The sequence below is a fragment of the Nocardioides sp. Kera G14 genome, from assembly GCF_020715565.1.
Classification (GTDB): Bacteria; Actinomycetota; Actinomycetes; order Propionibacteriales; family Nocardioidaceae; genus Nocardioides.
Genome location: NZ_CP085839.1, coordinates 2,322,954 through 2,379,780, shown reverse-complemented (window position 1 = coordinate 2,379,780; position 56,827 = coordinate 2,322,954). Strand labels below are relative to the sequence as shown.

55 protein-coding genes and 2 tRNA genes (2 of these 57 only partly in view) are annotated in these 56,827 nt (G+C 69.5%); 39 read left to right on the top strand and 18 right to left on the bottom strand.

Annotated features, from left to right (window positions below):
• The 9 genes from LH076_RS11680 to efeB form a co-directional block, all read left to right on the top strand.
• On the top strand, positions 1–112 hold the 3' portion of the coding sequence (locus LH076_RS11680) for a hypothetical protein (RefSeq protein ID WP_227780886.1). 863 nt of this gene lie to the left of the window's left edge; the window shows 112 of its 975 coding nt (coding positions 864–975); its start codon lies beyond the left edge, outside the window; it ends in the stop codon at positions 110–112.
• 9 nt (positions 113–121) lie between these two features.
• A complete protein-coding gene (locus LH076_RS11675) occupies positions 122–811 on the top strand; it encodes a GNAT family N-acetyltransferase (protein WP_227780885.1) in 690 nt (229 codons plus the stop codon).
• Positions 812–1,039: 228 nt separating this feature from the next.
• The gene (locus LH076_RS11670; protein ID WP_415753127.1) at positions 1,040–2,806 is read left to right on the top strand and encodes an acetolactate synthase large subunit; all 1,767 of its coding nucleotides are present in this window, start codon (positions 1,040–1,042) and stop codon (positions 2,804–2,806) included.
• Positions 2,807–2,808: 2 nt separating this feature from the next.
• Complete coding sequence (gene ilvN / locus LH076_RS11665) at positions 2,809–3,363, top strand: acetolactate synthase small subunit (RefSeq protein ID WP_415753348.1); 555 nt, start codon at positions 2,809–2,811, stop codon at positions 3,361–3,363.
• Positions 3,364–3,414: 51 nt separating this feature from the next.
• Positions 3,415–4,440, top strand: coding sequence for a ketol-acid reductoisomerase (ilvC, locus tag LH076_RS11660; protein ID WP_227780882.1), 1,026 nt, complete (start codon positions 3,415–3,417; stop codon positions 4,438–4,440).
• A 167-nt stretch (positions 4,441–4,607) separates the two neighbouring features.
• Positions 4,608–5,321, top strand: coding sequence for a DsbA family oxidoreductase (locus LH076_RS11655; protein WP_227780880.1), 714 nt, complete (start codon positions 4,608–4,610; stop codon positions 5,319–5,321).
• Positions 5,322–5,416: 95 nt separating this feature from the next.
• Positions 5,417–6,964, top strand: coding sequence for an iron uptake transporter permease EfeU (gene efeU / locus LH076_RS11650; protein ID WP_227780879.1), 1,548 nt, complete (start codon positions 5,417–5,419; stop codon positions 6,962–6,964).
• 32 nt (positions 6,965–6,996) lie between these two features.
• Positions 6,997–8,226, top strand: a complete 1,230-nt coding sequence (efeO, locus tag LH076_RS11645) for an iron uptake system protein EfeO (RefSeq protein ID WP_227780878.1) — start codon at positions 6,997–6,999, stop codon at positions 8,224–8,226.
• An 11-nt stretch (positions 8,227–8,237) separates the two neighbouring features.
• Positions 8,238–9,485 carry an iron uptake transporter deferrochelatase/peroxidase subunit gene (gene efeB / locus LH076_RS11640; protein WP_227780877.1) on the top strand — a complete coding sequence of 416 codons (1,248 nt, stop codon included), beginning with the start codon at positions 8,238–8,240 and terminating at the stop codon, positions 9,483–9,485.
• Here the strand turns inward: efeB and LH076_RS11635 are convergent.
• Complete coding sequence (locus LH076_RS11635; RefSeq protein WP_227780876.1) at positions 9,482–10,051, bottom strand: O-methyltransferase; 570 nt, start codon at positions 10,049–10,051, stop codon at positions 9,482–9,484. The genes efeB and LH076_RS11635 overlap by 4 nt on opposite strands.
• Before the next feature lie 218 nt (positions 10,052–10,269).
• Here LH076_RS11635 and LH076_RS11630 point away from each other — a divergent pair, with 218 nt between their 5' ends.
• The 6 genes from LH076_RS11630 to LH076_RS11605 are packed head-to-tail and all read left to right on the top strand — an operon-like array spanning position 10,270 to position 17,170.
• A complete protein-coding gene (locus LH076_RS11630) occupies positions 10,270–10,416 on the top strand; it encodes a hypothetical protein (RefSeq protein WP_227780875.1) in 147 nt (48 codons plus the stop codon).
• 11 nt (positions 10,417–10,427) lie between these two features.
• The gene (locus tag LH076_RS11625) at positions 10,428–11,513 is read left to right on the top strand and encodes a 3-isopropylmalate dehydrogenase (protein WP_227780874.1); all 1,086 of its coding nucleotides are present in this window, start codon (positions 10,428–10,430) and stop codon (positions 11,511–11,513) included.
• 22 nt (positions 11,514–11,535) lie between these two features.
• The gene (locus tag LH076_RS11620; protein WP_227780873.1) at positions 11,536–12,636 is read left to right on the top strand and encodes a branched-chain amino acid aminotransferase; all 1,101 of its coding nucleotides are present in this window, start codon (positions 11,536–11,538) and stop codon (positions 12,634–12,636) included.
• Between the two features lie 19 nt (positions 12,637–12,655).
• Positions 12,656–14,143 carry a serine/threonine-protein kinase gene (locus tag LH076_RS11615; protein WP_227780872.1) on the top strand — a complete coding sequence of 496 codons (1,488 nt, stop codon included), beginning with the start codon at positions 12,656–12,658 and terminating at the stop codon, positions 14,141–14,143.
• 16 nt (positions 14,144–14,159) lie between these two features.
• Complete coding sequence (gene cimA, locus LH076_RS11610) at positions 14,160–15,764, top strand: citramalate synthase (protein ID WP_227780870.1); 1,605 nt, start codon at positions 14,160–14,162, stop codon at positions 15,762–15,764.
• On the top strand, positions 15,761–17,170 hold the full coding sequence (locus tag LH076_RS11605; RefSeq protein WP_227780869.1) for an amidase: 1,410 nt from the start codon (positions 15,761–15,763) through the stop codon (positions 17,168–17,170). The genes cimA and LH076_RS11605 overlap by 4 nt, the downstream gene beginning before the upstream one ends.
• A 49-nt stretch (positions 17,171–17,219) precedes the next feature.
• Here LH076_RS11605 and LH076_RS11600 read toward each other — a convergent pair whose 3' ends face one another.
• Genes LH076_RS11600 through LH076_RS11585 form a run of 4 tightly spaced genes read right to left on the bottom strand, consistent with a single transcriptional unit; the run spans position 17,220 to position 20,324 of the window.
• On the bottom strand, positions 17,220–18,362 hold the full coding sequence (locus LH076_RS11600) for a GGDEF domain-containing protein (RefSeq protein WP_227780868.1): 1,143 nt from the start codon (positions 18,360–18,362) through the stop codon (positions 17,220–17,222).
• A gap of 19 nt (positions 18,363–18,381) precedes the next feature.
• Positions 18,382–18,984 carry an energy-coupling factor transporter transmembrane component T family protein gene (locus LH076_RS11595; protein ID WP_227780867.1) on the bottom strand — a complete coding sequence of 201 codons (603 nt, stop codon included), beginning with the start codon at positions 18,982–18,984 and terminating at the stop codon, positions 18,382–18,384.
• Positions 18,981–19,691, bottom strand: coding sequence for an energy-coupling factor ABC transporter ATP-binding protein (locus tag LH076_RS11590; protein ID WP_227780866.1), 711 nt, complete (start codon positions 19,689–19,691; stop codon positions 18,981–18,983). Before LH076_RS11590 ends, LH076_RS11595 begins: the two co-directional genes overlap by 4 nt.
• Positions 19,692–20,324, bottom strand: coding sequence for a biotin transporter BioY (locus tag LH076_RS11585; RefSeq protein WP_227780865.1), 633 nt, complete (start codon positions 20,322–20,324; stop codon positions 19,692–19,694).
• A 112-nt stretch (positions 20,325–20,436) separates the two neighbouring features.
• Here LH076_RS11585 and LH076_RS11580 point away from each other — a divergent pair, with 112 nt between their 5' ends.
• Entirely contained in the window at positions 20,437–20,988 is a 552-nt protein-coding gene (locus tag LH076_RS11580) for a TetR/AcrR family transcriptional regulator C-terminal domain-containing protein (protein ID WP_227780864.1), read from the top strand.
• Between the two features lie 6 nt (positions 20,989–20,994).
• On the opposite strand, the gene LH076_RS11575 is transcribed toward LH076_RS11580, so the two are convergent.
• On the bottom strand, positions 20,995–22,194 hold the full coding sequence (locus LH076_RS11575) for a PP2C family protein-serine/threonine phosphatase (RefSeq protein ID WP_227780863.1): 1,200 nt from the start codon (positions 22,192–22,194) through the stop codon (positions 20,995–20,997).
• A gap of 3 nt (positions 22,195–22,197) precedes the next feature.
• On the bottom strand, positions 22,198–23,001 hold the full coding sequence (locus LH076_RS11570) for an alpha/beta fold hydrolase (protein WP_227780862.1): 804 nt from the start codon (positions 22,999–23,001) through the stop codon (positions 22,198–22,200).
• A gap of 73 nt (positions 23,002–23,074) precedes the next feature.
• Between LH076_RS11570 and LH076_RS11565 the strand changes: the two genes are divergently transcribed.
• Complete coding sequence (locus LH076_RS11565; protein WP_227780861.1) at positions 23,075–23,680, top strand: hypothetical protein; 606 nt, start codon at positions 23,075–23,077, stop codon at positions 23,678–23,680.
• A 79-nt stretch (positions 23,681–23,759) separates the two neighbouring features.
• On the opposite strand, the gene LH076_RS11560 is transcribed toward LH076_RS11565, so the two are convergent.
• Positions 23,760–25,046, bottom strand: coding sequence for an HNH endonuclease signature motif containing protein (locus tag LH076_RS11560; RefSeq protein ID WP_227780860.1), 1,287 nt, complete (start codon positions 25,044–25,046; stop codon positions 23,760–23,762).
• A 312-nt stretch (positions 25,047–25,358) separates the two neighbouring features.
• Between LH076_RS11560 and LH076_RS11555 the strand changes: the two genes are divergently transcribed.
• The gene (locus tag LH076_RS11555; protein ID WP_227780859.1) at positions 25,359–25,526 is read left to right on the top strand and encodes a hypothetical protein; all 168 of its coding nucleotides are present in this window, start codon (positions 25,359–25,361) and stop codon (positions 25,524–25,526) included.
• A gap of 13 nt (positions 25,527–25,539) precedes the next feature.
• Here the strand turns inward: LH076_RS11555 and LH076_RS11550 are convergent, their stop codons facing one another.
• A complete protein-coding gene (locus tag LH076_RS11550; protein ID WP_227780858.1) occupies positions 25,540–26,322 on the bottom strand; it encodes a 3-methyladenine DNA glycosylase in 783 nt (260 codons plus the stop codon).
• Positions 26,323–26,353: 31 nt separating this feature from the next.
• On the opposite strand from LH076_RS11550, the gene LH076_RS11545 reads away from it, so the two are divergent.
• The 8 genes from LH076_RS11545 to LH076_RS11510 all read left to right on the top strand — a co-directional run bounded on the left by LH076_RS11545 (position 26,354) and on the right by LH076_RS11510 (position 32,303).
• The gene (locus tag LH076_RS11545) at positions 26,354–27,181 is read left to right on the top strand and encodes a fumarylacetoacetate hydrolase family protein (protein ID WP_227780856.1); all 828 of its coding nucleotides are present in this window, start codon (positions 26,354–26,356) and stop codon (positions 27,179–27,181) included.
• Between the two features lie 3 nt (positions 27,182–27,184).
• Positions 27,185–28,708: a glutamate--tRNA ligase gene (gene gltX, locus LH076_RS11540; RefSeq protein ID WP_227780855.1), complete on the top strand. Its 1,524-nt coding sequence runs from the start codon at positions 27,185–27,187 to the stop codon at positions 28,706–28,708.
• Positions 28,709–28,727: 19 nt separating this feature from the next.
• Complete coding sequence (locus tag LH076_RS11535; RefSeq protein WP_227780853.1) at positions 28,728–29,675, top strand: CPBP family intramembrane glutamic endopeptidase; 948 nt, start codon at positions 28,728–28,730, stop codon at positions 29,673–29,675.
• Between the two features lie 13 nt (positions 29,676–29,688).
• A tRNA-Gln gene (locus LH076_RS11530) sits at positions 29,689–29,763 on the top strand.
• A gap of 87 nt (positions 29,764–29,850) precedes the next feature.
• Positions 29,851–29,923: transfer RNA gene (locus tag LH076_RS11525), tRNA-Glu, on the top strand.
• Between the two features lie 137 nt (positions 29,924–30,060).
• Positions 30,061–31,512 carry an AlkA N-terminal domain-containing protein gene (locus tag LH076_RS11520; RefSeq protein ID WP_227780852.1) on the top strand — a complete coding sequence of 484 codons (1,452 nt, stop codon included), beginning with the start codon at positions 30,061–30,063 and terminating at the stop codon, positions 31,510–31,512.
• The gene (locus LH076_RS11515; RefSeq protein WP_227780851.1) at positions 31,512–31,991 is read left to right on the top strand and encodes a methylated-DNA--[protein]-cysteine S-methyltransferase; all 480 of its coding nucleotides are present in this window, start codon (positions 31,512–31,514) and stop codon (positions 31,989–31,991) included. The genes LH076_RS11520 and LH076_RS11515 overlap by 1 nt, the downstream gene beginning before the upstream one ends.
• Positions 31,992–32,120: 129 nt before the next feature.
• A complete protein-coding gene (locus LH076_RS11510) occupies positions 32,121–32,303 on the top strand; it encodes a hypothetical protein (RefSeq protein WP_227783637.1) in 183 nt (60 codons plus the stop codon).
• A 143-nt stretch (positions 32,304–32,446) separates the two neighbouring features.
• On the opposite strand, the gene LH076_RS11505 is transcribed toward LH076_RS11510, so the two are convergent.
• Positions 32,447–33,175 (bottom strand): IclR family transcriptional regulator, encoded by a 729-nt coding sequence (locus LH076_RS11505; RefSeq protein WP_227780850.1) that lies wholly within the window; start codon positions 33,173–33,175, stop codon positions 32,447–32,449.
• A gap of 52 nt (positions 33,176–33,227) precedes the next feature.
• Here LH076_RS11505 and leuC point away from each other — a divergent pair, with 52 nt between their 5' ends.
• From leuC to LH076_RS11490, 3 genes are all read left to right on the top strand, one after another.
• Positions 33,228–34,640 (top strand): 3-isopropylmalate dehydratase large subunit, encoded by a 1,413-nt coding sequence (gene leuC / locus LH076_RS11500; RefSeq protein WP_227780849.1) that lies wholly within the window; start codon positions 33,228–33,230, stop codon positions 34,638–34,640.
• A 3-nt stretch (positions 34,641–34,643) separates the two neighbouring features.
• Positions 34,644–35,237 carry a 3-isopropylmalate dehydratase small subunit gene (gene leuD / locus LH076_RS11495; RefSeq protein WP_227780848.1) on the top strand — a complete coding sequence of 198 codons (594 nt, stop codon included), beginning with the start codon at positions 34,644–34,646 and terminating at the stop codon, positions 35,235–35,237.
• Between the two features lie 192 nt (positions 35,238–35,429).
• Positions 35,430–36,101 (top strand): HU family DNA-binding protein, encoded by a 672-nt coding sequence (locus LH076_RS11490; protein WP_227780847.1) that lies wholly within the window; start codon positions 35,430–35,432, stop codon positions 36,099–36,101.
• A 24-nt stretch (positions 36,102–36,125) separates the two neighbouring features.
• Here the strand turns inward: LH076_RS11490 and LH076_RS11485 are convergent, their stop codons facing one another.
• Positions 36,126–36,791 carry a 2-phospho-L-lactate guanylyltransferase gene (locus LH076_RS11485; protein WP_227780846.1) on the bottom strand — a complete coding sequence of 222 codons (666 nt, stop codon included), beginning with the start codon at positions 36,789–36,791 and terminating at the stop codon, positions 36,126–36,128.
• Positions 36,792–36,811: 20 nt separating this feature from the next.
• Between LH076_RS11485 and LH076_RS11480 the strand changes: the two genes are divergently transcribed.
• Positions 36,812–37,570 (top strand): lysophospholipid acyltransferase family protein, encoded by a 759-nt coding sequence (locus LH076_RS11480; RefSeq protein ID WP_227780845.1) that lies wholly within the window; start codon positions 36,812–36,814, stop codon positions 37,568–37,570.
• Positions 37,571–37,619: 49 nt separating this feature from the next.
• Positions 37,620–38,636 (top strand): NAD(P)H-dependent glycerol-3-phosphate dehydrogenase, encoded by a 1,017-nt coding sequence (locus LH076_RS11475; protein WP_415753126.1) that lies wholly within the window; start codon positions 37,620–37,622, stop codon positions 38,634–38,636.
• Between the two features lie 60 nt (positions 38,637–38,696).
• On the opposite strand, the gene LH076_RS11470 is transcribed toward LH076_RS11475, so the two are convergent.
• Entirely contained in the window at positions 38,697–39,788 is a 1,092-nt protein-coding gene (locus LH076_RS11470; protein ID WP_227780844.1) for a trans-sulfuration enzyme family protein, read from the bottom strand.
• 20 nt (positions 39,789–39,808) lie between these two features.
• Between LH076_RS11470 and LH076_RS11465 the strand changes: the two genes are divergently transcribed.
• Together LH076_RS11465 and LH076_RS11460 are read left to right on the top strand one after the other, a co-directional pair.
• Entirely contained in the window at positions 39,809–41,179 is a 1,371-nt protein-coding gene (locus tag LH076_RS11465) for a UDP-N-acetylmuramoyl-tripeptide--D-alanyl-D-alanine ligase (protein ID WP_227780843.1), read from the top strand.
• 18 nt (positions 41,180–41,197) lie between these two features.
• Positions 41,198–42,313 (top strand): D-alanine--D-alanine ligase family protein, encoded by a 1,116-nt coding sequence (locus LH076_RS11460; protein ID WP_321573743.1) that lies wholly within the window; start codon positions 41,198–41,200, stop codon positions 42,311–42,313.
• 12 nt (positions 42,314–42,325) lie between these two features.
• On the opposite strand, the gene LH076_RS11455 is transcribed toward LH076_RS11460, so the two are convergent.
• Positions 42,326–43,267: a D-alanine--D-alanine ligase gene (locus tag LH076_RS11455; RefSeq protein ID WP_227780841.1), complete on the bottom strand. Its 942-nt coding sequence runs from the start codon at positions 43,265–43,267 to the stop codon at positions 42,326–42,328.
• A gap of 25 nt (positions 43,268–43,292) precedes the next feature.
• On the bottom strand, positions 43,293–43,529 hold the full coding sequence (locus LH076_RS11450; protein WP_227780840.1) for an Lrp/AsnC family transcriptional regulator: 237 nt from the start codon (positions 43,527–43,529) through the stop codon (positions 43,293–43,295).
• A 71-nt stretch (positions 43,530–43,600) separates the two neighbouring features.
• Between LH076_RS11450 and LH076_RS11445 the strand changes: the two genes are divergently transcribed.
• Entirely contained in the window at positions 43,601–44,575 is a 975-nt protein-coding gene (locus LH076_RS11445; protein ID WP_227780839.1) for a thiamine-phosphate kinase, read from the top strand.
• Between the two features lie 150 nt (positions 44,576–44,725).
• Here the strand turns inward: LH076_RS11445 and rpmB are convergent, their stop codons facing one another.
• Entirely contained in the window at positions 44,726–44,914 is a 189-nt protein-coding gene (gene rpmB / locus LH076_RS11440) for a 50S ribosomal protein L28 (RefSeq protein ID WP_227780838.1), read from the bottom strand.
• Between the two features lie 140 nt (positions 44,915–45,054).
• Here rpmB and LH076_RS11435 point away from each other — a divergent pair, with 140 nt between their 5' ends.
• The 5 genes from LH076_RS11435 to LH076_RS11415 are packed head-to-tail and all read left to right on the top strand — an operon-like array spanning position 45,055 to position 50,781.
• Positions 45,055–46,710 (top strand): DAK2 domain-containing protein, encoded by a 1,656-nt coding sequence (locus LH076_RS11435; protein ID WP_227780837.1) that lies wholly within the window; start codon positions 45,055–45,057, stop codon positions 46,708–46,710.
• A 7-nt stretch (positions 46,711–46,717) separates the two neighbouring features.
• Complete coding sequence (locus LH076_RS11430; protein WP_227780836.1) at positions 46,718–48,946, top strand: ATP-dependent DNA helicase RecG; 2,229 nt, start codon at positions 46,718–46,720, stop codon at positions 48,944–48,946.
• Entirely contained in the window at positions 48,943–49,512 is a 570-nt protein-coding gene (rsmD, locus tag LH076_RS11425) for a 16S rRNA (guanine(966)-N(2))-methyltransferase RsmD (RefSeq protein WP_227780835.1), read from the top strand. Before LH076_RS11430 ends, rsmD begins: the two co-directional genes overlap by 4 nt.
• A gap of 19 nt (positions 49,513–49,531) precedes the next feature.
• Positions 49,532–50,008 carry a pantetheine-phosphate adenylyltransferase gene (coaD, locus tag LH076_RS11420; RefSeq protein ID WP_227780834.1) on the top strand — a complete coding sequence of 159 codons (477 nt, stop codon included), beginning with the start codon at positions 49,532–49,534 and terminating at the stop codon, positions 50,006–50,008.
• A 44-nt stretch (positions 50,009–50,052) separates the two neighbouring features.
• Positions 50,053–50,781 carry a class I SAM-dependent methyltransferase gene (locus LH076_RS11415; RefSeq protein WP_227780832.1) on the top strand — a complete coding sequence of 243 codons (729 nt, stop codon included), beginning with the start codon at positions 50,053–50,055 and terminating at the stop codon, positions 50,779–50,781.
• Here LH076_RS11415 and LH076_RS11410 read toward each other — a convergent pair.
• The 3 genes from LH076_RS11410 to LH076_RS11400 form a co-directional block, all read right to left on the bottom strand.
• Positions 50,729–51,667: a lysylphosphatidylglycerol synthase domain-containing protein gene (locus LH076_RS11410; protein ID WP_227780831.1), complete on the bottom strand. Its 939-nt coding sequence runs from the start codon at positions 51,665–51,667 to the stop codon at positions 50,729–50,731. The genes LH076_RS11415 and LH076_RS11410 overlap by 53 nt on opposite strands.
• Positions 51,652–52,656, bottom strand: coding sequence for a glycosyltransferase family 2 protein (locus LH076_RS11405; RefSeq protein WP_227780830.1), 1,005 nt, complete (start codon positions 52,654–52,656; stop codon positions 51,652–51,654). The genes LH076_RS11410 and LH076_RS11405 overlap by 16 nt, the downstream gene beginning before the upstream one ends.
• A 67-nt stretch (positions 52,657–52,723) precedes the next feature.
• Positions 52,724–56,827, bottom strand: the 3' portion of a protein-coding gene (locus LH076_RS11400; protein WP_227780829.1) for a glycosyltransferase. 57 nt of this gene lie beyond the right edge of the window; only the last 4,104 of its 4,161 coding nucleotides appear in the window; its start codon lies off the right edge, out of view — the gene reads right to left on this strand; its stop codon occupies positions 52,724–52,726.

The window sequence follows — 56,827 nt, the reverse complement described above, 5'->3', positions numbered from 1 at the left end:
GAAGCAGTTCACGATGGGCTTCAAGCTCTTCTACGACGAGGACATCCACCGAATGGGTCCCGCCGCCGTCGGGCGGATCCGCCCGGCCGTCCGTTTCGTCAGCTTCCAGTAGCGTCTGCGCGTGCCAGTCAACGAGTTCGGACAGCCCGTCGGTGAGGTCGTCGAGGGCTGGGAGCCGCGCACGGTCGCCGAGCGGGTCACCCTCACCGGCAGGCATGTCGCCCTGAAGCCGCTCTCGTCCGCCCAGTTCGCCGAGCTGTACGCCGCCACCTGCGGCCCCGACGAGGCGCCGTTGTGGACCTGGCTGCCGGCGGAGATGCCGCGGAACCTCCAGGAGTTCTGGATGCTGCTCGCCGGCAACGTCGACGCCTACCCGACGACGTACGCCGTCGCGCCCAGCGGCCAGAAGCCCGCGGGCTTCCTCAGCCTGCTCAACGACGTCCCGGCGCACGGCTCGATCGAGGTGGGCTGGATCTGCTTCGGCCGCGCGCTCCGGCGCACCGCCGCCGCGACCGAGGCGATCCACCTGCTCCAGTCCTATGTGTTCGACGAGCTCGGCTACCGGCGCTTCGAGTGGAAGTGCAACAGCCTCAACGAGCCCTCGCGCCGTGCGGCGGCGCGCTTCGGGTTCACCTTCGAGGGGACGTTCCGCAACGCGCAGGTGGTCAAGGGTCGCAACCGCGACACCGACTGGTTCTCGATCACCGACGCGGAATGGCCCACGCTCCGCGAGCGCAACGAGCGCTGGCTCGATCCGGCCAACTTCGACGCCGCCGGAGGCCAGCTGACCCCGCTCAACCCGACCACATGATGGGACCAGTTTGCTCACATGCTGGGACCGCATGCGACACTGGGATGACGGATCTGTTGCTGGGGAGTAGCCTGACGCACATGCGCCTGGACATTCTCGTACGCACGCGACGCGCCCACTGAGCCGAATCAGTAGCGCGTCTCCCTCCGTTGCCTGCCAAGGCCGGGGGGTTTTTTGTTGCACGGGACCACCAACAGAGCCAGACCACACGTGAGGAACGAAAGTCAGATGAGCGAGCAGAGCGCGACGGGCCGGATCAGCGGCGCCCAGAGCCTGGTCACGTCGTTGGAGGCCGCCGGGGTCGACACCATCTTCGGCATCCCGGGCGGGGCGATCCTCCCGGCGTACGACCCGCTCTTCGACTCGAGCATCCGCCACATCCTCGTGCGCCACGAGCAGGGCGCCGGCCACGCGGCCGAGGGTTACGCCGCGGCAACGGGCAAGGTCGGCGTCTGCATGGCGACGTCCGGTCCCGGTGCGACCAACCTCGTCACCCCGATCGCCGACGCCTACATGGACTCCGTGCCCATGGTCGCGATCACCGGCCAGGTCGCGGCCAGCCTGATCGGCACCGACGCCTTCCAGGAGGCCGACATCCGCGGCATCACGATGCCGATCACCAAGCACAGCTTCCTCGTCACCGACCCCGACGAGATCCCGCAGCGCATCGCCGAGGCGTTCCACCTCGCCTCCACCGGCCGCCCCGGCCCGGTCCTGGTCGACATCGCCAAGAACGCGCTCCAGGGCATGACGGACTTCCGGTGGCCCTCCGAGCTGCAGCTGCCCGGCTACCGCCCGGTGACCAAGCCGCACGCCAAGCAGATCCGTGAGGCGGCGAAGCTCATCCTCGCTGCCAAGAAGCCCGTGCTGTACGTCGGCGGCGGGACGATCCGCTCCCGTGCCCACGCCGAGCTGCGCAGGCTCGCCGAGCTGACGGGCATCCCCGTCGTCACGACGCTGATGGCCCGCGGCGCCTTCCCCGACAGCCACCCGCAGCACCTCGGCATGCCGGGTATGCACGGCACCGTCTCGGCCGTCGCCGCGCTGCAGAAGTCGGACCTCATCATCTCGCTGGGCGCGCGGTTCGACGACCGCGTCACCGGTGACCTCTCCACCTTCGCGCCGAACGCGCTGGTCATCCACGCCGACATCGACCCGGCGGAGATCGGCAAGAACCGCCATGCCGACGTCCCGATCGTCGGCGACATCCGCGAGGTCGTCACGGAGCTCACCGCGATCCTGTCCGCGGAGCAGGCCGCCGGTCGCGTCGGCGACTACGAGTCCTGGGTCGCGTACGTCGCCGGCATCAAGCAGCGCTACCCGCTGGGCTACGACACCCCGGCCGCGGGCCTCGCGCCGCAGTACGTCATCCAGCGCCTGGGCCAGATCGTCGGTCCTGAGGGCATCTACGTCGCGGGCGTCGGCCAGCACCAGATGTGGGCCGCGCAGTTCATCAACTACGAGAACCCCAACACGTGGCTCAACTCCGGTGGCGCCGGCACGATGGGCTACTCCGTGCCCGCCGCGATGGGCGCCAAGGTCGGCCGGCCCGACGCCACCGTCTGGTCGATCGACGGCGACGGTTGCTTCCAGATGACCAACCAGGAGCTCGCCACCTGCGCGATCGAGCGCATCCCGATCAAGGTCGCGATCGTCAACAACGACAATCTCGGCATGGTGCGCCAGTGGCAGACGCTCTTCTACGAGGAGCGCTACTCCAACACCAACCTGCAGAAGCACGACCGTGGTGTGCGGATCCCGGACTTTCCGAAGCTCGCCGAGGCCTACGGCTGCGTCGGCCTCTCGTGTGACTCCTCCGACGATGTCGACGCCACGATCGAGAAGGCGATGGCGATCGACGACGTCCCGGTCGTGGTCGACTTCCGGGTCCACAAGGACGCGATGGTCTGGCCCATGATCGCCGGCGGCGCCAGCAACGACGCCATCCAGTACGCGCGCGACCTCGCGCCCAAGTTCGACGAGGACGACCTGTGAGCATCGAGAGCACCACCTCCGGGACGCACACCCTCTCCGTCCTGGTCGAGGACCGTCCCGGCGTCCTCGCCCGCGTCTCGGCGCTCTTCAGCCGTCGTGGCTTCAACATCGAGTCCCTCGCCGTCGGCCCGACCGAGCACAAGGGCATCTCGCGGATGACGATCGTCGTCAACGTCCGCGACACCCCGCTCGAGCAGGTGACCAAGCAGCTCAACAAGCTCGTCGAGGTCATCAAGATCGTCGAGCTCGAGTCCGGTCAGGCCGTCAACCGTGAGCTCCTGCTGGTCAAGGTTGCCGCGACCGTCGAGACCCGTGGCCAGGTGCTCGACACCGTGCAGCTCTTCCGGGCGAAGGTCGTCGACGTCGCCCCGGACGCCGTGACGATCCAGATCGTCGGCAACTCCGGCAAGCTGGCCGACTTCCTCCGCGTGCTCGAGCCCTTCGGGATCCGCGAGCTCGTCCAGTCCGGCATCATCGCGATCGGCCGTGGCAGCCGGTCCATCTCCGAGCGCCCCGCCCGACCGGTCGCAGTGCCGGCCCCTCCTGCCGCCTCCTGACGGCGACCCGCAAGACTCATCACCAACACCCCGAAATGAAGGAGAGCCCTCGTGGCTGAGATCTACTACGACGACGACGCCGACCTGAGCCTGATCCAGGCCAAGAAGGTCGCGGTCATCGGCTACGGCAGCCAGGGCCACGCCCACAGCCTCAACCTGCGTGACTCCGGCGTCGACGTCCGTGTCGGCCTCAAGGAGGGCTCGAAGAGCCGGGCCAAGGCCGAGGACGCCGGTTTCACCGTCGGCACGCCGTCCGAGGTGGCCGAGTGGGCCGACGTCATCGTCATCCTCGCCCCCGACCAGCACCAGCGCGGCCTGTACGCCGACGAGCTGGCGCAGCACGTCACCGAGGGCAAGACGCTCGTCTTCGGTCACGGCTTCAACATCCGCTTCGGCTACATCCAGCCGCCGGCCGGCGTCGACGTCATCCTCGTCGCGCCGAAGGCCCCGGGCCACACCGTCCGTCGTGAGTACGTCGCCGGCCGCGGTATCCCGGACATCATCGCCGTCGAGCAGGACGCGAGCGGCTCGGCCTGGGACCTGGCGAAGTCCTATGCGAAGGGCATCGGCGGCACCCGCGCCGGCGTCATCAAGACCACCTTCACCGAGGAGACCGAGACCGACCTGTTCGGTGAGCAGGCCGTCCTCTGCGGTGGCGTCTCGCACCTCGTCCAGGCGGGCTTCGAGACCCTGACCGAGGCCGGCTACCAGCCGGAGATCGCCTACTTCGAGGTCCTCCACGAGCTCAAGCTCATCGTCGACCTGATGTGGGAGGGCGGTATCGCCAAGCAGCGCTGGTCCGTCTCCGACACCGCCGAGTACGGCGACTACGTCTCCGGCCCGCGCGTCGTGACCCCCGAGGTGAAGGCGTCGATGCAGGGCATCCTCTCCGACATCCAGGACGGCACGTTCGCCAAGCGCTTCATCGCCGACCAGGACAACGGTGGCGCCGAGTTCCTCAAGCTCCGCGACGAGGAGGCCCAGCACCCGATCGAGAAGACCGGCCAGATCCTCCGCAGCCACTTCTCGTGGAAGCAGCAGGATGCCGACTACACGGACGGTTCGGCAGCGCGCTGACCATCTCCGGCGCGCAGCGGAGCGTCCGCGGCGTTGCACGCCGCTCGACGGCCCGCTTCGCTCAAAGGCCGCCTTCGCGGCGGCGCCTTGCGGCCGCACGCGCTGCGCACCGGAGATTCACAGCCCGTCCCGGAATTCGGGGCGGGCTGTTGTGCGTTGTGCACGTCATGCGCATTGATGTGTGGTCCGACGTCGTCTGCCCGTGGTGCTACATCGGCAAGCGCCGGCTCGAGTCGGCCCTGGCGTCCTTCGGCCACAAGGACGACGTCGAGGTCGTCTGGCACTCCTTCCAGCTCGACCCCTCGGCCCCGCGCGAGGCGACTGGCGAGACCGTCGCCGCGCACCTCGGTGCGAAGTACGGCATGGGCGAGGAGCAGGCCCGCGAGATGCAGCAGCGTGTCATCGACCTCGCGGCAGCTGAGGGCATGACGTGGGACCACCACAACTCGCCGTACGTCAACACGGTCGACGCCCACCGGCTCATCCATCTCGCCGACCACCTCGGTGGCCACGAGCGCTCCGCGGCGCTCAAGGAGCGACTCCTCGAGGCGTACTTCGTGCACGCCCGCAACGTGGCAGACCACGCCGTCCTCACCGAGCTCGCGCTCGCCGAGGGGCTTCCGGCCGACCGCGTCGCCGAGGTGCTCGCGAGCACCGAGTTCGAGGACGAGGTCGCCGCCGACCAGGCGCAGGCCCAGGCGTACGGCGCCACCGGTGTGCCCTTCTTCGTGATCGACGACAAATACGGCATCTCCGGTGCCCAGCCCGCCGAGCTCTTCAGTCAGGCGATCGGCCAGGCGTGGACCGAGTCCCACCCGGTGCTCAACCTGGTCGGCGGCCAGGCCGACGGCGAGTGCGGGCCCGACGGCTGCGCGATTTAACCCACGCGTCCGTGTCGTAATTCGAGCCCGGGCTGGTCGGTAAGCCTCTCCTAAGGTAGCGTCTCCTTAGTTAGTCGAACCTAAGGACGTTCTCCGTGCTGCCCACCTTCGTCATCGGTCTCCGTGAGGGGCTCGAGGCGGTGCTCATCGTGACCATCGTCGCGACGTTCCTCCGTCAGAACCGCGCCAGCCTCCGCGGCATGTGGCTCGGGGTCGGTGCCGGCGTCCTGCTCTCGATCGCGGTCGGCGTCGTCCTGGAGACGGTGGAGCAGTCGCTCCCGCAGGCACAGCAGGAGATGCTCGAGACGGTCATCGGCGCCGTCGCCGTCTTCTTCGTGACCGGCATGATCCTCTGGATGCGCACCCACGCGCGCACGCTGAAGAAGGAGCTCGAGGCGCACGCCGCCCAGGCGATCGCCTCCGGCACGACGACCGCCCTCGCGGTGATGGCCTTCCTCGCGGTGCTCCGTGAGGGCTTCGAGACGTCCGTCTTCCTGCTCGCGACCTTCCAGCACGCGACCAGCGCCCCGGCGGCTGTGAGCGGTGCCGTCCTCGGCGTCGCCTGTTCCATCGTCCTCGGGTGGGCGATGTACGCCGGCGGCGTCCGCCTCAACCTGCAGCGGTTCTTCACCATCACCGGCGTCTTCCTCGTCTTCGTGGCCGCGGGCCTGGTCCTGTTCGCCTTCCGCACCGCACACGAGGCCGGCTGGGTCAACGTCGGCCAGGGCCGCACGGTGGACCTGACGTGGCTCGCCCCGAACGGCTCGATCCGCTCGGCGCTCATCACGGGCGTCCTCGGGATCCCCGCGGATCCTCGCGTCATCGAGGTACTGGCCTGGGCGGCGTACCTCGTCCCGATGCTCGCCCTGATGTTCTGGCCCGCCGCGCTTGCCCCGGGCGCCAAGCTGGCGCAGCGCCTGCGGGTCGGGGGAGCGGCCCTCGCCGCGCTCATCGCCGTCGTCCTCTTCGCCCTCGTCCAGCGCCCCACCGCCCACCTGGCGACCGAGGCGCCGGACACGACCGGTGCCACCGTCTCGATCGCCGTCACCGGCGACACCGCGGCGATCGAGCGCGACAACCACACCTACGCACTCGGCAGTCCGACCGCGACCAGCGAGCACGGCGCTGACACCCGCTGGAGCGCCGAGCACGTGCGAGGCGACCTGCCCGCGACGCTCACCCTCCAGGGCCTCCTCGACTTCAACGGTGGCCGGATCCCCAACGGGCTCTCCGTCGCCACCGCGAAGGGTCCGTTCACCGCCACGTGGACCGACTCGACCACGCTCACCGCCTTCACCCGTGACGGTGGCCTGGTCAACGCCGAGCTCGGCGGCACGCTGCTGCTCCGCTACTCCGGGGGCGGCCTGACCACCCCGCGGATCCTCACCGTGGACGGGTGGCAGCTCTCGCCGACGTACGTCGACGCCGTCCGTGCCTCGCTCGCGGAGACCGACTCCGCGCGCCACAGCCGCGAGCTCTGGAAGACCTGGGTGCCCATCTCCCTCCTGCTCACCTCACTCGGCCTGCTCGTGCAGGCCGCCCGTCGCCGGCGCTCCTCCAACGCCGACCGGGCTCGTGGCCTCACCCCTCCGCCGGCGGCGGAGATGCTGCAGCCCGCCGGCTCCGCCCGCTCGGGCGACTGACCGCTCCACTCACTCGTAAAGGGACAACCTCGATGACGACCTCCTTCGGCATGCGCCGATTCGCCGCCACCATGCTTCTCGGCGGCCTCGCTGTCACCGCCCTCGCGGCGTGCGGCAGCGACGACAGCGCGAGCGACAAGGCCGCCGGAAGCAGCAAGGACGGGGTCTCGCAGATCGCGGTCACGCTCGTCAGCGGCACCTCGGGTGACGAGTGCAAGCTGAGCGACACCACGGCCAAGGCCGGCCCGGTGACCTTCGAGGTGACGAACGAGTCCGCCACCGGCATCACCGAGTTCGAGATCCTCTCGGGGGAGAAGATCATCGGCGAGAAGGAGTCGCTCGCCCCCGGGCTCCCGAAGGCGACGCTCACACTGACGCTCGGCGGCGGCGACTACACGATCTACTGCCCGGGCGCGGTCACGGAGAAGACCTCGTTCAAGGTCACCGGCCAGGCGTCGGCCAGCCCGACCGGCACCGCGGCGCAGCTCCTCCAGCAGGGCGCCACCGACTACGCGACGTACGTCACCACCCAGCTCGACGGCATGGTCAGTGGCGTCAAGGCGCTGCAGGCCGCCGTCGACGCCGGCGACCTCGCCGCCGCACAGAAGGCGTACGCCGAGGCCCGCCCGTTCTACGAGAAGATCGAATCCGACGTCGACGGGTTCGTGATCGAGGGCTTCGACCCGACTGACAACCACGGCAATCTCGACTACCTCGTCGACATGCGTGCCTCCAACCTCGACCCGGCCGTCGGCTGGAGCGGCTTCCACGCCGTCGAGCGCGACCTCTTCGGCGCCAAGAAGATCACCGCCGCCACCAAGAAGAGCGCAGCCGACCTGACCACCAACGTCAGCAAGCTCGCTGAGCTCTCGACGTCACTGACCTACAAGCCCGAGGACCTCGCCAACGGTGCGGCCGGTCTCCTCGAGGAGGTTCAGGCCAACAAGATCTCCGGCGAGGAGGAGGCGTTCAGCCACATCGACCTGGTGGACTTCGCCGGCAACGTCGAGGGTGCCCAGCAGGCGTTCGAGGCGCTGCGTGCCGGCCTCACCGAGATCGACGCGACGCTGGTCGACACGATCAGCAAGCGCTTCGACGACGTCAACGCGCTGCTCGAGACCTACAAGGACCCCAAGGCGCTCGGCGGCTACAAGCTCTACACCCCGGAGTTGAAGAAGACCGACGCCAACAAGCTCAGCCAGACCGTCCAGGCGCTGCAGGACTCGCTGTCCCGTTTGGCCGAGAAGGTCGCCACGGCCTGACACTGGTCCTCATGGGTGAACAGTCTGGAATCTCACGCCGGGGCCTGGTCGCAGGCTCCGGCGTGAGCCTTGCCGCGGTCGGTGCTATCGCGGGCTTCGCCGGGGGCCGCGCGTCGGCGTCGTCGCCGTCGGCGGAGCAGGGTGGCGACACCGTCGACCTCGCGCACACCTACGACTTCTACACCGGCGGGCACCAGGTCGGGATCGAGACGCCGCAGCAGCGCCACACGGTCTTCATGACCTTCGACCTCGTCGACGGCGTGACCACGCAGGACCTCCAGGTGCTGCTGGCCCGCTGGTCGGCCGGCATCGCCCAGCTGATGAAGGGCCGTCCGGTCGGGGCGGTGGAGCCGGTCCGTGCCGACGGCGTCGCGCCGGACACGGGGGAGGCGTACGACCTCTCGCCCGCCTCCCTGACGGTCACGCTCGGACTCGGGCCGGGGTTCTTCGACGAGCGCTACGGCCTGTCCGCCAAGAGGCCGGCGCTGCTGAAGCCGCTGCCGGCGCTGCCGAGCGACCAGCTCCGGCCCGAGCTCACCGGTGGTGACCTCTCGCTACAGGCCTGCGCCGACGACCCGCAGGTCGCCTACCACGCGATCCGCGATCTCGCCCGGATGGCGCGAGGCACCGTCACCACGAAGTGGACCGTGCTCGGCTTCGGTCGAGCCTCGGCCAGCAAGGGCCAGACCACGCCGCGAAACCTGATGGGCTTCAAGGACGGCACCCGCAACATCAAGGACGCCGACGAGATCGCCGAGCACGTCTGGATCGACGAGCAGGACTGGATGACCGGCGGCACCTACCAGGTCGTCCGCAAGATCGACATGGACATCGAGATCTGGGACGCCGCGACCATCACCACGCAGCACCAGACCTTCGGCCGCACCAAGGTCGAGGGCGCGCCGCTCACCGGGCACAAGGAGTTCGACACCCCGAACTTCGACGCCGTCGCCGACGGGAAGCCGGTCATCGACCCGGCGGCCCACATCGCACTGGCCTCGCACGAGCGGAACAACGGCGTCCGCATCCTCCGTCGTGGTTACAACTTCACCGACGGCATCAATGACAACGGCCAGCTCGACGCCGGCCTGCTCTTCATCTCCTACCAGAAGGACCCGCAGCAGTTCATCACGCTGCAGCAGCGCCTCGGCAGCTCGGACCTGCTCAACGAGTACATCCGCCACGTCGGCTCCGGCCTCTTCGCGATCCCTCCTGCGCCCAAGGTGGGGCACTACATCGGGGAGTCGCTCTTCAGCTAACGGCGCGTGGCCACCAGCACCGAGGCGTCGGAGGCCACCATGACGTCGACGGCGGTGAAGGCCTCGTCGGTGAGCCAGAGCTCGCGTAGCCAGTCGACGCGGCCGTAGGCGACGGGCGGCCAGGACTCCGAGGGCAGGAAGTCGTCAAGTACGACGATCCCTCCGGGCTCCACGAGGTCGACGATCTTCTCGGGAGTCACCTCGTCCGGCAGCCCGGAGTCGAGAAAGAGCAGTGAGAAGGGTCCGCGGTCGGCGAGGGTCGCCCAGTCCGCGGCCAGCACCTCCACCTGCGGGTCGCCCTCGAACATCGAGGCTGCGGCATGGGCGAGCTCGGCGTTGACCTCGGCGGTGAGGATGACGGTGTCGGGTCGACGTACGCCCGAACGGAGCCAGGCGGTGCCGACGCCGGTGCCGGTGCCGAACTCGGCCATCGTGCCGCCGCGGGTGCCGGCCAGCGTCGCCAGCAGGCGGCCGGTCTCGTTGCGGCAGAACGAGACGAACCCCGCCCGACGGGAGACGTCGAAGGCGCGGGTCACGATCTCGGGAAGTTCGGGAGGCGCGCTCATGGGATTCAGTCTCCCAGACCTGCGAAGTCGTGTTAACGTGCCGTCATCATGCGAGCGCACACCTTTGTCTTCGAGGTAATTACGCGCCGCGGCGGGGCCCAGATCTGATCTGAGAAGCCACCCCGCTCGCGGCGGTGGCTTTCGCGCTCCCCGGACATCTGACGTCCGCGGACCACCCGGCTTCTCTCCTGAACCATCGATCCCTCTGGAGACAAGCCATGCCCATGCAGACCGCCGCCCGCCTCATGGAATGGGGCCCCGCGAGCCACGACCCGAGCAACCCGTTCAGTGTCGAGAACACGGCTGACGCCGCGTTGTCTCACGCGTTCGAGGCTGCCGACGACGACCGACCCGACGACAACTAGAGTTCTCCGCTGTGACTGAGACTGCCTCCTCGACCAGCGCCGCGACCTCCTCGACCGTCAACCTCGCCGTCATCCCCGGCGACGGGATCGGACCGGAGGTCACCGCCGAGGCACTCAAGGTGCTCGAGGCCGCGGCGCCGGTGAGCTTCGCGACGACGACGTACGACCTCGGTGCCGAGCGCTACCTGCGCACCGGCGAGGTGCTTCCGACGTCCGTCCTCGACGAGGTGAAGCAGGCCGACGTGATCCTGCTCGGTGCAGTCGGTGGCAAGCCCAACGATCCGAACCTGCCGCCGGGCATCCTCGAGCGTGGCCTTCTCCTGAAGCTCCGCTTCGAGCTCGACCACTACGTCAACCTGCGTCCCTCCAAGCTCTTCCCGGGTGCGGTCTCGCCGCTCTCCGACGCGGTGCTCGGCAAGGGTGACATCGACTTCATCGTCGTCCGCGAGGGCACTGAGGGCTCCTACACCGGCAACGGCGGCGCGCTGCGCGTCGGCACTCCGCAGGAGATCGCCACCGAGGTGAGCGTCAACACGGCCTTCGGTGCTGAGCGCGTGATCCGCGACGCCTTCGCCCGTGCGGCCGCCCGCCCGCGCAAGAAGCTGACGCTGGTCCACAAGACCAACGTGCTGGTCAACGCCGGCTCCGTGTGGTGGCGCCTGGTCCAGGAGGTCGGACAAGACTTCCCGCAGGTCGAGGTCGACTACAGCCACATCGACGCCGTGATGATCTACCTGACGACGGACCCGCAGCGCTTCGACGTGATCGTCACCGACAATCTCTTCGGCGACATCATCACCGACCTCGCCGGCGCCATCACCGGCGGCATCGGCCTTGCCGCGTCCGGCAACGTCAACCCCGACCGCACCTACCCGTCGATGTTCGAGCCCGTCCACGGATCCGCCCCCGACATCGCCGGCCAGGGCATCGCGAACCCGACGGCCGCGATCCTCTCGGGCGCGCTGCTGCTCGACCACCTCGGCCACACCGACGCCGCACGCGCCATCGATGCCGCCGTGCTGGCCGACATGACGGAGAACGGCATGAAGACGCGCACGACGGCCGAGGTCGGCGACGCGATCGCCGCCCGCTTCTGATCCGAAGAAAGGGAGTGGCTCGATGACCCTCGAGATCACCACCACGCTCAACCCGAACCCCGTCTCCGACGAGCGACTCGCCGAGATCCTCGCCGACCCCGGTTTCGGCAACCACTTCACCGACCACATGTTCCGGGTCGAGTGGACCCCTGAGGCGGGGTGGCACAACGCCCGGATCGAGCCCTACGGCCCGCTCTCGCTCGACCCTGCGTGTTCGGTGCTGCACTATGCGCAGGAGACCTTCGAGGGGCTCAAGGCCTACCGCCACACGGACGGCACCATCTGGGGCTTCCGGCCCGAGGCCAACGCGGCCCGGATGGCCCGCTCGTCGGCCCGCCTCGCCTTCCCGGTTCTCGAGACCGAGGACTTCGTCCAGGCGATCTCCGAGCTCGTCAAGGTCGACGCGCGCTGGGTGCCCGCGGCGGTCGAGGGTGAGGAGAAGTCGCTCTACATCCGCCCCTTCATGTTCGCCTCGGAGAACTTCCTCGGCGTGCGCGCCGCCCAGCACGTCACCTTCATGGTCATCTGCTCGCCGGCCGGCTCCTACTTCAAGGGCGGCATGAAGCCCGTCCGCCTGTGGCTGTCGGAGTCCTTCACCCGCGCTGGTCGCGGCGGCATGGGAGCGGCCAAGACCGGCGGCAACTACGCCTCCTCGCTCGCCCCGCAGGCCGAGGCCTACGCCAAGGGCTGCGACCAGGTGATGTTCCTCGACGCCTCCGAGGGGAAGTACCTCGAGGAGCTCGGCGGGATGAACATCTTCTTCGTGTACGGCGGCGCCAATGGGGGACGTCTGGTCACACCTTCAACGTCAGGGACGATCCTCGAGGGCATCACGCGTGACTCGCTGCTCGAGCTCGCCGCCGACCACGGTCTCAAGGTCGAGGAGCGGCAGATCCCGCTCTCGGAGTGGCGCGACGGCGTCGCCTCCGGCGAGATCACCGAGGTCTTCGCGTGTGGCACCGCGGCCGTGATCACGCCGATCGGGGAACTGCTCTCCGCCGACGGCTCGATCGTCACGCCCGACCCGGGTGGCCCGGTGACGACCGCCCTGCGCAAGAACCTCGTCGACCTGCAGTTCGGCCGGGCCGAGGACATTCACGGTTGGACGACCCAGTTCGCCTGACGCTCGGTAGCCTCACCGCGTGAGGGGCGAGAAGCTCGGCCGGTATCGGCTCGAGCGGGTGATCGGCGAGGGCGGCATGGGGGTCGTCCATCTCGCGAGGCTGCGCGACGGCACGCCGGTCGCGGTCAAGGTGCTGCGGCCCCAGGTGATCGGCGACCGCGAGGCGCGCGACCGCCTTGCCCGTGAGGTCTCCTCGCTCCAGCGCGTCCACTCCCGCTGGGTGGCCGAGATCCTCGACGCCGATCCCTGGGGTCAGACGCCGTACGTCGTCACCCGCTACGTCCCCGGCCGCTCGCTCCACCAGGTCGTGGCCGAGGACGGCCCGATCACCGGTGAGGACCTGACCTGGCTGGCCCGCGGCCTGCTCGAGGGGATCCGCGCGGTGCACTCCGCCGGGGTGCTGCACCGCGACGTGAAGCCCTCGAACGTGTTGATGGAGGGCCGCACGCCGGTTCTGATCGACTTCGGGCTCGCCCGCGTCGCGGACGACCCGCGGCTCACCCAGACCGGCTGGCTGCTCGGCACGCCCGGCTACCTCGCGCCCGAGGTCCTCTTCGGCGACGACCCGACGCCGGCGGTGGACGTGCACGCCTGGGCCGCCACGGTCGCGTACGCCGCCACCGGCCGTCCTCCCTACGGTCGAGGTCCAGCCATGGCGATCATGGACCGCACGCGACGCGGCGAGCACGACCTCACCGGTGTCACCGGACCCCTGCTGTCGGTACTCGAGTCCGCCCTCTCGCCCGAGCCCGCCGAGCGCCCGACGGTGGACCAGCTGCTCGACTGGTTGCGCGGGCAGGTGGACGAGCCGACCGCGCGGCACGAGGCGCTCCACGACACGGCCGAGCGCCCGGCCGTCACCCGGGTGCTCGAGACGGATCGTCGGGACCGGGCACCAAGCCGGATCTCGCAGGGCCAGAACCCGCAGGTCGCAGGGAGGACGGGAGCGGGGGAGCGGGGCCGCCGGTTGGTGCTGTGGCTGATTCTCGCGCTGGCGTGGGCGGCGGGGCTGTCGGCGTACCCCTGGATCGGGTCGGCCGTGCTGCTGCTCGTGGTGTGGCTGCTGCGGAGCGGCTCGATCGCCGGAGCACGGGTCGGTGCGAAACGGGCCGAGCGCGGCGCCCGATGGCATGACGGGCCGCGGCTCGTCCTCGGGGCACCGATCGATCTCGTGCGGGCACTGCCGACGACGATCGTGCTGGCGCTGTGGGCCTTCGGGATGGTCGTGGCGACGGTGCTGCTCTGCTACGCCGTCGCGGCACCGGTGGCGGTCGCGCTCCTGAGCTCCGGCGTCGTGGTCGTGTTGTCGCTGCTGCTCGGGCCGGGCGGTGGACAGGTGCGCTCGCCAGTCGCGCGGGTGCTCAAGCCGTTGGCGGCAGGCATGCAGGGCTGGCTGGTCACCCTGCTGGTGCTCGTCGCCGTCGCCGGTGTCTGCGGAGGCCTCGCTGCGCGCGGTGCGGACTGGACGCCCTTCGAGCATGCGCCGTTCTCGGGCCTCGACCCGTGAGAGACTCTGCCCTGCGATGAGCACGCCAGAATCCGACGCCCTGCACGTCTACGACACCACCCTCCGCGACGGCATGCAGCAGGAGGGCCTCAACCCGACTGTCGCCGACAAGCTCGCGATCGCCCGCCACCTCGACGGGCTGGGCGTCGGCTTCATCGAGGGCGGGTGGCCGGGTGCGAACCCGAAGGACACCGAGTTCTTCCGACGCGCGGTCGCCGAACTCGACCTCAAGCACGCGCAGTTGGCGGCCTTCGGTTCGACCCGTCGTGCTGGTGCGGTGGTGGCAGACGACCCGCAGGTCGCCGCGCTGCGCGACAGCGGCGCCGGCGTCGTCACCCTCGTGGCCAAGTCGCACGACCTGCATGTCGTGAAGGCGCTGCGGACCACGCTCGAGGAGAACCTCGCAATGGTCCGCGACACCGTCTCCCACCTTCGGGACGAGGGACAGCGCGTCTTCCTGGATGCCGAGCACTTCTTCGACGGCTACCGGTCCAACCGCGACTATGCGTTGGAGGTACTGCGTGTCGCCGCGGAGGCAGGCGCGGAGGTCGCCGCGCTCTGCGACACCAACGGCGGCATGCTGCCGTCGTGGGTCTCCGACGTCGTCGGCGACGTCGTCTCGGCCACCGGCATGCGGATCGGGATCCACTGTCACAACGACACTGGCTGCGCGGTCGCCAACACCCTCGCTGCCGTCGACGCCGGCGCCACACACGTGCAGGGAACCGTCAACGGCTACGGGGAGCGCACCGGCAACGCCGACCTGATCGCCGTCGTGGCCAACCTCGAGCTCAAGCTCCACCGCCAGGTCCTGCCCGCCGGCCTGCTCGCCGAGGCCACCCGCGTGGCGCATGCCGTCGCCGAGGTCACCAACTTCCCGCCCGCCTCCCGCCAGCCGTACGTCGGCAGCAGCGCCTTCGCGCACAAGGCCGGGCTGCACGCCTCGGCCATCAAGGTCGACCCCGACCTCTACCAGCACATGGACCCGGCCGGCGTCGGCAACGACATGCGGCTCCTCGTCTCCGACATGGCGGGCCGCGCGTCGATCGAGCTCAAGGGCAAGGAGCTGGGCTTCGACCTCTCGGGTGACCGGGAGCTCGTCACCCGCGTGACCTCGCGGGTCAAGGAGCTGGAGTCGGAGGGCTACTCCTTCGAGGCTGCCGACGCCTCCTTCGAGCTGCTTCTCGCCGAGGAGGTGGAGGGCTCACGGCCGACGTACTTCGACGTGGAGTCCTGGCGCGTGATCAGTGACGGCTCCGGCAACGGTGAGGCCGCTCGCACCGAGGCGACGGTGAAGATCGTCGCCGCGGGCGAGCGCTATGTCGTGACGGGTGAGGGCAACGGCCCGGTCAACGCGCTCGACGCGGCGCTGCGCTCGGCGATCCGGCCTGCCTTCCCGGTCGTCGACGACTGGGAGCTGGTGGACTACAAGGTCCGCATCTTCGAGGCCTCCCACGGGACCGACTCGCGCACCCGTGTCCTCATCACCACCAAGGACCACGGTGAGGGCGGCGGCACCTGGACGACCGTCGGTGTCGCCGACAACGTCATCGAGGCCTCGTGGGAGGCGCTGATCGATGGATTGACCTTCGGGCTGAGGCGCGTAGCGTCCACTGTGTGACCGAGATCCACGACCTCACGGCGCTCGAGCAGGGAGATCTCGTCCGGCGGGGTGAGGTGACGCCAGGAGAGCTGGCCGACCACTACCTGGCCCGGATCGAGAAGCTCGACACTGTGCCCGACAACCGCATCGGCGCCTTCGTCACGATCGCCCAGGAGCGGATCTCGACCTGCGCACGTGAGCTGATCGTGAAGCCTCTCGGCGACTGTCCCCTGTGGGGCGTGCCGACGGCGATCAAGGACCTCAACCTCACGGCGGGCGTGCGCACGACCTTCGGGTCGGCGGCGTACGCCGACTTCGTGCCGGAGATCTCCGACAACGTGACGCTCTCGATCGAGGCGGCCGGAATGGTCAGCCTGGGCAAGACCAACACCCCCGAGTTCGGCTCGCCCTGCTACACCGAGCCCGACGTGGCTCCGCCGGCCATGACGCCGTGGGACCGGAGCCGCGGCGCCGGTGGGTCCTCGGGCGGCGCGGCCGCAGCCGTGGCGGCCGGACTCGTCCCGGTGGCGCAGGGGAGCGACGGCGGCGGGTCGATCCGGATCCCCGCGTCGTGCTGTGGCCTCGTCGGCTTCAAACCCTCGCGCGGCGTCGTCTCGCCGGCTCCGATGTACGGCGATCCCACCGGTCTCTCGACGGCCGGCCCCATCGCGCGCAACGTCCGTGATGCTGCTGCGTTCCTCGACGCCCTGGCCGGACGACGCGTGGGGGATCCCTTCTGGGCCGCCACGGAGTCGTACCTCGAGGCGGCGGAGCGGCCGGTCGGCCGGCTGCGGATCGCCCGCTTCGTCGAGCCGATCATCACCGACGCCGCGATCGACCCCGAGGTCGTCCGGGCCTACGAGGACGCGTCAGTGTTGCTGGAGTCGCTCGGTCACGAGCTCGTCGACGTACCGGTGCCGCTGCCGCGCGAGGCCGTGGCTACCTTCGAGACCTGCTGGGCGGTCCTCACCGCACTGTCCGTCGTGCCGGCCGAGAAGGAGCATCTGCTCCGGCCGCTCACCCGATGGCTGTCAGAGCGGGGAAGGGCGGTCAGCGGACCGGAGTTCGGGCTGGCCATCGGAGCGATGCGTCGCTTCGCCGCAGGCGCGCTCGAGGCACTGGCACCGTACGACGCCGTGCTGACGCCCACCCTCGCCCAGCTGCCGGCACCGGTCGGATCGCTGCGCAACGATGCCGACCCTGCCCAGGACTTCGAGGCCCAGAAGGCCTTCACACCGTGGACGTCGGCATGGAACGTGACCGGAATGCCGGCGGTCTCGCTGCCCCTGCACTGGACCGCCGACGACCTGCCCGTCGGCATCATGCTGGCCGCACGCCCGGCCGAGGACGGGCTGCTCCTCGCGCTCGCGGCCCAGGTCGAGGAGGCCGTCGGCGGGTTCACCCGCACGCCACCCGGGTGGTGAAGGGATCGGGCACACAGAGCTTCCGGATCCATGCACCCGCGGCGGAGAGTCAGGGTGCCCAGGTGATCGCCCGGTCGCGGCCGGCACTCTTCGCCCGATAGAGCGCCTCGTCGGCACGCTGGAGTGCCTCGCCGATGGGGATGCCGCCTTCGACAGCCGCGATGCCGTAACTCGACGTCACCGCCTGGCCGGCGGGCAGCACCTCGCTTTCGGACAGGTGCCGGCTGAGTGCCTGCGTCAGCACGGTGGCCGCCGCCGTGCTGGCTCCGGGCATGAGGATGACGAACTCCTCACCGCCGAACCGTGCGGCGAGGTCGGTGGACCGGATGGCGTAGCGGATCGCGTCGGAGAACGCCGTGATGACGGCATCACCGACACGGTGGCCGTGGGCATCGTTGACCTGCTTGAAGTGGTCGAGGTCGCAGATGATGATCGCCGACCGGGCGATGCCGCGGACCGTCTTGTCGGCCAGCTGTCCGAAGGCCTCACGGTTGAGCAGTCCGCTCAGGCCGTCGCGCTCGGCGCGATGGCGCAGGTCCTGGACGAGCTGCTCCTGACTGAGCGCTCCCATGGCGTGCGAGACGGAGACCAGCAGGACCGTCGTGAGGAGCGTCGTCGGCGTCGTGCCGAAGACGTCGGTGAAGAGGTGGTGGTGCGGCCCGACGACGGCGTAGGCGATCGCACGGCCGCAGTAGAAGATCGCGACCAGTGCCGAGGTGACCGTGAGCGCCGCCGTCACGGGGGAGTACGCCGACATGCCGTCGCCCGCGCGCGATGCGGTCCACACCTCGTAGGTGGTCAGTGCGAAGAAGAGTGTCATGCCCGCGAGGAAGACGAGGCCGCCCGCCCAGATGTTGGTGGCTGGGTGGTCGAGGGCGCCAGCGACCGCCGTGACCAGGAGCACGACGGCGGACAGCCGCCACGGCGGTCGTGCGCGGCGCAGGGAGCGGGCGGCGAACCACACGGTCTGTGCCCCCGCCACCGCCAGCACGTTGCCGAGCGGATTGGCCACGGCCTGCGCGTCGCTGCCATTGAGCAGCCAGGCGATCCCGGCGCCGAGGAAGAGCACGAGCGAGATGCACCACCAGGCACAGAACGGCGCACGGGTCACGCGGTAGGTGGTGACGTAGAAGAGGACGAGCATGCACAGCGCGATCAGCGAGAACGTGATGCGCAGCGTGACGATGTCCACGGGTGAAGACTACGGAGACTCAGTCGGCGACGCCGCGCGCTCGGAGCGCGTCACCGGTCTCATGTGCGCGCGCGACCACCCGGATCACGAACGGCGTCAGCCACGCACGCGGAGTGCGCAGCCCACGCGCCCTGGCCGCGTCCCGGGTCTCCGTCGCGAGCTGCAAGGTCGCGGGCAGGGACTGGATCGCGAGGCTGATCGTGAGGGCGACACGGTCCGGGTCGAGGCCCAGGCGGCGTGAGGGGCGCAGCCAGCGGACGATCGCGTCGACCATGTCGGTCGCTGCCGTCGTGACGGAGAGTGAAAGGCCCAGCAGGCCGAGGGAGAGGAGATCCAGCAGCGTCTCGGTCGCGCGGGGCAGCGAGGTCCACCACCACTGCAGGAGCGCGGCGATCAGGGCGAGGAGGAGGACGGTCCTCAGTGATCGCCACGTCGACCGCGCGTCGAGGCGGGCAACGGCCGCGATCACCGACGCCCCGACCAGTGCCGCGACGGCCGAGGGCACGCCGTGGACGACGACGATGGCGATCGAGAGCAGCACGAGGCCAGCGAGCTTCGGCCCGACCGGCAGGCGGTGGAGCAGGGTCGTCCCGGGCCGGTAGACGGCGATCCGCGTGGTCATGGTCGCGCGACCGAGGAGACGTAGGTGGCCACGGCTTCGGCGGCGTCACCGTCGAAGGTCACCCGGCCGTCCTCGACCAGCAGGGCGCGGTCACACCGCGCGGCGAGCTCGAGGTCGTGGGTGACCAGGACCAGCTGCTGCTCGAGGGCGAGCAGGGTCTCTCCGACCGTCCGGCTGTTGCGCAGGTCGAGCAGGGTGGTGGGCTCGTCGGCGATGAGAATCGCCGGCCCGGAGGCCAGCACCCCGGCGAGGGCGAGCATCTGTCGCTGCCCACCGGAGAGGGTGTGCACGCTCTGGTCGGCCTGCTCCCGCAAGCCGAACCGCTCGAGCACCTCGAGTGCGGCCTGACGTCGCGAGCTCCTGTCGCGGATCGTCTGCCGCAGCGACAGCTCGACGTCCTCGACGCAGGTCGGCATCACCATCTGCGCCGAGGGATCGGTGAAGCAGAAGCCGACTTGCTGCCTGACCCTGCGGCCTTGGCGGAGGACGTCGAGGCCGTCGACGGTGACGCTCCCGCTGGTCGGGGTGACGAGACCGTTGATCAGCCGTGCCAGCGTCGACTTGCCCGATCCGTTGGACCCGATGATCGCGATCCGCTGCTCGGTCAGCGAGAGGGTGGTGGGGGAGAGCAGCACGCGGTCGTCGCCCCCCTGACCGGCGTGGTCGGGGACGACGACCGCGGCAGCACGGAAGTCGATGGAGGCCATTCAAGCCTTCTGCGAGCGGGCGAGCAGGTGCGGGAAGGCACGGTGCACCTCGGCCGCGACGATCGCGACGATCGCGCCCTTCACGATGTCGCCCAGCCAGTAGGCGCCGTCGACCGAGAAGGACTTGTGCCAGCCCAGGCCCAGCACCGACTGCAGGCCGACCACGCCGCCGAGGTGGTTGACGACGGTGGCGACCAGGCAGGCGAGGAAGATCCACAGGGCCTGCGTACGACGGCCGGCGACGACGTACTTCACGAGGAAGCCGACCACGAGGGCGGCCACCGGGAACGTGTAGAGGTAACCGGCGGTGGGACCGGTGAAGACGGCGGCGCCCGAGGAGTGCTCGGCGAAGACGGGCAGCCCGATGAGGCCGAGCAGAAGGTAGAGGCCGATGGCGAGGAAGCCACGGACCGGGCCGAGCACCGCTCCGGTGAGGAGGACGGCGGCGGTCTGGAGCGTGAGCGGCACGCCGGCCCCGCCGACCGGGATGGCCGCGGTGTAGGAGGCGACCGCGGTGAGCGCGGCGAAGGCGGCGACGAGTGCCAGGTCGGTGGTGGTGAGCAGACGGGGCCGCTCGGAGACAGCGGCCTCGGGCCCGGTGCTGTCGGCGGTGGGGTCGGTCGTCATCGTCATCGCTGGCCTCTCGGAGAAAACGGAACCTGAACAGTGGTCAGGTGAACGGCGTTCAGGTTAGGGTGGCGCCGCCGTCAGGTCAACGGGACCAGAGCAAAATGAAAGGGCACGAGTGCGCTACCGACGCAGCGACGTGATCGACCGAGCCCTCCTGCTTCTGGACGCCGTGGGGCTGCCCGAACTCTCGATGCGGCGACTCGGCGCAGACCTCGGCGTGCAGCCCTCGGCGCTCTATCACCACGTGCCCAACAAGCAGACGCTGTTGGCGTTGATGGCTGACGAGCTGTTGGCCCGAGCGACCTGGCCTGAGGTGGCGGCGTGGGAGGAACAGGTGGCCTCGATCTGCTGGACGTTGGACGAGGTGCTGCTCTCGTGGCGCGACGGCGCCGAGCTCGCGGCGACGGCCTGGTCCTTCGGACTGGGCGCACAGGCGCCGTACGACCTCCTGCTGACGACGCTGGAGGAGGGCGGCTTCGGCAAGCTGGGGCCGACCGCGGCGCGCACGCTGCTGCACTACGTCTACGGCCACGCGGTCGACGAGCAGACGCACCGGCAGGCGGCCGCGGCGGGCGCGATCGACGCCGGTCAGCGTGAGGACGACTTCGGGACAGGGCTGGCGATGATCATCGCCGGTATCCAGGTGGTTCACGCCGCGCGGAGCTGAGGCCGGTCAGCGCCGCGGGAGCGGCACGCGCAGTCCGATCGCGGCGATGTCGTCGGCGGCCGTGCCTGACTGGAACTCGAGCGCCTCGGCGACGAGCGACGAAGCCACCGCCGCCATCGTGGTCGTCGGGTCCGCAGTGAGCCGCGTGACGGAGGCGAGCAGCGGCTGCTCGCCGAAGAGATCCTCCCCCGCGCGCGCCTCGGTGATGCCGTCGGTGTAGAGCACCATGCCGTCGCCGGGGGACAACCTCAGCTCATGCTCGGTGTAGTCGGCCGTCTCGAGAACACCGAGGAGGATGCCGGCGTACGGCGCGAAGACCGCGGCAGCACCGTCGCGCACGAGGACCGGTGCGGGGTGTCCGGCGACGCTGGTCACGACGTGCCAGTGCCCGCCCACCCGTGAGAGGCGGACGAGGACGCAGGTGCAGAACCGGCCGTCGCTGCCATGCCGGTACAGCAGCCGGTTGAGCTGGCCGAGCACCTGCGCCGGCGAACTCTCGGACATGGTGAGTACACGCACCGTGTCGCGCACGAAGGCCGTGACCACGGCCGCCGCCGGGCCCTTGCCGCCCACGTCACCGAGCACGACGATCCACTCGTCGGCGTCGAGCGGGAAGATGTCGTAGAAGTCGCCGCCCACGACCGTGCCGTCGCCCGCGGACCGGTAGCTGCCGGCGATATCGAGTCCCGGCACGACCGGCGCCGACGGCGGGATGAAGGTCTTCTGCAACGCGTGGGCGAGCAGATGCGCCTGCTCCTCGGAGGCCTCCGCCCGCTGCCTGGCACGCACCAGCTCCTGCTCGTAGGCACGGCGTTCGGTCGCGTCGAAGAGGGCGATCCGGATCACCTGCGGCGTGCCGTCAGGGTGATGGTCCAGGCGCGCGTTGAGCAGGACGGGCAGCCGGCTGCCGTCGTGGCGTACGACGTCGACGGCGATCTCCCGTACGGCGCCCTGCAGGCGCAGCATCGGCCGGTAGTGGGTCTCGTGGTAGATCCGACCTCCGACCGACAGCAGGTCGACGAACGACCGGGCCATCAACTCCTCGGCCGAGTAGCCGGTCCACGTCTGGAAGGTCTCATTCGTCTTGAGGATCCGACCGTCCGGCGTGGTGGAGACGTATCCGCACGGCGCCCGCTCGTAGAGGAGAGCCGGGTCATCCTCGCGAAGTGCCTCCTCGAACGCGTCGACGGCACGCTCCTTGGACATCTCCTACCTCGAGGCGGCGAGATAGGAGGAGATCGCCGTGATCGTCTCGGTCGGCGCACTGAGATTCGGGCAGTGACCGGTCGCGTCGAGGACCACGAGCCGACTGTCGGGGATGGCGTCGGCCACATAGCTGCCGACCTCGATCGGCGCGATCACATCCTCGCGGCACTGCAGCACGAGCGTCGGCGTCCTCACCTCAGGGAGATCGTCACGGTTGTCGGAGAGGAAGGTCGCACGGGCGAACCGGCGGGCGATCGCCGGGTCGACACGGCAGAAGCTCGCGGTGAGCTCCTGGCCCAGCTCGGGCCGTTCGGGGTTGCCGACGATCGCGGGCGCCATCGCCGTCGACCAGCCGAGATAGTTGCTCTCGAGCGATTCGAGGAGTTCATCGATGTCGGCCTCGCTGAAACCGCCGCGGTAGCCGGCGTCGTCGATGTATCGAGGCGATGGACCGACGAGCACGAGGTGTGCGAACCGCTCGGACGCCCTGCGCTCAGCGAGAACGCCCATCATGGCGGCCACCGAATGCCCGACGAGGATCACGTCACGCAGGTCGAGCTCCTCGAGGATCTCCACGATGTCGGCGGCGTAGCCGTCCAGCGTCCCGTACTTGTCGGGGTCGTACGCCGAGTCGTCCGACCCGCCACAGCCGACGTGGTCGAAGAGCACGACCCGGTAGTCGTCCATGAACGCCGGCGCGACGTGGCGCCACATCGTCTGGTCACAACCGAACCCGTGCACGAACACCATCGGCTGCCCCGACGCGTCACCGTGCACGGTGACGTTGTTCCGGCTGACGGCGCTCATGGCCGTGAGCCTAGTCGTCAGCACGCCCGGTGAGAGACCGCTCAGCGACGCCGCGCGGAGCTAGGGTGCTGGGATGCAGCCTCGCCTCTTCGTCGAGCAGAAGTTGACCGCCTTCGTCAACAAGTACCGCGTCTTCGGGACGACCGACGGAGGCGAGCGGGCCGGCCTCGCGGCCTTCGCCCAGCAGAAGCGCTTCAAGTTCAAGGAGGAGCTGACCTTCTACGCCGACGAGCGCAAGGCCGCGCCCGCATTCACGATGCGCGCGGAGAAGGTCTTCGACGTCCATGGTCGCTACTTCGTCGAGGACGCCCAAGGCACTCCGATCGGCGCCCTCCGGAAGTCGTTCGGCAAGTCGCTGTTGGCCAGCACGTGGGAGGTCCTCGACGCCGGCGGCAACGTCGTTTTCGGGGTCACCGAGAGCAGCAGGACGTTGGCCATCCTGCGTCGCTTCGCCGGGTTCCTCCCCTACGTGGGCGACCTCTTCGAGTTCGTTCTGGTCTTCTTCCGCTATCACTTCGACTTCATCGACGCCGCCGGTGCCAAGGTCGGCAAGTACCAGAAGAACACGCTCTTCCGGGACCACTACACGCTGTACCTCACCGACGAGGCTGCTGCCGCGGTCGACTGGCGCGTCGTCGCCGCCATGTGCGTCGCGCTCGATGCGCTGCAGTCGCGCTGACGCTGGGGTTCTCTGTCGTGGTCGGGGGCCCGACGGGCCTACAGAGCTTGTCGGGTACGTCGGGTGGAGCACTGGCTCCTCACGTCCTGCGGTAGAAGCGAATGGTGCCGTCGGGGAGGCGCTCGTTCGTGTAGTCGGGTGAGTGGATCCTGCGGTGGCCGGGTTTGCAGAGCAGGACCAGGTCCTTGAGGTCGGTCTTCCCGCCTTGGGACCAGGCGTTGAGGTGGTGGACCTCGGTCATGGCGGCCGGCACGTCGCAGCCTTCTTCGCTGCAGGTGGCCCGGATCAGTATGAGCGCCTTCTTCTGAGCCTTGGTGGCCAGCCGTGAGGTGCGGCCGAGGTCCAGCACGTGGCCCTGACCACCGAGGACGGCGGGGATGATCCCCGCCTCACAGGCCAGGCGGCGTGCTTCGTTTGCGGTGATCCGCTCGACGCCGTTCGGGCCGAGGACAGTGGCGGCGGCAAGGTCGCGACGCAGGTCGGCCAAGGGGATGGTGACGATGAGTTCGGTGCCGGTGGTGCCGTGTTGCGGCATCGAGTTCGGGTCGATGTTCTCCAGCAGCTCGCAGAACGCGTGGCCGAGCTTCTTGTTGTTCGGCAGCTTCCACCACACCCTCTCACCCGCCTCATCGCCGGCCGCGTCCGCGAGTGCCTGCTTGTCGGCGGGGTCGTGCCGGGGGCTGGTGAAGGCGTGGAGGAGGTGGGCGAGGCGGGTGGCGGTGAGGTCGGGGACGACGATGGTGATCTTGGTGGTGCCGTCGTGCTTCTTCGCGAAGTTGAGCCGTGTCTTCTGGAATGCGCTGCGCTCCTCCGCGGCGAGCTTCTTGGCTTCGCGGGCCTCGGTCCCGTCGGGGTCGATCACGTCCAACACCTGACGGGCCAACACCCTCAGCTGGTTGGGGTTCCACCGCGACGCTTCGTCGACGAGGTGCGCCTCGGCGCGGGGGATCAACTCGGCCGCAGTGTCCTCAGGTAGGGCGTTCAGGGCGCGGGTGATGATCTCGGCCTGCTCGCGGTTGACGACACCGGCGCGCATCCCGGCTGCGACGGCCGGCCAGGCGTCGAGGGCTTCTGCGAGGCGCTTCTGGGCCTTCGCCTCGCGCGGGCCGATATGCGTCTCGTGGGCGAGCCAGGCGGCGGTGTCGTTCTTGCCGGACTGGTCGGCGATCTTGGGTGCTGCGGCCATGACCCGGGCGCGGAGCTCGACGAGCTGGCACTCGGCCGCGACCAGTTCACGCAACGCTTCAGCCTGTGCGGTGGGGGACATGAAGAGCGGGTTGACGTCCGCGACCTCGGTCAGGGCCTTACGGACGGTGTGCGCGGCACCCACGATCGGGTGGGTCGGTTCGACGTACTGCACGACCATCGCGGCACCTCCTTCAACGCAGACGACAGAGCAGGCCACACGATGTGTGCTGCTGGTCGTCGCGCGGGAGGCCCCAGTGGGGGCTATTGCCGTTATCTGACCTTCGCGACTGGCGGACCCTTCGCCACTGCGGGGTGGCTCCTTCAGGTTGATCGCCTGTAGAGATTCTACTCCCGGCCATGGACAGAACCAAGGGTCGGAAATGGGGAGCCCTTATATTGCTGGGCTCTGGGGGTTCTCTCGGCATCGCGCAGGGTCGCCAAACGTGCCAAAGCTGATGAAGACCGGACCGCCCAGGAGTACGTTCGGAGAATGACTGCCGACGACCGCCTACGACAAGCGGAGCACCAGAAGGACTACACCCGTCTCCCCGAGGGAGTGCGGTTGGATGAGACCATCGAAACCGTTGATCCGCAGTCTCCGCCCGACTCCCACGCCGGGCGTAACGCCGACCAGCACCGCGCCCTGCGCGACGACTGAGACCTCGAGCGAGTCACGCGCTCGGACGCACTCCGAGCAGGCGCTCGCACTCGGCGATCAATGCGGCACGGATCGGGGCGGCGCGGTCGGCGAAGGTGCGTTGGGCGTCGGCGTACTCGGCCTTGCCGTCGGCGGTCTCGACGCGGACGGGCGTCCACTCGATGCCATAGGGATCGAGGGTCCAGCCGCCCATGTCGTACGGAGCGGCGCGCATGTCGAGGATCCTGATGTCCCACGCGAGCTCGAAGGCATCCGCAATCAGGGAGGAAGGGATGAGACCGGCGAGACGGAAGGCGTGCTTGTAGAGGTCCATGTTGCCGTGGAGGCAGGCGGGCTGCTCGAACTCCTCGCGATCGCCGGATGCCGGCGAGAGCGTGTTGAGCGGGGCAGCAGAGGGCGTGAAGAAGCGGTAGGCGTCGAAGTGCGAGCACTGCAGCCGATGTGACTCGACGACCACGTCGGTCGCCGCCTGCCCGAGCCGGAGATGGACGGGGTGCCGGGTCCCGTGCGTATCGGAGCGGTGCACCATCGCCCACTCGTGCATGCCGAAGCAGCCGAAGTTGCCCTCGCGCGCGGCGGTCGCCCGGAGCAGTCGGTGCAGAGCAGTCACGAGCGGCACCTTCTCCGCTGGCAATGCAGCAGAGCCGGCAGACCAGCGCAGCAGTTGGATCGGCCGATATCGGTAGTACTCGAACATGAAGTCATGGACCGGGTGCTTGAGCCCTGCCGTACGCCGGGCGAGGTGCGGGTCGACGTACGGCCTCAACCTCTCTCGATGCAGAGCCGCGAAATCCATGGCGTCAAGGCTAGGTCGATAGGCTGGCGGGGTGCGCATCGCCAGATTCACCCATGCCGGAGCCGACCCTCAGTACGGGGTGATCACGGGCGAGCTCGACCAGTTCGGGCAGCCCGAGGACGACGCCGCCGTCGTCGTGCTGGCGGGTGACCCGTTGTATGTCGGCATCGTCCCGACCGAGCAGACGGTGCCGTTCAAGGACATCAAGCTGCTCGCGCCGGTCATCCCGCGCAGCAAGGTCGTCGCGATCGGTAAGAACTACGCCGACCACGTCGCGGAGATGAAGGACGTGACTGGCGGAGGCGTGCCGGCCGAGCCGCTCTTCTTCCTCAAGCCGAACACGTCGGTCGTCGGCCCCGGCGACCCGATCGTCTACCCGACGCAGTCCGAGCGGGTGGACTTCGAAGGTGAGATCGCGCTGGTGATCAGTCGGATCTGCAAGGACGTCCCGGCGGAGAAGGCGGCGGACGTCATCTTCGGCTTCACCCTCGCCAACGACGTCAGCGCGCGCGACCTGCAGACCAAGGACGGCCAGTGGAGCAGGGCCAAGGGCTTCGACAGCTTCTGCCCGCTCGGCCCGTGGATCGACACCGAGCTCGGTCTGGGCGCGATGAAGTCCGGCATCGACCTCAAGACGTACCTCGAGGGCGATCTCAAGCAGGACGGCAACACCCAGGACCTGATCTTCGACATCCCGCGGATCATCGAGCACGTCACCGCTGCCATGACCCTGCTGCCGGGCGACGTCATCCTCACCGGAACGCCTGCCGGCGTCGGCCCGATGCAGCCCGGCGAGGAGGTCGAGGTCACCTCGACGTACCTCGGCGCCCTCACCAACCCCGTCATCAAGAAGGCCTGAACCATGGTTTCGACAGTCCCCACCGGTAGTGCCGTGCGCGTCCGCATGGCCCCCAGCCCGACGGGCAGCCCGCACGTCGGCATGATCCGGACCGCCTTGTTCAACTGGGCATTCGCGCGTCACCACGGCGGGACGTTCGTCTTCCGTATCGAGGACACCGACCTCGAGCGCAACACCCAGGAGAGCCTCGACTCCATCATCGAGCTGCTCCGCTGGTGCGGTCTCAACTGGGACGAGGGCCCCGAGGTCGGCGGCGACTACGGCCCCTACTTCCAGTCGCAGCGCAGCGACATCTACGCCGACACCCTCGCCAAGCTGCTGGACGGCGGTCACGCCTACCGCTGCTACTGCACCGCCACGGAGGTCGACGCGCGCTTCAAGGAGCGGCAGGCGGCGTACAAGGCTGCGAAGGCCGCCGGTGAGACCGCGATCCCCCCGGTGATGGGGTACGACGGCTTCTGCCGTTCCTTGACCGACGAGCAGCTCAAGGCGTTCGAAGGAAGGCCTTCCGTGCCGCGCCTGCGCATGCCCGAGGGCACGATCGGCTGGAACGACCTGGTCCGCGGCGAGATCTCCTTCGCCACCAAGGACGTGCCGGACTACGCCCTGACGCGTGCCAACGGTGACCCGCTCTATACGCTCACCAACCCGACCGACGACGCGCTGATGAAGATCACCCACGTGCTGCGTGGTGAGGACCTGCTCTCGTCGACGCCGCGTCAGCTCGCGCTCTACGAGGCGTTCAAGGCGATCGGCCTGACCGACTTCACCCCGGAGTTCGGGCACCTGCCCTACGTCATGGGTGAGGGCAACAAGAAGCTCTCCAAGCGGGACCCGGAGGCGCACGCGCTGGCCTACCGCGACAACGGTTACATCCCCGAGGGCCTGCTCAACTACCTGTCCCTGCTGGGCTGGTCCATCGCGGCCGACCGCGACATCTTCTCGATGGAGGAGATGGTCGAGAAGTTCGACATCAAGGACGTCAACCCCAACCCGGCCCGCTTCGACCTCAAGAAGTGCGACGCGATCAACACCTCGCAGATGCGCCTCCTCTCGGTCGAGGAGATCACTTCGCGTGCGCTGCCGTTCCTCAAGCGCGACGGCGTGTTGTCGGATCCCGTGACGCCGAGCGAGCAGCAGCTGCTCGAGCTCGCGATGCCGTTCGTCGCCGAGCGGGTCAACAAGCTGACGGAGGTCGGCGACATGCTCGGCTTCCTCTTCGTCGCGGATGCGGACTTCGCCCTCGACGTCGACGACCGGGCGAAGCTGGTCGACACCGACGAGGGGCAGGCAGTCGTGCAGGCTGCGTCGGATGCGCTGATGCGACTCCAGATCTGGAGTGCAGCCGAGATCAACGACGCGCTGCAGAACGCCCTCGTCGAGGAGATGGGACTCAAGCCGCGCGTGGCCTTCGGGCCGGTCCGGGTCGCCGTAACGGGCCGCCGGATCAGCCCGCCGCTCTTCGAGTCGCTCGAGCTGCTGGGCAGGGAGCGCTCGCTCGCGCGCCTGCAGGCTGCGCTCTCATGATGATGCGCTCACCGCTCGCATGACGCCGGGGCTGGAGTATCACGAGATCAACCGTGCGGGGCAGGTCGCCTGGTGGCGCACGCTCCTCGGCTCAGTCCTGCTGATCCTCCTCTTCCTCTGGCTGCCCGCGGTCCTGGCCGTCCCCTTCGCGGTCGTCATGCTTGTGACCGGCTCGAACGGCGACGACATCACGAACTTCTTCGGGCTCGACCCGGTGACGCCGGCCAACCTGGCCTATCTCAACCTCGGGCTCGCGGCAGCGATCCCGTCGGCGATCCTCGTGGCCTGGCTGATGCACGGCTGGCAGCGCCCGCGCTGGCTGCTCTCGGTCATGGGCCGGATCCGCTGGCGGTGGTTCCTCGTGTGTCTCGGGCTGTCGGTCGTGACCCTCATCGTCACGCTGGTCGTCTCGGCGTTCCTGCCCTCGGACGGCGGTGACAGCGACCTCGGCGGAGCCGCCAACGCCTTCACGTCGCAGACCCTCGGCTTCCTGGCCGTGATCGTGTTCCTGACCCCGCTGCAGGCGGCGGGGGAGGAGTTCGCCTTCCGTGGCTATCTCACGCAGGCGTGGGGCGGGGTTCTGGCGGGACGGTCGCGGATGGCCGGCCGGCTCGTCGGCGTACTCGTGCCTGCGTTCCTCTTTGCCCTCGCGCACGGCGGGCAGGACGTCCCGGTCTTCTTCGACCGCTTCGCCTTCGGCATCGTGGCCGGGATCCTGGTCATCGCGACCGGTGGGCTCGAGGCGGGCCTGGCGATGCACGTGCTCAACAACTTCATGGCGTTCGGGCTGGCACTGGCCTTCGGGGACATGACCTCGACGCTCACCGACATCCACGGCAGTTGGTGGATGATCGTCTCCACGCTCACCCAATCGCTCGTCTATCTCGCCCTCGTGCTGGTGGTCGGACGTCGTTTTGGAGTCGGCGTCAGGACACCTGTAATGTCTGGCAACGGCCAGCCGATCTGATCGGCCGAGCCATTGGTCTATGGTGTAATTGGCAACACGACGGTTTCTGGTTCCGTTATTCCAGGTTCGAGTCCTGGTAGACCAGCCACAGATCCCCACCACGGTGGGGATTTGGTGTGAAACGAGCAGTTCGCTAAGGTTTCACGAGTCGCCGCAAGGCGGCGAAACAAGGTATGCCCCCGTTGTGTAGCGGCCTAGCACGGCGCCCTCTCACGGCGTTAGCGCCGGTTCGAATCCGGTCGGGGGTACAGAAGAGGGGCCCCGTGCCTGCGAAAGCAGGCCGGGGCCCCTTCCTCGTTCTGTGCGGGCTCCCGGAAGAAGTACTGCTCCGCGCAGTGTCTGATTTCCGCCAGTACTGAGTGCTGTGCTGGAGCAGGATGGAGCCATGCCGCTCGATCCCCAGGTCTGCTACAAGGCCGTGCGGAGCCGCGACGGTCGCTTCGACGGCCGGTTCTACACCGCCGTACGGACCACCGGGATCTACTGCCGGCCCTCGTGCCCGGCGCGCACGCCTGCATTCCGGAACGTCACCTTCCACCCAAGCGCTGCCAGCGCCCAGGCCGCCGGCTATCGCGCGTGCAAGCGCTGCCTGCCCGACGCCACGCCGGGAAGTCCGGACTGGGATGTCGCGGGCACCGTGGCCGGACGGGCGATGCGGCTCATCGCGGACGGCGTGGTCGACCGTGAGGGTGTCGACGGACTGGCCGGGCGGCTCGGTTACACCTCGCGCCACCTCGGCCGGATCCTCGCGGCCGAGCTCGGGGCCGGGCCCCTCGCCCTGGCCCGCGCCCGCCGCGCGCAGACGGCCCGTGTGTTGATCGAGACCACCGGACTGGGCTTCGCCGAGATCGCTTTCGCGGCAGGCTTCGCAAGCGTGCGGCAGTTCAACGACACCGTCCGCGAGGTGTACGCCGCCACACCGACCGAACTCCGAGGCCACCGTGGTGGGCCGGCCTCGCATCCCGGCACCGTGGTGATGCGGCTTGCCGTGCGCACGCCGTTCGCCGGCCGTGCACTGCTGCGCTTCCTCGCCGACCATGCGCTCGCCGGAGTCGAGGTCGCCGCGGACGGCTGGTACGCCCGGACCCTCGACCTCCCACACGGGCCAGGCACGGTGATGCTCGAACTCACTGACGTGCTCGAGTCGGCGGACACAGCGTTCGTGCCCGCGACCTTCCGGCTCACCGACCTGCGCGACACTGCCGCCGCGGTGGAGCGCGCACGGCGGATGCTCGACGCCGACTGCGACCCCCTCGCGGTGGCGGAGCAGCTCGGCTCCGACCCGCTGCTCGGCGCTCTCGTGCACGCGACGCCCGGGCTGCGGGTCGCGGGCCATGTCGACGGCGCCGAACTCGCCATCCGCGCGGTCGTCGGCCAGCAGGTCAGTGTCGCCGGCGCCCGCACCGTCCTGGGGCGGCTCGTGGTGGAACATGGCAAGCCGCTCGACACGGGCGTGCCGGGACTCACTCACCTCTTCCCGCAGTCAGAGACGCTGGCCGAGATCGATCCGGAGACCCTTCCGATGCCTCGCGCCCGTGGTCGCGCGATCGCCGGACTGGCCGCGGCGCTGGCCGACGGTGACCTCGCGCTGGACCGCGGCACCGACCGTGGCGACGTACGGTCGCGGCTGCTGGCGCAGCCGGGAATCGGGCCGTGGAGTGCCGGTTACATCGCCCTGCGCGCGCTCGGTGACCCTGATGTCTTCCTGCCCACCGACGTCGGCGTCCGGCGAGCGCTCGACGCGCGGGGAGGCTCGGTCGACACCGAGGCCTGGCGCCCGTGGCGCTCCTACGCACTCATGCACCTGTGGCACAGCTTGGACGTGGAGGTCCCCTGATGTGGACAGTGATCGACTCACCCGTGGGTGAGCTACGGATAGTCGCGCAGGCCGGCGCACTCACGGCGATCGAGTTCCCGCCGTACGTCGTCGGCACGGGCCGTCCGCTGGGGGAGCGAGCCGACGCCGATCCGGTGCTGCTCGAGGCGACGCGGCAGCTGACGGCGTACTTCGACGGCGTGCTCGAGGTCTTCGACCTCCCCCTCGCGCCGGTCGGCACGGAGTTCCAGCAGCGGGTCTGGAAGGCCCTGTTGGAGGTCGGCTTCGGCCAGACGGCGACCTACGCGGACATCGCTCGCCGGCTCGGGATGACTGCCGCAGCCTCGCGCGCGGTGGGCCTGGCCAACGGGCGCAACCCGATCCCGATCGTGATCGGCTGTCACCGCATCATCGGTGCCGACGGTTCCCTGACCGGCTACGCCGGCGGGCTCGAGCGCAAGCAGGCGCTGCTGGCCCTCGAGTCCAACTCCCTGTTCTGATGCACCCCTAGCCTTGGCCCATGGCCTGGCAGACCCGCTCCTCGCGCACCGTCTACGAGAACCAGTGGATCCGGGTGCGTGAGGACGACACCACCAAGCCCGACGGCGACGACGGCGGCGAAGCGGGAGCTGCGTGAGGAGACCGGTCTTCGGGCGGCGAGCTGGGAGTCGCTCGGTCCGATCCACTCGCTCGACGGCGTTGCCGATGCGCCCGGGCACGTCTTCCTCGCGCGTGACCTCAGCCCGGCGACGTACGACGACGACGGCGGAATGGCGGAGGAGGGATGCTCACCGTCCCGTGGGCCGCGGTGATCGCGATGATCGGCCGCGGCGAGACCGAGGACGCGGAGACGCTCGCGCCGCTGATGCTGGCGGCGGTCGCGCTCTGCCGACTCTCCTGACTACCCGAGACGGGCAGGAAACCGGATCTCGGAGGGCAGGAAGCCGGATCTCGGCTATTCGGCGGCGCGGCGGAGGGACTCGGAGAGCCGCTCGGCGGCGGCGATGACGGCGGGGGCGTGCATCCGGCCGGGCTGGCGGGTGAGGCGCTCGAGGGGGCCGGAGACGGAGACGGCGGCGATGATCTTGCCGCCCGGGGAGCGGACGGGCGCCGACACCGACGCGACGCCGGCCTCGCGCTCGCCGACCGACTGCGCCCAGCCACGACGGCGGATTCCCGACAGGGCGGCGGCTGAGAAGGCCGCGTTCTGCAACCCGCGGTGGACGCGCTCCGGGTCCTCCCACGCCAGCAGGACCTGAGCTGCGGAGCCCGCGCGCATGGTGAGCTGCGAGCCGACCGGGACGGTGTCACGCAGGCCGGAGGCGCGCTCGGCGGCGGCGACGCAGATACGCATGTCGCCCTGCCGGCGCCACAGCTGGGCCGACTCGCCGGTGATGTCGCGCAGTCGCGCGAGCACCGGGCCGGCGGTGGCGAGCAGGCGGTCCTCGCCGGCGGCGGCGGAGAGCTCGGCCAGACGCGGACCGAGGACGAAGCGGCCCTGAAGATCGCGGGCCACGAGACGGTGGTGCTCCAGCGCAACTGCGAGACGATGGGCAGTGGGACGGGCCAGGCCGGTCGCCGTCACGAGGGCGGCCAGGGTCGCCGGGCCTGACTCGAGTGCGGTGAGTACCGCGGCCGCCTTGTCGAGGACGCCGACGCCGCTGCCTGATCCATTGCTGTCCATAGTGCGAGACTAATTGTCTCAGTCCGCGGAATCAAGAGTAGAGTCCGGTGACATGGGAAAGACGCTCAGTGAGAAGGTCTGGGACGAGCACGTCGTGCGATCCACCGACGGCGAACCGGACCTCCTCTTCATCGACCTCCACCTCATTCACGAGGTGACCAGCCCACAGGCGTTCGACGGCCTGCGCCTCGCCGGCCGCCAGGTGCGCCGGCCGGACCTCACCCTCGCGACCGAGGACCACAACGTCCCGACCGTTGATTGGGAGAAGCCCATCGCCGACCCGGTGTCGCGCACGCAGGTCGAGACCCTGCGGAAGAACGCCGCCGAGTTCGGCGTACGCCTGCACCCGCTCGGCGACATCGAGCAGGGCATCGTGCACGTCGTCGGTCCGCAGCTCGGCCTGACCCAGCCCGGCATGACGATCGTCTGCGGTGACTCCCACACCTCCACGCACGGTGCCTTCGGCGCGATCGCCTTCGGCATCGGCACCTCCGAGGTCGAGCACGTCCTCGCGACCCAGACGCTTCCGCAGTCGAAGCCGAAGACGATGGCGGTCACCGTCAACGGCTCCCTTCCCGCCGGTACGACGGCCAAGGACCTCATCCTCACGCTGATCACGAAGACCGGCACCGGCGGTGGTCAGGGCTACATCGTGGAGTACCGCGGCCAGGCGATCCGTGAGCTCTCGATGGAGGGCCGCATGACGATCTGCAACATGAGCATCGAGTGGGGTGCCAAAGCTGGTCTCATCGCTCCCGACCAGACGACGTTCGACTACATCGAGGGCAAGCCCGAGGCGCCGAAGGGTGCGGACTGGGATGCAGCCGTCGAGCACTGGAAGACGCTCGTCACCGACGAGGACGCCGTCTTCGACAAGGAGATCGTCCTCGACGCGGCCGACATCACGCCGTTCGTCACTTGGGGCACCAACCCCGGCCAGGGCGCACCGCTGGGTGCGAGCATCCCCGGTCCCGACGACTTCGAGGAGGAGCAGGACAAGGTCGCGGCCGAGAAGGCCCTTGCCTACATGGGTCTTGAGGCCGGCACGCCCCTGCGCGACGTCCACATCGACACCGTCTTCATCGGCTCCTGCACCAACGGCCGGATCGAGGACCTGCGTCTCGCGGCCGACACCATCAAGGGCCACACGGTCGCTGAGGGCACGCGCCTGCTGGTCGTTCCCGGCTCGGTGCGGGTGCGGAACCAGGCGATCGAGGAGGGGCTCGACAAGGTCTTCATCGAGGCCGGAGCCGAGTGGCGTGGCGCCGGTTGCTCCATGTGTCTCGGCATGAACCCCGACACCCTCGCCCCGGGCGAGCGCAGCGCGTCGACGTCGAACCGCAACTTCGAGGGCCGCCAGGGCAAGGGCGGTCGCACGCACCTCGTCTCCGTGCCCGTCGCTGCAGCGACCGCCGTGCGCGGCACGCTCTCCTCGCCCGCCGACCTCGAGACCGCTGGAGTCTGACCGATGGACAAGTTCACCTCGCACACCGGCGTCGGCGTCCCGCTCAAGCGCAGCAACGTCGACACCGACCAGATCATCCCGGCCGTGTATCTCAAGCGGGTCACGCGATCCGGCTTCGAGGACGGCCTCTTCGCCGCCTGGCGCAACGATCCCGAGTTCGTCCTCAACCAGGAGCCCTACAAGGCAGGGACCGTCCTCGTCGCCGGCCCTGACTTCGGCACCGGTTCGTCGCGCGAGCATGCGGTCTGGGCCCTGCAGAACTATGGGTTCAAGGTCGTCATCTCCTCGCGCTTCGCCGACATCTTCCGAGGAAACTCAGGAAAGGCGGGCCTTGTCGCCGCGCAGGTCGACGAGAAGGTCGTGCAGAAGCTCTGGGACTACCTCGACGACAATCCCGGTGGTCAGATCTCCGTGGACCTCGAGAGCCAGACAGTCTCGACGCCCGACGGCGAGGTCCAGGACAGCTTCGACATCGACGCCTACACCAAGTGGCGCCTGCTGAACGGGCTCGATGACATCGGCATCACGCTCTCCCACGAGGCCGACATCGCGGCCTATGAGGCGACGCGGCCGAGCTGGAAGCCCGCGACGTTGTGATCTGAGAATCGTCACCAAGAAGGCCGGTTGCGAGGGGAAATCCCTTCAAAACCGGCCTTTTTGGCTCATCACAAGGATTTTCGCGGGTAAACACGCCGAAGATCAGTGGCATTTTCCCCAACGCTCATTAGCGTCTCTTCCAACACGTCGGGCATTGAGGCTCGGCGCGAGGGTTGAACTGAAAGGTCGATCGTGAACAAGTCTGAGCTTGTTGAGGCGCTCTCCGCGCGCTTCGACGGAAACAAGAAGGCCGCCTCGCACGCGCTGGAGTCGGTGCTCGACACCATCACCCGCGCCGTTGCTGATGGCGAGAAGGTTGCCATCACGGGCTTCGGCTCGTTCGAGAAGCGCGTCCGCGACGCCCGCTGGGTGCGCAACCCGCAGACCGGCGCCCGCATCAAGGCCAAGAAGACCGCGGTTCCGAAGTTCAGTGCCGGCGCCGACCTGAAGAACGTCGTCTCCGGTGCCAAGAAGCTTCCGAAGCTGACGATCCCCAAGACCGTCAAGGCTGCTGCCACTCCGGTCAAGAAGGCCGCCGCTCCGGCCAAGAAGGCCGTGGCCACCAAGGCCGCTCCGGTCAAGAAGGCTGCTGCTCCCGCGAAGAAGGCCGTCGTCAAGAAGACCACCGCGGCCGTGAAGAAGGCTGCTCCGGTCAAGAAGACTGCGGCTCCGGCCAAGAAGGCTGCCCCGGTCAAGAAGACCGCGGCTCCGGCCAAGAAGGCCGCTCCGGTCAAGAAGACCGCGGCTCCCGCCAAGAAGGCTGCACCGGCCAAGAAGGCTGCACCGGCCAAGACGACGGCGGCTGCGAAGAAGGCTCCGGCGAAGAAGGCTCCCGCCAAGAAGACGGCCGCGAAGAAGGCCTGACCTCTCAGCACCCCACAGAACGGGTCATCCCTGCGGGGATGGCCCGTTCTGCGTTTCCCGATTCATCTCCCGGAGCACCGCGGACGTGCGGATCCCCAGCCCCAGTTGGGCTGCGGCCTCCAGGTCGTCGAGATCGTCGACGTCGCGGCGAAGCGTCGCGAGCTCTCCCTCGATCGGGACCGCGCCGATCTCGTCGTGCAGCATCCGCGAGTTGAGACCGAAGCGCGGAGCGAACCGCTCACGGGGCGCAGTGAAGAGAGTCGTCCCGAGGCCGACCGCGTCGGCGACGTACGCCGGGATGCCCTGCTCCACGAGGGGGATCGCCATTGTGAGGGCGGCATCGAGATCGGTGGGGGAGAGCGCCGGAAGGTCACCGCACAGCGCTGCAGGAATGAGGTCCGGCCAGCGTCGGGCGGCTTCCGCAGCTGCCTGGACGAGCGAGCCGTTGAGGTCGTCGCTGACACCGTCGGGGATCGCGGCGCAGCCCAGGGCGATGAGCTGGCGGGAGAAGTCCGCGTCGTCGGTCACGGCGAGTACGGCGCCCACCGACGGAGCCGCCAGGCAGGCGGCTGCGGTGTCGAGCGCGAACGCCTCCGCGAGGCTCCGTCGGACGGCGTCGCTGACGCCGACGAGACGCGACTTGCCGCGGGCTGGCGGCTTCACCGGGAGGAGCACGACGTGGGAGGGCACAGCCTGTAGCCTGACCGATCGTGGGTAAGTTCCGGAAACCGCAGCAGCCGATCGGACCGACGTACCGTGCTGTCGAGCCGATCATCATGGGATTCCTCAAGGCGACGACGCGGCCGGAATGGATCGACGGGCACAAGATCCCGGCCACGGGCGGCGTGATCCTGGCCCTCAACCACGTCTCCCACATCGACCCGCTCTCGGCGGCCCGCCTGACGTGGGACTGGGGTCGCCAGTCGCACTACCTCGCCAAGTCGACGCTCTTCAAGAACAAGCAGTTCGGGAGGTTCCTCCGCTCGGCCGGCCAGATCCCGGTCGAGCGCGCCGCAGGTGGCCTCGGTGCCCTGCAGGAGGCCATCAAGGCGGTGAATGACGGCCACCTGATCGTCGTGTACGTCGAGGGCTCGATCACCAAGGACCCGGACGGTTGGCCCATGGTGGGCAAGAGCGGTGCGGCGCGGATCGCTCTGGAGACCGGGGCGCCGGTCATCCCCGTCGGCCAGTGGGGCGCGCAGTTCCTGCTCAACGGCTACGAGAAGAAGTTCGCGCCGGTCCCGCGCAAGACCATCAAGATGAAGGTCGGCGACCCGGTCGATCTCTCCGACCTCCAGGGCCGGCCGCAGACCCGCGAGCTGCTCGACACCGCGACCCAGCGGATCATGCAGGCCATCGTCCGCCTCGTCGCCGACCTGCGCGGTGAGGAGCCGCCGGCGACGCTCTTCGACCCGAAGACCGCCGGGGTGGGCCGGACCGGTAACCCGCACAAGAAGAAGCTCGCGTGAACCACCCCATGCGAATGCTCGCTCCGCTCCGCTTCGCACGGGGGCCCCGGTGATCAGCACCGCACCCGGCCGGGTCGCGGTCTTCGGCGCCGGCTCCTGGGGGACCGCCTTCTCGATCGTCCTCGCCGATGCGGGCAACGACGTCACGATGTGGGCCCGGCGTGAGGAGCTCGCGGCCTCGATCAACGCGACCCACACCAACGCCGACTACCTCCCCGACCTCGAGCTTCCCTCGACCATCACCGCCACCCACGACCCCGCCCGGGCCCTCGAGGGAGCCGACGTCGTCGTGCTGGCCGTGCCGAGCCAGTCGCTGCGGGACAACCTCACCGAGTGGGCGCCGCTCTTCGACGACCAGCAGATCTTCGTCTCGCTGATGAAGGGCGTGGAGCTCGGCACTCTCGACCGGATGAGCGAGGTCATCGCCGAGCTCACCAGTGCCGCGCCCGAGCGCATCGCGGTCATCAGCGGGCCCAACCTGGCCAAGCCGATCGCTGCACGCGAGCCGGCCGCCTCGACGGTCGCGTGCGCGGACGAGGACGTGGCCAAGGCACTTCAGGCCCGCGTCCACAGCCCGGCGTTCCGGCCCTACACGTCGGCCGACGTGGTCGGCTGCGAGATCGGCGGCGCCTACAAGAACGTCGTGGCGATCGCCACCGGCATGGCTGTCGGGCTCGGCTTCGGTGACAACACCACCGCCACGGTCATCACCCGCGGCCTCGCCGAGACCGCACGCCTCGGCATGCAGCTCGGCGCGAACCCGATGACCTTCATGGGCCTCGCGGGCCTCGGCGACCTCGTCGCCACCTGCTCCTCGCCGCTCTCGCGGAACCGCACCTTCGGCGAGAAGCTCGGCCAGGGCATGAGTGTCGAGGACGTCGTCGCCCAGACCCGTCAGGTGGCCGAGGGCGCGAAGTCCTGCGCCTCACTGCGTGCCCTCGCCGCGAAGGCCGGCATCGACCACCCGCTCGTCGCCGCCGTCGACGACGTCATCGCCGGCCGAGTGACGCCCGCCGCGCTGATGGACGCGATGCTCGAGCGCCCGACGAAGTCAGAGACCGACTGAGTGAGGCCAAGCGGCGAGCTTGCTCGTCCGCTTGTGCCGAGCGAGGGAGCGTGCCGCGCGTCAGCGCGGCAGACCGACTGAGCTCAACGCCTGCTGGAGGTCCATCCACAGGTCGTCGACGTCCTCGATGCCGACGCTGAGTCGGACGAGGCCCTCGGGGACGTCGGTCGATTCGCCCTTCCATCGACGGCGGCGCTCGAAGGTCGACTCCACGCCGCCGAGTGAGGTGGCGTGCACCCACAGCGTCGTGGAGTGGGTGAGCAGTTCGGCGGCCTCGGCCGTCGGGAGTACGACGGCCAGCATCGCTCCGGTACCCGGATAGCGGACCTCGTCGATCGCCGGGTGCTCCTCGAGACGGCGAGCGAGCTCGGCGGCGTTCGCCGAAGCCGCGCGGACCCGCAACGGCAGGGTCCGCAGCCCCCGCAGCGCGAGCCAGACCTCGAACGGCCCGGGGATGGCGCCGATCAGGTCGCGGCGCCCCTTGAGGACGCTGAAGAGGTCGGGATCTCGGACGACCAGCGCACCGAGGTTCACGTCGGAGTGGCCCGCCAGGTACTTCGTGACCGAGTGCAGGACGATGTCGGCGCCGAGGAGCAGCGGCTGCTGGAGGATCGGCGTCGCGAGCGTGTTGTCGACGACCACGCGGATGTCGCGCTCGTGCGCGGCGGCGATCAGGGCAGGCAGGTCGGCGAGCTGCATCTCGGGGTTGGTCGGGGACTCGATCCAGAGGATCGCCGTGTCGTCGTCCAGCGCGGCGATCACGGACTCCGTGTCGCTGATGTCCACGAGCTTCGTCCGCAGACGGCCACGCGCCTCGAGGTCGGCCAGCTGTCCCGTCGTACCGAGATAGGCCTGACCACACACGACGGTGGAGTCGTTGACGAGGTCCAGGATCGTGGCGGTCGCGGCCTGCCCGCTGGAGAAGGTGAGCGCCTCGCCGTGCTCGAGCGCGCCGAGCGCCGACTCGAAGGCCACCCAGGCGTCGTTCGTGTAGCGGCCGTACTCCTTGTCGCCCCCACCGACGTACGTCGAGGCCATGGAGATCGGCACGTTGAGCGGCTGGTCGGGCTCGTGCACGGGGCGGCCCGCCTGCACGGCGATGGTCTCCGGCTTGAGCGCGTGTGTCTCGGGTGACTCGGGTGACTCGGCCATGCGGACTAGGCTACGTCCCCATGATCCCGCTCCATCTCGAGGACCTCGCCACCATCGTCGGAGGAAAGGTCCACGGGGCTGAGGGGCCGGTCGAGATCACGGCACCAGCCGTGCTCGACGGCCGGCAGGCCGAGCCCGGCGGCCTCTTCGTCGCCTTCGCCGGGGAGTACGTCGACGGGCACGAGTACGCCGATCAGGCCGCTGCAGCGGGCGCTGTCGCCGTAATCGGAAGCCGGCCGACCTCCCTGCCCACCGTCGTCGTGGACGACGTCCAGGTGGCCCTCCAGGCACTGGCCGCCCATGTCCTCCGCGAGCTGCGGGCGACCGGTGACCTGACGGTGCTGGGCCTGACCGGCTCACAGGGGAAGACCTCCACCAAGGACCTGCTCAGCGGTGTACTGACCCAGGGCGGCGCGACGATCGCCACGCTCGGCTCCTTCAACAACGAGCTCGGCGTGCCGCTGACCATCCTGCGGGCCGACGCGAGTACCCGCTTCCTCGCCCTCGAGATGGGCGCGCGGGGTATCGGCCACATCGCCGACCTCACCGCGATCGCCCCGCTCGACGTGGCGATCGTCCTCAACGTCGGCGAGGCGCATCTCGGTGAGTTCGGCTCTCGCGAGGCGATCGTGCGGGCGAAGAGTGAGCTTGTGCAAGGACTGGTGCCCGGCGGCACGGCAGTGCTCAACGCCGACGACCCGCGCGTCATCGCGATGCGTGCCCACACCGACGGCCCCGTCCTGACCTTCGGCACGGCCGAGCACGCCGACGTCCGCGTCGAGGCGCTGCAGCTCGACCGCCTCGGGCGCCCGACCTTCCAGCTGCACGCGCGCGGCGAGCGCGTCGACGTGTCACTCCCGGTCGTGGGAGCCCATCAGGCCTTCAACGCGGCGGCTGCGGCTGCCGCGGGGCTCGCCGTCGGCGTACCCCTGCAGGCGTCGGCCGAGGCGCTGAGCCATGCGGCGCTGTCGAAGTGGCGGATGGAGCTCCACGAGCTCGGCCGCGGCATCACGCTGCTCAACGACTCCTACAACGCGAACCCTGACTCGATGCGGGCCGCCCTCGACGCACTGGTGTCGATCGAGCCCACCGACGGCGGCCGTCGGATCGCCGTGCTCGGGCCGATGCTTGAGCTCGGGGAGTCGTCGCAGGAGGCACACCGCGGGATCGGGGAGTACGCCGTCGGGCGGGCCGACCTCGTCCTCGTGATCGGTGAAGGCGCGAGCGAGATCGCCGAGGGCGCCGTCGGTGGGACGTCGTTCGCGATCACCGCGGCGGACAACGCCGAGGCCATCGCGTGGCTGAAGGCCCAGTTGCAGCCTGGCGACGTGGTGCTGGTCAAGGCCTCGCGCGGGGCGCGCCTCGACGAGGTCGCCGCCGCCCTGTCCTAGGGTGGAGCGGTGCCTGAGGTGACCCCGAAGATCCGTGTCGCGCTGCTCTTCGGAGGCCGCTCCGGCGAGCACCCGGTCTCGATCGTCACCGCCGCCGGCGTGATGGGTGCGATGGACCCGGAGAGGTACGACGTCGTACCGATCGGCATCACGAGGACCGGGCAGTGGGTCGTCGGCACCGACAACCTCGCCGCTGCCGCGCTCACCGGCGGCACGCTCCCCGAGGTGACTTCGGCGTCGGGTGCCGAGGTCGTGTTCGCCGGCTCGGGCGGCGCCTCGAGCCTCCAGGTCCTCGAGCCCGGGCAGGTGCCTGTCGAGCTCGGCTCCGTCGACGTCGTCTTTCCCGTCCTGCACGGGCCCTTCGGTGAGGACGGCACCATCCAGGGGCTCCTCGAGCTGGCCGACGTTCCCTACGTGGGCGCGGGCGTGCTCGCCTCGGCGGTCGGCATGGACAAGGAGTTCATGAAGCTCGTCTTCGCCGGCCGCGGCCTGCCGGTCGGGCCGTTCCTCACGGTGCGGCCGCGGGAGTGGGCCGAGTCGCGTGCCGACGTCCTGGCTGCCGCGCGGGAGCTGTCACTGCCGCTCTTCGTGAAGCCCGCCCGCGCCGGCTCCTCCCTCGGAGTCACCCGCGTCGACTCGTACGACGACCTCGAGTCCGCCGTCGAGGAGGCCCAACGCCACGATCCGAAGGTGCTCATCGAGCAGGGACTCGAGGGTCGCGAGATCGAATGCGCCGTGCTCGGCGGCCGCGGCGGATCGGCCCCGCGCGCGTCGGTGCCCGGCGAGATCGTCGTCGACCACGACCAGGCCGACTTCTACGACTTCGAGGCGAAGTACGTCTCCGCCACCGAGGCCCGGACCGAGGCACCTGCCAACCTGCCCGCCGAGGTGGCCTCACGAGTTCAGGAGGTGGCCGTCGCGGCCTTCGAGGCGATCGGTGCCGAGGGCCTTTCGCGCGTCGACGTCTTCGTGACCGAGGAAGGTGACGTGACGATCAACGAGATCAACACCATGCCGGGCTTCACCCCGATATCGATGTACCCGAAGATGTGGGAGGCCAGTGGTCTCAGCTATGCCGAGCTCATCGACGAGCTGATCGCGCTCGCCCTCGAGCGCCCCCGCGGCCTGCGCTGACAGCCGGCCCTCTCAGCGGGCGAGGGCGCGGTCGATCAGCGCACTCAGTTCGGCGCCGAGCGTCGTGCCGGCCTCGGTACAGGCGAAGGGCATGACGGACGTCTCGGTGGCGCCGGGCGTGATGGCGGCCTCGAGGACGACGAACGAGCCGTCGGGCTCGACGATGAAGTCGGTCCGGGAGAGGTCGCGCAGGCCGAGGATCTCGTGGACCGCCACGGCGGTCTGCCCGATCGCGTCGAGCACGTCCGGGTCGACGTCGAGCTTCCGCAGGCCGACGTACTCGGCGGTGTAGCGGGCGGAGAAGTCGAACTCGTGACCCTTCACGAAGTCGATCTCGATCGCCGGCAGCGGCTGCAGGCCCTCGGCGGTCTCGCGGACGACGACGGAGACGTTGACGCCCGGGTAGAAGCGCTCGATCAGCGCCTCGTCGTAGTAGGCGTAGGTGCCGACGAGGGCCGACGGCAGCTCGGTGAGGCCGTCGACGCCGGTGACGCCCAGGGCTGAGCCACCGCGGGTGGGCTTGACCACGACGCGAGTGCCGAGCCGGTCCATCACGTGCTCCATCAGCGCCACGGCGCCGATGTCGCGGAAGGTCTGGGCCGAGAGGCCGACCGAGTCCGGCACGGGGATGCCGGCGCGGTGGAGGAGCTCACGCGACGAGCCCTTGTCGTAGGCCACGCGGCAGGCGCGGGACTCGGAGCCGACGTACGGCAGGCCGATCAGCTCGAGCAGGGTCTGGATCTCGCCGTCCTCGCCGAACTGCCCGTGCAGCGTGGGGACGGCCGCGACGACCTTGTCCCGCTCGAGGTGGTGCAGCAGGTTGCGGTCGAAGTCGTACGACGTCACTTCGATGCCCGCGGCGCGCAGCTCACGGACGATGTTGCGGCCACTGGCGAGCGAGACGTCACGCTCGTGGGAGAGGCCGCCTGCGATGACGGCGACGGGTCCTGGCACGCTTTCAGACGACACGGCCGTCATGTCAGATGTGGACCACGGGGCAGGTCAGCGTGCGGGTGATGCCCTCGATGGACTGGACCTTGGCGACGACCATCTTGCCCAGCTCGTCGATGTTGCGCGCCTCGGCACGGACGATGACGTCGTACGGTCCGGTGACGCCCTCGGCGAGCGTGACGCCCTTCATCGCGGACGCTGCCGTCGTGACGGCCTCGGACTTGCCGACGTCGGTCTGGATGAGGATGTAGGCCTGCACGACCATGTGCGTCTCCCTGCAACTGATGGGGTGTGGCGGTGGGGCATTGCCGCAGCAACCTATCGCACCGTGATGGGATGGCCCCCGTGGCAACGGCTTCTGGTGGACGTGACGGTGGACGCACGCTGGCCGAGGTCGGCGAGTTCGGGCTGATCGGCGACCTCGTCGCACGCTTCCCGCAGGGGGAGCACGTGATGGTCGGGCCGGGTGACGACGCGGCCCTGCTGCGGATCCGCAACGGGCACGTGATCGTCTCGACGGACCTGATGGTCGAGGGCCGCCACTTCCGGCGTGACTGGGGGAGTGCGGCCGACATCGGCCACCGTGCCGCCGCGCAGAACCTCTCCGACCTGAACGCCATGGGCGGCACCGCGCACTCGCTCACCGTCGGTCTCGCCGCGCCCGCGGACCTGCCCGAGGCGTGGGTGCTGGAGTTCGCCGACGGCTTCGCCGAGGAGTGTGCGCTCGTGGGCGCCTCCGTCGTCGGCGGCGACGTCACGCGGGCCGCCGAGATCGTCATCGCCGTGACCGTGATGGGCTCGGTCACCCAGGCGCCCGTGCTCCGCTCGGGCGCGAAGGCCGGTGATGTGCTGGCCCTCGCCGGGCGTCAGGGCTGGGCTGCCGCGGGGCTCGCCGTGCTCGGTCGCGGCTTCCGTTCACCTCGCGCCGTCGTCGCCGCCTACCAGCGCCCCGAGCCGCCGTACGCCGCCGGGCCGGTCGCCGCCGCGGCCGGTGCGACCTCGATGATCGACATCTCCGACGGCCTGCTGGCCGAGGCGGGGCATCTGGCCTCCGCGTCCGGTGTCGCGGTGAACGTCGACACCGGGGCCCTCGAGGTGCCCGAGGCATTCCAGGCCGTCGGCATGGCGCTCAACGTCGACCCGCAGACCTTCGCCCTCACCGGTGGCGACGACCACGCCCTGCTCGCCACCTTCCCGCAGTGGGTGCCACTGCCCGAGGGCTGGCGGGCGATCGGCACGGTGTCGGAGGGCAGCGGCGTCACCGTCGACGGCCGGGCCTGGGACGGCCCGACGGGCTGGACCCACTTCTAGCCCGACATCCGGGTTTCGGTCCCGCGAGATCAGGCTTGTCGCCCCTCGAGATCCGGGAAATGCAGAAACGGCACCGCCTCAGCGGTGCCGTTTCTACGGATCTCGACGGGCCAGAACCCGGATCTCACCGGGCGTGAACCCGGATGTCGGTCAGCGGCCGGCGACCTTGCCGGCCTTGAGGCAGCCGGTGCAGACGTTGAGGCGCTTGGGCGTGCCGTTGATGACGGCGCGGACGCGCTGAATGTTCGGGTCGAAGCGTCGCTTCGTGATCTTGCGGGACCACGGCCGGTTGTTGCCGAAGCCCGGCTTCTTGGCGCAGATGTCGCAGACGGCAGCCACCGTGAACTCCTGGGGTTGATCTTCTAGGTCTGGGATGTGTCCGGCGGCCGGGTAAGCGGCGATGCCTGACAACCGGAAGAGACTAACGCAGGGAAACGGCCACGCGGAAATCGTCGCCGGGCCTGACTAATGTGGTGCCGGTGCAGACCGTCAGCCTCGCCACCATCATCCGCTTCGCGGACCTGGCGACCGAATCGCTGACGGCGGCCCGGGAGGAGATCGACGCACTCAACGTCTTCCCCGTGCCCGACGGGGACACCGGCACCAACATGCTGCTCACGATGTCGGCCGCGCGCGACGCCCTGCGCGCCGCGGCCCCCGACGAGGAAGGTGGTCACGACCCCGGAGCGCTCGACGCCTTCTGCCGCGGCGCGCTGCTCGGTGCACGTGGCAACTCGGGCGTGATCCTCGCCGAGATGCTCGGCGCCCTGATCGTCCGGCTCGCCGACCAGGGCGACGACGAGCCGCTGTCCGACTGCGTCGCGGCCGCCTTCGTGGCCGCCGCCGACGCGTCGTACGCCGCCGTCGGCACTCCCGTCGAGGGCACGATCCTGACCGTCTGCCGGGCCGCGAGCGACGCGGCCGTGCGCGAGGCGAAGGAGACCGACTCGGTCGAGGCGGTGCTCGCCGCCTCCGCCGAGGCCGCCCGGGTCGCCCTCGCCGAGACGCCCGAACTGCTGCCCCGCCTCAAGGACGCCGGTGTCGTCGACGCCGGCGGCCGGGGCCTCGTCCTGATCCTCGAGGCGGCCGAGGCCGCCCTGACCGGCACCATCCGTCGCTCCGCCGCCTCACCCGGGACCAAGCCGGAGCGGAAGCAGGAGAAGAAGAAGCGCCAGCGCAAGCCCCGTCGAGTGCCGGGCGACGACCTCACACCCGACGGGCCCGCGTACGAGGTGATGTACCTCCTCGAGGCCGACGAGCTCGACGTCGCCACGCTGCGCCATCGGCTCGCGCCGCTGGGGGACTCCCTCGTCCTCACTGGTCGTGAGGGCCTCTGGAACGTCCATGTCCACGTCGACGACGTCGGCGCCGCGATCGAGGCCGGCATCGACGCCGGTCGCCCCCACCGGATCCGGGTCACCCACTTCGCCGCCGACCAGCACCGCGAGACGCCGCGGCAGAAGCGGAGCGGGCGTGCGGTCATCGCGGTGGCGGCCGGCAAGGGGCTGGACCGGCTCTTCCGCGACGCCGGTGCGCACGTCGTGCGGAGCACCATCGCCAGGCGGCCGTCGGTCGGCCAGCTGCTCAAGGCGATCGAGCGGACCGGAGCGGCCGAGGTCGTCGTACTGCCGAACGACGGGGACAGCCTGCGGGTCGCCCAGATCGCGGCGGCGACCGCCGATGCCGACCACGGCATCCGGGTCGAGGTCATTCCCAGCCACGCGCAGGTGCAGGGGCTGGCCGCCCTCGCCGTGCACGACCCCGAGCGTGCCTTCGACCGGGACGTCCTCGAGATGACGGCGGCGGCCAGCCACACGCGGCACGGCGCCGTCACCATCGCGGCGAAGCGTGCGATCACGTCGGGCGGCACCTGCGAAAAGGGTGACGCCCTCGGTGCGATCGACGGTGACTTCACGGTCATCGGCGAGCGGCTCGACGAGGTGGCGACCAAGGTGCTGCACCGCCTGCTCGGCGCCGGGGGCGAGCTCGTCACGCTGGTCGCGGGCGCGGACAAGACAGACGCCCAGCTCGCCACCGCCACGGCGTCCTGGCTCGAGACGCACCACCCGACCGTGGACGTGAGCGTTCTCGTCGGGGGACAGGCGCGGTACCCGCTGCTCATCGGGGTCGAGTGAGGCGCTCGTGATCACGCTCGACTCGCCGATCGCCGCGGTGCTGGGCGGCAACGCCAAGGGCGAGAAGCTCGCCAAGGCGAAAGGCCTCCGCACGGTCGGAGACCTGCTCGGCCTCTTCCCTCGGCGCTACCTGCCGACCGGCTCCCTGACCCGGCTCGACGAACTTCGCGAGGGCGACCTCATCGCGGCGGTGGGGGAGACCACATCGACCACCACCCAGACCTACACCGACCGGCGCACAGGGCGGCCCGCCTATCGCGTCGAGGTGACGCTGCGGACAGAGAGCACTCGGCTGTCGATGACCTTCTTCGCCAAGAAGAAGCACGTCGCCGAGTGGCAGGCCCGGCGCCTCGCCGTCGGCACGCGCGGGATCTTCCTCGGCAAGGTCGGCTTCTTCCGCGACCGGCCACAGCTGACCGCGCCGCAGATCATCCTCTTCGGCGGCTCGACGACGGGCGGGGGCGACGACTCCGAGGCGGGCCTGGCCGCGATCAGCGAACGGCCGCTCTTCCCGCTCTATCCGCTCACCGCCGGCGTGGAGGCGATCGACGTCCTGCGGCTGCAGGGCTTCGCCCTCGACACCGTCGAGGACCCGCCGGACCTCCTCCCCGCCCAGCTCCGGGAGTCGTACGACGTCATCGGACTGCGCCAGGCCTACGACTGGATCCACCGGCCCGACGAGATGTCCCAGGTCGAGGCGGCCGAGCGCCGCTTCCGCTTCGAGGAGGCACTCCTCCTGCAGGTCGTCCTGCAGCGCCGCCGTGCGCTGTTACGGGACCAGGCGGCGAAGCCACGGATCGGCGGAGGCGACCTGGTGGAACGCTTCGACGCCTCTCTGCCCTTCACCCTGACCGAAGGACAGCGGGAGGTCGGGGAGGAGATCGAGCGGGACCTCGCGCGGCCGCACCCGATGAGCCGGCTGCTCCAGGGTGAGGTCGGCTCCGGCAAGACCCTCGTCGCCCTGCGCGCGATGCTGCGCGTGGTCGACTCCGGCGGACAGGCGGTGCTGCTCGCTCCGACGGAGGTCCTGGCGCAGCAGCACTACCGCTCGATCAGCGCGATGCTCGGCGACCTGATGGGCGGCGGCCTCTTCGGCGCCGGCGCAAGCGTCGAGCTCCTGACCGGCTCGATGACCAAGTCCCAGCGCACGCCCGTGTTGAGCCGGATCGTCACCGGCGAGGCCGGCATCGTGATCGGCACGCACGCGCTGCTCCAGGACACGGTGGAGTTCTTCGACCTCGGCCTCGTGGTCGTCGACGAGCAGCACCGCTTCGGGGTGGAGCAGCGCGCCGCGCTGGCCGACCAGGCGATGGCGATGCCGCACACGCTCGTCATGACCGCCACCCCCATCCCGCGCACCGTCGCGATGACGGTCTTCGGGGACCTCGAGGTCTCCACGCTCGCAGGCCTTCCGGCAGGAAGGGCGCCGATCCAGACCACCCTCGTGCCACTGGCGGAGCACCCCACGTGGGAGGGACGGATCTGGGAGCGCGTCCGCGAGGAGGTGACCAAGGGCCACCAGGCCTACGTCGTCGCGCCGCGGATCAACGGCACCACCCCGGAGCAGATGTGGATGGAGGCCGTCGACATCGACGAGGACGGCAACCCCGTCCTTCCGGCACGACCGCTCGAGGCGGTCGAGGAGGTGCTGGCCCGCCTGACCGACGGCCCGCTCAAGGGCCTGCGGATCGCACCGCTCCACGGCCAGCTCCCGGCCGACGTCAAGGAGCGGACGATGCGCGCCTTCGCGGCCGGTGAGATCGACGTGCTCGTCTCCACCACCGTGATCGAGGTGGGTGTCGACGTACACAACGCGACGGCGATGGTGATCCTCGACGCCGAGCGGTTCGGCGTCTCGCAGCTCCACCAGTTGCGTGGCCGGGTCGGCCGAGGCGGGCTGCCGGGGCTCTGCCTCCTCGTCACCCACGGCGACGCCGAGGCTCCGGGTCGCGAGCGGCTCGAAGCCGTGGCCTCGACGACCGACGGTTTCGAGCTCAGCCGGATCGACCTCGAGCTGCGTCGCGAGGGCAACATCCTGGGGGCCAGTCAGTCCGGTGGCAGGTCGAGCCTGCAGAATCTTCGTGTACTCCGCGACGAGCGGACCATCGTCGAGGCCCGTGCGGCTGCCGCCTCGCTCCTCGACGATGATCCCGAGCTGCAGGAGGTTCCGCTGCTGGCTCGGGCGGTGGGGGAGATCGAGCGGTCCGCCGAGGCGGACTATCTGGAGCGTTCATGACGCGCATCATCGGAGGCGCCGCCGGGGGGCGGCGGCTGAGGACGCCGAACGGGTCGGCGACCCGACCCACCAGCGACCGGGTGCGTGAGGCACTCTTCTCCGCCATCGAGTCGTGGTGCGGATCGCTGCAGGGCCTCCGGTTCCTCGACCTGTACGCCGGCTCCGGCGCAGTCGGCCTCGAGGCCTGGTCCCGAGGTGCGGGCGTGGTGACGCTCGTCGAGTCCGACCGTCGCACCGCGGCGCTGATCGCCGACAACGCCCGCGAGATCGGCTTCGTGAAGGCCAACGTCGTCGCCACGTCGGTGGCCCACGCGCTCTGGACGCCGCCCCAGGCGCCGTACGACATCGTCTTCTCCGACCCGCCGTATCCGCTGACCGACGCTGAGGTGGAGGCGGACCTGGCGCTGCTCGTGCAGCACGGCTGGGTCGTGCGCGGCGGGCTCGTCATCGTCGAGCGCGCCAAGCGCAGCGCGGAGCCCACCTGGCCCGACGGCTTCGAGTCGTGGCGGCAGAAGAAGTACGGCGAGACCACGCTCTGGTACGCCACGGCGCCGGAGGCGGACTGACCCGATTAGGGTTCAGGCCATGACAAGGCGCGCCGTCTGCCCCGGCTCCTTCGACCCGGTCACCAACGGCCACCTCGACATCATCGAGCGCGCGGCGGGCCTCTTCGACGAGGTCGTCGTCGCCACCGGCACCAACGTCTCGAAGTCGCGGATGTTCGCACCCGAGGAGCGGCTCGAGATCCTCCGGCAGGCGGTGGCACCGTTCCCCAACGTCAGCGTCGCCGGGTTCGAGGGCCTGATCGTCGACTTCTGCCGCGAGATCGGGGCCGTCGCGATCGTGAAGGGCCTGCGCGGCGCGACCGACTACGAGTATGAGCTCCCCATGGCGCAGATGAACGCCCACCTCACCGGGGTCGAGACCGTCTTCCTGCCGGGCGCCGTCGCGAACGCGTTCGTCTCGTCCTCGCTGATCAAGGAGGTCGCTGCCTTCGGCGGCGACATTTCAGCCTTCGTTCCCGACTTCGTCGCCGAACGCATCCGGGCGCGGTTCGACTGAGGCTAGTCTCTGCACGCTGCTCGCCGAACTCCCTAGGGGATCCGATGTCAACCTCCGGTCACTCGCCGCTGTCCCTGGCGAAGCAGGCCTATGCACACTCGATGAAGGCCATCGGCCGGGGCATGGTGAAGACGGGCGTCGCCGCCGAGACCGTGCCGCCGATCTCCGACCGTTGGGCGCATTGGCGCCACAGCCTCACCAAGGTCTATGACTCGGTCGCCATGGCAAAGCTCGATGTGCCGTGGTGGACCTACGACGCCATCCAGTCCGTCGACGGCTGGCTTGCTGCTCGCAAGCGCCCGATTCGGGTGTTCGAGTACGGCTCAGGCGCCTCGACGATCTGGCTCTCACGTCGAGCCGACCAGATTCATAGTGTTGAGCATCACCGCGGCTTCGGGGAGATGATGACCGCCGAGGTCTCCTCGCTGGGAAACGTGACGCTGCGGATCGTCGAGCCGGTCGCGTCGGACAAGCCCGTTGTCGGTTCCGAGAAGGAGGGTCACGCCGGCCAGGACTTCGCCGACTACGTCGCCTCGATCGATGAGGTGCCGGGCGAGTTCGACCTGATCGTGATCGACGGCCGGGCGCGCGAGGCCTGCCTCGCCCACTCCGCCGTTCGGCTGGCCGATGGGGGACTGATCGTCTTCGACAACAGCCGTCGCACGCGCTACCGCCGGGCCATCGCAGCCTCGGGGTTGCGGGAGGAGCGTTTCCGCGGTCTCACTCCGACGTTGCCCTATCCCGATCAGACGAGCGTGCTGACACGGCGCTGATCGCGGCCAGGACCACATCGGCCAGGAGGAGCAGTCCACGGGAGGCCAAGGCGACTGTCACGGCTTCCGTCGCGCCGATGAGCGGCGTCAGCGTGAGCGTGATGATGCCGTCGCGGATGCCGGCGCCCGCAGGCGCCGGGATGAAGGCGATTCCGGCCGCCCAACCGAGGGCGATCGATCCGATCGAGGCCGCAATCCGTGCGGGCGTCACGGCGCCGAACGCGGAGAGGAGGACTGCCACGTGCAGTCCGAGGACCAGCCACCCGAGCGTCATCCAGCCCGCAGAGCCGAGAAGGGCGACGTACGACGGCGGGCCGGGGAGCGGCTCACGGCCCAGCTTCCGCAGCCCACGATTGAGGAGTGCCGGGATGGTGCGCGGGTGTAGGGCAACGGCCAATGGCGGCAGCAGGAGCAGCAGCCACCAGTAGTGGGCCAGGCCGTCGGCGCTGGTCCAGGGCAGGAGGAGGGCGCCGACGATGATGCCGGAGCCGGTGACGATGCCGAGCAGAAGCAGGTTCGCGGCGAACATGACGCTGCGGGAGATGCCCCATCGCGCCCCGAACTGCATCTGCGCGAGCACGGGCCAGACCGACCCCGGGACGTACTTCCCGAGCTGGCTGACGTAGAACATCGACGCGGTCTCGCGGGTGGGGGGCCGGACGCCGAAGCCGTGCAGCAGCGCCGCCCACGTCCGCTCGATCAGGACCGTCCCGATGACGGCGAGCAGGCCGCTCAATGCGAAGCGCCACCATGACACCGAGCGGATCGCGCCACCCAGGTCATCGGTGTGACGCCAGATGAGCCAGCCGCAGAAGGCCAGCACCACCAGGGCGATCGCCCAACGGAGTGCTCCGCCGGACAGCGCTCTGGTCAGAGGTGTGACCACTCGTGGGAAGCCGACACGGTCCGCTGCGGGTTGAGCAGCTCGGCGGGGGAGAGGCCGAAGCGGATCCGCTTCGTGTGCTCCAGGTTGTCCTCGATCAGGACCCGGTTGGTCCGGATCAAATCCGAGATGACGCCCAGCATCAGGCTCATGAACGCGACGAGGAGGAACAGGGAGCCAGCGAGGAGGGACTGGAGGTGGCCGCTCTCGTTGTCGAACGCCCACAGGGCTGCATAGCGGACGAACGGAACCAGGCCGATGACCCCGAAGATGGCGGTCAGCCACGCGAAGATGACGTAAGGCTTATACATCATGAACGACCGGATGATCGCCGCACCGGACTTCGCCATGTGCTCGGGCATCGACTTGAAGAGACGAGACTCGCGCGTCTTCGGGTTCGTGAGGACCGGGATACTGGCGATCTTCAGGTTCTTGTTGCCCGCCTGGATGATCGTCTCCATGCAGTAGCTGAACCGCGTCACTGTGTTGAGCAGTATCAGGCTCTCGCGGGAGTAGGCGCGGAACCCACTCGCCGCGTCCGGCAGCTTCGTCCCCGCGGCCCTGTTGACGACACCGGAGCCGAACTTCTGCAGTCGCTTCTTGAGTGGGGAGAAATGCTCGATGGTGTGCACCTGCCGGTCGCCGATCACGAGGTCCGCCTGGCTTTGCACGATCGGCTGCACGAGGTCGCCGATGCGGTTCTGGGGGTACTGGTTGTCGCCATCGGTGTTGACCAGGATGTCGGCACCCAGCTCCAGGGCGCGGATGACGCCGTCGTGGAAGGAGCGCCCGAGGCCTTGGTTGCGGGTGTGGTGGACGAACTCCGTGACGCCGTGCGCGCGCGCGACCTCGACCGTCCGGTCGGTCGAGCCGTCGTCGACGACCAGCACAACGATCTCGTCGATCCCCGGGATCTCGATCGGGATCGAGTCGAGCACGAGAGGGAGGGTCTCCTCCTCGTTGAGGCATGGGATCTGCACGACGAGCTTCACGCGCGCAGTCTAGGTGCGATGTCCAGGGAGGTTGTAGCGCCCGCGATCGGTGACCCCTCCTTCGACATCACACCCGGTCGGTGTGCAGCACAGCACGCAGCTCGGCGGCATCGCGTACGCCGGACTCCACCAGGTCGAACACCGGGTGGATGGCCTCGGGCAGGTCATCCCGGGGCGGAAGCTCGGCCTTGTCGACCTCGAAGCCCTCCCGCTCGCCGGTGGCCGCGGCGCGCAGCGCCCACAGCAGGGCGACGATGTCGTCCTCGACCGGTCGGTGGGAAGCAAGGCCGTAGTCGATCAACCAGGCGCCCTGATCGCCGTGGACGATGTTCCACGAGCGCAGGTCGTTGTGGCTGATGCCGAGGCGCTGAAGATCCTCCAGCGTGTGCAGCACGTCCTCGCAGATGAGGCGCACCGCCTCGTCCGCCAGCGGCGCCAGGTCGACGACGAGGTCGCCCGGCACCCGCTTGAGCACCAGGCGCTGTCGCCGACCGACGATGTCGAAGTCGACGAGCTCGGGGAGGTGCCAGACCATGTCCGGGGACAGTTCGTTCAGCAGCATGTTCATCTCCCGCAGCGGCTGCTTGAAGGCCTGGTTCTCAATGCGCTCGGCGCCGTACTCCTTGATGATCTCCGTATCGGAGAAGAAGAACCGGCGTCGGTCGTTCTCGCCGACGAGCGGGGAGCCGTCGTACGCCTGGGTGCGCACTGCGTCGTAGGCGTGCGGGTGGCCAGCCACCTCGACGACCTGCCGGCGGGTGACCTTCACGAGAGGCCGGACCTTGCCCGAAAGATGCGTGCCGAAGGTGCCGAGGATTTCGATCTCGGCGCGCTCCCGGACGAGATCGAGTACGGTCAGGGGATCCTCCGGTTGGGCGGCCGACCAGTAGTACTGCTCGCCCTCGTTCGGGCCGGCGAGCTCGACGATGAGGACACGGGCCCGGTCGAGCAGGTCGGCAACGAGGTGCTGAGCGTGCTCGAGACCGCGGAAGTGGATGACATGGTGGAGCACCGAGAGCACCAGGACCGCATCGAACTCGTCCGCACCGACGCTGCTGATCGTGTGCTCGTCGAGGGTGCGCGTCTTGATCGTCGTCCGTACGCCGGTCAGGCGTGACACGATCCGCGCGACCTCGGCGTTGTCGGGGTTCATCTCCCACCCGCAGGTGTGGGCACCTCGGTCGGCGAGGTAGAGGCACATGTAGCCGAGGCTCGAGCCGATGTCGAGGACCCGCAGGCCCGGCAGGACACCGAGGGCCTGCTCGATGAGATGCGCACGGTCGAGCGACTCGCGCGACGGGACGTCGACGAGGCCGGGCAGACCATACAGCGGCTGGTAGTGCTCGACCGTCTTGAGCAGGTCGTTCAACCGGGTGAGGTCCGTGGCCCGCTGTGGCCGAGGGAGATCCGTGCTGAGCCGGACGACCTGGCGGGTGAGCTGATCGACGGAGGCGCGGGCCTGCCGGGCGGTGATGCGCTGGTTGCGCGCCCGGACGTCCGACCTCGTTCGCAGGGCGGCGATCGAGGCGTCGACGTCGCCCAGACGCTGCTGCAGGGCCCTCAGCTCGCGCTTCGTGCCCGACGGGTACATCTGCTGGAGTCGGCGCGCGCGACGCGCCAGGCCGCGGGCGATCCGGCGTGCGGAGTGCCGGGAGGGCGTCCGGGACTGCGTGCCCTCGGCCTTCGCGGCTCCGGCGCCACCACCGGTGGCAGGCTTCTGGATGCTCTGACTCTTCGGGAGTGACGCGCGGTACGCCTTGGCGATGCTGGCGCCCCGGTCGCCGGGGCGAAGCGCCATCAGTACGCCGGCAACCGACTCCTCCGGCGGGATCTTGACGGCGATCGCGCCGAAGGCGGGGGCAGTCGCGGGCACGATGATGCCGTTCACCACGACATCGAAGAGTACCGCCACTGGCCGGTGGGCCTCGATCGTGAGTGGGAGCTCGACGTACGCGTAGTCGTGCGCCAACGGACCCTGCTCCGGCACACGCACCGCCCGCGACGGGTAGCGGATGTCGCGGGACCGCGGCGCCAACTCGACGCGCACCGGCAACTGCTGCCGCTGGACGAGGTGGACGCTCAGGGGCAGTTTCAGGACGCCCTCGCTCACCGCGAGGAGACGCGGAACGCCTTGGACGACGACCGTGAGGTCACCGGCCTCGAACAGCAGTGGCCCCTTGGCGAGGCCGAGCGCGCGGACGATCTCGAGGCCCTCGCGGAAGCGTTCCTTGGTCTCTTCGAGCGGCGCCGCCTCGGCTGCCTTCAAGGCCACCTTGGTCTCGGTAGAGGGGTTCGGGTGGCCGCTGAAGATGCCCTCGTCGTACGGATGGTCGTACCTGTTCTCGAAGGCGTACTCGACCGGCGGGTACTGCACCTGCCAGTCGGTGGCCAGCATCGGCCAGTTGAGCGTCTTGAAGGGCTGCTTTCGGAACCGCGACGGATACCGGGAGATGGCGTAGTTGAAGTACACGCTCCACTCGTCGACGGCCAGGCCCGGGCCCCGCTCGGCGACCAGCGCCGCCGCTTCGAGGAAGACCTGCTTGCGGATGACCTGCGGCTGGTGCGACGAGTAGGAGAGCTCTTCCAGACCGCATCGCCGTACGAACTGGAGGGTCTCGACCTGGCCGTAGTCGTAGGAGTTGAACGACCTGGGCCACCGGGGCAGGTCGCCGTAGAAGTAGGCACTGTCGGTGCCGTCGTCGTGGATGAAGTCGTCACGAGTGAGGTCTCGGAGCGGTCGACTGTCGTCGTCGAGCATGACGAAGACCTCGTCGACCGCCTCGTGCGCCACCAGGAGGCGTCGCAGCATCCAGTTCTTCCCCTGGTGGTCGGCGGCGCGGAACGCGTCCATCTCCTCCCCGAGGAGCTCCTCGTCGGTCACCACGCGGACGGGCGTGGTGTAGCTGGGCAACAGCACCGAGGCCCGCATCGACTCCGGGCAGGCGACGAGGAACTCCTTGACCGGCGCGTGCCGCTCATAGGCGCGAATGCCCTCGATCACCCGGCTCGGGTCGTTGCTGATGTAGACGAACTGGAGCGTCTCGGGGCATGACCACTCCGGCTCATCCCATCGTGCGATTGCCTCTCCCACGACCGACGCCGTGGTGTCCCATGTGGTGAGGTCGAAGGACTCGGCGATTGCTGCCGTGCGCGCCTCGTAGAGCTCCGGATGACTGAGGTAGAGCGACATGGTGGCAGCGATCTCCGTCGGCGCGTCGAAGAACGAGTAGTCAGCAAGCTCACCGGCCACCTCGTGGATCGCGCCCGCGCTGCGCGAGGAGATGACGATCTTCCCGCGGGCCAGCGACTCCGCCACGGGCAGGCCGTACCCCTCGTAGTGGGACAGGTAGAGGGTCGCGAACGACTCCCGGTAGAGATGCTCCACGACGCGGTCGCTGGGTCCCTCGAACCAGTGCAGGGTCGTGCCGAACTGCGGGTGCTCCCGGATGGCCTTGGCCGTCTCGTCGGAGTTCCAGCCGAGTCGGCCGACGAAGACCAGGTGAGTCCCGGGTCGCTGGCTCCGAAGCTCCTCCCATGCCTCGAGAGCCAGAAGCTGGCGCTTGCGCGGCTCGATCGTGCCGACGAAGAGGAAGAACGTCTCCCCACGGAGAGGTGCGACCAGCGCCTCCTCGGCAGCGGTGAGCTCCCCGGCGTGGGCGATCTCGCCACCGAGACGCATCACGAGGGTCGGGATGTGGCGCTCGACGCCGAGCTGTGCCTTGAAGTCGAGGAAGTCGCGCTCGGTCGTGCGCGAGATCGGCAGGACCAGGTCCGCGTAGGCGTACACGGCGGCGATGTAGGCCGACCAGGCGCGCACCGTGTTCTGGTGTGCGACGTGCGGCATGAGGACCGGCACGAGGTCGTAGACCACGGTGGCGATCCGTGCACCGCGGCCCTTGAGCCCCTGGTACAACGCCGGGCGGGTGAGCGGCGAGAGCCAGGGTGACTCCAGGTCGAGGAAGACGTCACCGGGCCCGAAGTCGTCGATCGACAGTGGCTCGCCGACGTCGGCGAGCGTGACACCCCGATCCCGGATCCAGGCGCGGAAGGACTCGGACTCGAGCGTGCGGAAGCGGCCGAGGGTCGGGTCGAGCCGGATCAGCCTGATGTCCAGATCAGCGCGCTCGACGAGCCGGACGACGATCTCCCGTGCGACGCGCTGGATGCCGCT

Excerpts from the sequence above, each read along its gene's own strand:
- leuC (WP_227780849.1), top strand. The coding sequence starts at position 33,228 with ATGGGAAAGACGCTCAGTGAGAAGGTCTGGGACGAGCACGTCGTGCGA.
- efeO (WP_227780878.1), top strand. The coding sequence starts at position 6,997 with ATGACGACCTCCTTCGGCATGCGCCGATTCGCCGCCACCATGCTTCTC.
- rsmD (WP_227780835.1), top strand. The coding sequence starts at position 48,943 with ATGACGCGCATCATCGGAGGCGCCGCCGGGGGGCGGCGGCTGAGGACG.
- gltX (WP_227780855.1), top strand. The coding sequence starts at position 27,185 with ATGGTTTCGACAGTCCCCACCGGTAGTGCCGTGCGCGTCCGCATGGCC.
- LH076_RS11450 (WP_227780840.1), bottom strand. The coding sequence starts at position 43,529 with ATGGTCGTGCAGGCCTACATCCTCATCCAGACCGACGTCGGCAAGTCC.
- LH076_RS11505 (WP_227780850.1), bottom strand. The coding sequence starts at position 33,175 with ATGGACAGCAATGGATCAGGCAGCGGCGTCGGCGTCCTCGACAAGGCG.
- efeB (WP_227780877.1), top strand. The coding sequence starts at position 8,238 with ATGGGTGAACAGTCTGGAATCTCACGCCGGGGCCTGGTCGCAGGCTCC.
- LH076_RS11620 (WP_227780873.1), top strand. The coding sequence starts at position 11,536 with ATGACCCTCGAGATCACCACCACGCTCAACCCGAACCCCGTCTCCGAC.
- LH076_RS11585 (WP_227780865.1), bottom strand. The coding sequence starts at position 20,324 with ATGACGATGACGACCGACCCCACCGCCGACAGCACCGGGCCCGAGGCC.
- LH076_RS11560 (WP_227780860.1), bottom strand. The coding sequence starts at position 25,046 with ATGGTCGTGCAGTACGTCGAACCGACCCACCCGATCGTGGGTGCCGCG.
- LH076_RS11595 (WP_227780867.1), bottom strand. The coding sequence starts at position 18,984 with ATGACCACGCGGATCGCCGTCTACCGGCCCGGGACGACCCTGCTCCAC.
- LH076_RS11590 (WP_227780866.1), bottom strand. The coding sequence starts at position 19,691 with ATGGCCTCCATCGACTTCCGTGCTGCCGCGGTCGTCGTCCCCGACCAC.
- LH076_RS11655 (WP_227780880.1), top strand. The coding sequence starts at position 4,608 with ATGCGCATTGATGTGTGGTCCGACGTCGTCTGCCCGTGGTGCTACATC.
- LH076_RS11470 (WP_227780844.1), bottom strand. The coding sequence starts at position 39,788 with ATGGCCGAGTCACCCGAGTCACCCGAGACACACGCGCTCAAGCCGGAG.
- LH076_RS11575 (WP_227780863.1), bottom strand. The coding sequence starts at position 22,194 with ATGTCCAAGGAGCGTGCCGTCGACGCGTTCGAGGAGGCACTTCGCGAG.
- LH076_RS11635 (WP_227780876.1), bottom strand. The coding sequence starts at position 10,051 with ATGAGCGCGCCTCCCGAACTTCCCGAGATCGTGACCCGCGCCTTCGAC.
- LH076_RS11630 (WP_227780875.1), top strand. The coding sequence starts at position 10,270 with ATGCCCATGCAGACCGCCGCCCGCCTCATGGAATGGGGCCCCGCGAGC.
- LH076_RS11550 (WP_227780858.1), bottom strand. The coding sequence starts at position 26,322 with ATGGATTTCGCGGCTCTGCATCGAGAGAGGTTGAGGCCGTACGTCGAC.
- leuD (WP_227780848.1), top strand. The coding sequence starts at position 34,644 with ATGGACAAGTTCACCTCGCACACCGGCGTCGGCGTCCCGCTCAAGCGC.
- coaD (WP_227780834.1), top strand. The coding sequence starts at position 49,532 with ATGACAAGGCGCGCCGTCTGCCCCGGCTCCTTCGACCCGGTCACCAAC.
- LH076_RS11445 (WP_227780839.1), top strand. The coding sequence starts at position 43,601 with ATGGCCCCCGTGGCAACGGCTTCTGGTGGACGTGACGGTGGACGCACG.
- LH076_RS11415 (WP_227780832.1), top strand. The coding sequence starts at position 50,053 with ATGTCAACCTCCGGTCACTCGCCGCTGTCCCTGGCGAAGCAGGCCTAT.
- LH076_RS11565 (WP_227780861.1), top strand. The coding sequence starts at position 23,075 with ATGCAGCCTCGCCTCTTCGTCGAGCAGAAGTTGACCGCCTTCGTCAAC.
- LH076_RS11535 (WP_227780853.1), top strand. The coding sequence starts at position 28,728 with ATGACGCCGGGGCTGGAGTATCACGAGATCAACCGTGCGGGGCAGGTC.
- LH076_RS11465 (WP_227780843.1), top strand. The coding sequence starts at position 39,809 with ATGATCCCGCTCCATCTCGAGGACCTCGCCACCATCGTCGGAGGAAAG.
- LH076_RS11670 (WP_415753127.1), top strand. The coding sequence starts at position 1,040 with ATGAGCGAGCAGAGCGCGACGGGCCGGATCAGCGGCGCCCAGAGCCTG.
- LH076_RS11570 (WP_227780862.1), bottom strand. The coding sequence starts at position 23,001 with ATGAGCGCCGTCAGCCGGAACAACGTCACCGTGCACGGTGACGCGTCG.
- LH076_RS11515 (WP_227780851.1), top strand. The coding sequence starts at position 31,512 with ATGTGGACAGTGATCGACTCACCCGTGGGTGAGCTACGGATAGTCGCG.
- cimA (WP_227780870.1), top strand. The coding sequence starts at position 14,160 with ATGAGCACGCCAGAATCCGACGCCCTGCACGTCTACGACACCACCCTC.
- LH076_RS11555 (WP_227780859.1), top strand. The coding sequence starts at position 25,359 with ATGACTGCCGACGACCGCCTACGACAAGCGGAGCACCAGAAGGACTAC.
- LH076_RS11520 (WP_227780852.1), top strand. The coding sequence starts at position 30,061 with ATGCCGCTCGATCCCCAGGTCTGCTACAAGGCCGTGCGGAGCCGCGAC.